This is a genomic window from Geothrix sp. PMB-07 (assembly GCF_030758935.1).
Taxonomy (GTDB): domain Bacteria; phylum Acidobacteriota; class Holophagae; order Holophagales; family Holophagaceae; genus Geothrix.
The window spans coordinates 1197483-1255153 of sequence record NZ_CP132333.1; the positions used below are offsets into that span (position 1 = coordinate 1197483).

Sequence of the window (57671 nt, forward strand, 5' to 3'; positions counted from 1 at the left end):
GCCGCCAATTTCGAAGCTCCCAATTGATGGCAGTGGCGCTAAAGATGAGGAACAAGGTTGCCAGGAGAGTAATCGAAAATGGGGTAAGGAAAGGCTTCACTTTGGGGAACCACCCGCATAAGGCGATTGCGATTCCAGTGATGACGATTAGTTCTAGCCATCCGCCGATTACCAGCTTGGAAGTGACGTTGACCGAATAGATGGCCACCGGAATGAGAGCAATCCAGGCAATGAGAAACCCGAGTACTCCACAAATAATGCGAATGATACGGTGAGGCTTGTGGGGTTGGGCCGTTTCTTGAGCGTTCATTGAGGGCCTAACGAGAGAAGCTAACCGGCCCTATTGCTGCGGGAACCTGGCTGCTGAATTGTTTGAGGACACTAGCGCGCAGCGATAGGGTCCGAGTTGAGCGGAAGGTTAGGCCGATATGCATTAGTGCGCCATTAGGAACGCGGGTCAAAACCGAAAACGCGCAGTTCTTGGCTACAACGGCAGGCCTTGGCGATGCGTGCGGCCCATGCGATAGCCTCCTCGCGGGTGGGGAGATCTAGGATTGTGAACCCACCATTGAGTTTCGGTGCCCACGAGTAGCCGCCTTGGGCGACAGATCCATCCGCAGAAACGAGGGCTGGTGGGATGTTTTCGTCGATACCACCACCGAAGATATAGACGCCAGCGGCCTTCGCTTCTTCAATCACCGCGTGGGCGTCTTGGCCTACAGTCTCTAGTTCACTATCGAGAACGACCATCGCAGCGGCGGGGAAGGAGATCAGGTATTTGGCCATGGTGCTCCAGGACTGAGATGGTAGTGGCTTGGAATGTCGCGAGAGGCCTAACGAATGGGGCTAACCGGCCGCGCCTGCACCGAGACGATGAGCGGAGCCGAGATAGCGGAATGCTGAGAGAGAACGGAAGGCAATGCAGGCGGGGTCCGAGTTGAGCTAAGGGTTAGGCGCCTATTCATTGAATATTTCAGATCGAATACTCACGGACTTTACCCGGTTGGAAGAATCTAGCCAAACTGTAATCAATTCATCGTGTCGCTCATTGACAAGACCCTTTTCCCATCTGTCGAGGTAGTAACTTAACTCGCGACCAATAATTTTATCGTTCTCCTTTTTGGAAAGGAGCTCGTCAATCGTTGGTTTCCCCATGACTTTGAATACAGTTTCGACTGAATCTCCTTTGCGGAGTTTGAGGACCTGAGTTAGCAGGCGGAGTTTGGCCTCGCTCGTAACCTTGGAATAGGGGTGCGAATTAGCCTGAGCGTAAGCCGAAGTCGAGAAGGCGATTAATGCAAACGTCAGGAGCGATGAATGGAATCGGATACTAGTGAACATGCGTGGCGCCTAACGAAGGAAGCTAAGCGGCACCGCCTGCGCCGAGGCGCTGAGCGGAGCCGGGATAGCGAAATGATGAGAGAGAGCGGAAGGCAATGCAGGCGGGGTCCGACTTGAGCGGAGGGTTAGGCGTCATAACGAAGAGCGCGGTCGATGGCCTCTTTACTAACATTTCCACAGCTATGTTGATGCTCCGCCTTCCACCAATTACGGCATAGAATCGGTTTGAAGGGGAATCTATCCCATTTGGGTTCACAGCGATCAAGACCAATCAGGGCCTTTCGCAAGGACAGGTATCCTTGGAAGGAGCCAAGGTGGTGATTTAACCAAGGGTCCATGTCTGAGGAAAAGGCTTGAGAGACCTTGAATCCGAGTGATTTCATAGAATTCGCAAATTGTTGATCATTGATGATAAAGATCTCATGGGCATCAGGTCGTGGATTTAGGTAGTTCCATCCGAATAGCCAGTAAGGGAATCTGGTCTTCTGTAATTCGTGGAATTTCACAATATATTCGGCAACGGAGTCTATTACTGAGCTTGGTTCGACATCATCTAATTTGGCATAGATATCAAAACCATGAGTTTTCGGGTGAGTTAGGTCACCACGGATGTCGTTGAAGACAGTAAGCAAATCATAGGTTTTCAAATCCAGGGGAAGCGGGGCTCCAAGCAGTTCTGTTGGCCACTTTTTCAGTTTTGACATAATTTTTCCACGCCGAAGAGTTTCGAATATTTCGTCTTCGGATTTCGAGGCCGACAAATACCGCCGCATTTCCTGATTTAGAAATGCTTCCAGAGCTGCGATTCCAAAGTACAGCGACGCGGTCATATGGTGCGATCTCTCCATCTCCGTTTTGGCCTCACTTGCAGAGATAGCCTCCCTAAAGAGCGACGAGTAATTTTGCCAAACAGGGTTGATCGCCCAAGGGTTCACGGGTGCTCCAAATTTGACGACGCCTAACGAGAGAAGCTAACCAAAACATAAGGTAGGCCCCCCGCTATGCGGGGGCGACAGTCGGAGTTTGACAGCTACGGGAGTCCATCGCTGAACTGATCAGGTGAGCCGCCAAGCACACTTGAGGAGAACTGAGATGGACTTGTTTGAAAGTTTAAGTCACACAAGGTGGGAATGTAAGTATCACGTAGTGTTCGTGCCAAAACGAAGAAGGAAGGTGATGTATGGGAGGGTGAGAGAGCGATTGGGTGAAGTGTTCAGGCAGCTGGCTGGGCAGAAAGAAAGCAAAGTGCTGGAAGGGCACTTGCTGGCAGATCACGTACATATGTTGTTGGCGATTCCGCCGAAGTATGCCGTATCGCAGGTAGTGGGGTTTATGAAGGGTAAGAGCGCGATTTATCTGGCCCGTGTATATGGAGAAACGAAGAGGAACTTCACGGGTCAGCATTTCTGGGCGAGAGGATTTCTGGTGTCGACGGTAGGGAAGGACGAGCATCAGATACGGCAGTACATCCAGAACCAGGAACGCGAGGAAGAACGATTGGAGAAGCTGGAGCTTTGGCGCTAGGAGGCCACCGAGTAGGTGGCTCCAACCTTCGGGGCCGCGTTAGCGACCCCGTTTAGCCGCTTTGAGCGGCTCACATAATAAGGCCCCCGGCTTTGCCGGGGGATCGTTACCGGCCCTATTGCTGCGGGAACCAGGACGCTGAATTGTTTGAGGACACTAGCGCGCAGCGATAGGGTCCGAGTTGAGCGGAAGGTTAGGCACCCGATGACGCTGGGACCCACCCGGGTTTCGAGATGTTTGGACTGGGTGAAACGAATGGGATGCCGCCCGTGTGTGAAGAACGGCTGGGTTGACCGAGCCCAAAGGCAAAGAACTGGGGCGGATTGCGCCATGGGTGAGGCGAGTGAAGGAACGGCGGAGACAGGATGCCATGAGAAGCCGCTGGACTCACCGGAGGAGCGGCAGAGAACGTCTGCGCAGCGCGAAAGCGCAAGCCCGCCATTCATGGCGAGCCTGAGCTAAAGGGCCGCAGAGATTCGCGAATGGCAGGGCGAGGACGCTGAACCCGCACTCCGATTGAGAAGGATCGAACCCGGAAGGCGATGGGAATGCGCCGGGTGTGCCTAACGAATGAAGCTAAGCGGCACCGCCTGCACCGAGACGATGAACGGAGCCGAGATAGCGAGATGCTGAGAGAGAGCGGAAGGCAATGCAGGCGGGGTCCGACTTGAGCGAAGGGTTAGGCCAGACACCGAAGCCGCCAATACTGATTTCATTGATTTGAAGTCTCTGGTCTTATGACCGAATCGATCTCTGCTTCAGCTTGATATTCATTCCAATCTTCAACCTTTAGTGAGAGATCAGAAGTTCCTGGGAAATGAATTATGACGGAGATTTTGACTTGATCTGGGCGCACGAGCATCGATGGATTTAGATAAGCGAATCTAATAATGCTTTCACCGGGCTCAATGCCAAACGTTCTCTCATGAAGGTGGATGATTGGACTTGGGCCTCCATGGACGCTCCCCCCGGGGACACCACCAGAATATGGCCCAATGAATCCAGTTCGATCTGAGTAGCCGATAGCCAGTGACACGCGGAAGTCATAATCATCGAAATAGACGCGCTGCTTGGTTGTGTTCGTAAGCTTAACCATTAGGAGTGCTTTCCGACCGACACAAAGTGAGTTGTCCAGAAGGCTGATCGAAGCTTTGAGGGAGATTTTTTCAGCGGCCAATGCTGAGAAAGACCCTAAGGATAGAAGCATGGTGGCGAGTAGAAGTCTCATTGATGGCCTAACGAGTGAAGCTAACCGGCCCTATTGCTGCGGGGACACGGACGCTGAATTGTTTGAGGACTCTATCGCGCAGCGATAGGGTCCGAGTTGAGCGGAGGGTTAGGCCAGCTCGGAACATGCAAATTCTGGATAGATTACTAGGCAAGTGTCTTCGATGGTTTTAAAGATTATGATTTTATCGAATCCGTGAGGACAAAGCTCGATCGATAACTTTTTGGGGACCTGTTGATCCATCGCATGATCGAAGAAGTCCATGTACAGCAGTAGCCAGATCTTATCGATTCCTGAGTAAAGTCCCTTGGCGCGTTTCGCTTCCTTTTCTGTGACTCGGGCGTTCAACAGAGATTCATTGAGCGGATCTACGCTGAAGACGTTTTGGATAGACCATGTGTAATCATATACTTCACTGAAGTCATATATCTGCACCAGCGCAAAAACGCCCTCAAATGGGTGGAGCTCTGAGAGGCCAATCATGGTTGGGTCTGCGTAGGTGGGCGGTCTAAAGGCCACAGCACGGGCGATCACATCAGCGAGAAATTTGGATATCTCCTTAATGCGTTTTGGATCTATACCACTTCGTTCTTGGAATCCGAGAATCACACGATAGCGTTGCCCGGTTGATCTTATAAAGATTTCCCTGGTTTCACTTAGAACTCGATCCTGAAACTGAGCTTGAGGGCGCAGCCCATATTGATCGCGGCCATCATCTCTGAACAGTCGTGCCATCTCGATCCCGATTCGCTGGTTAGGGTTTTCAACGATGAAGTCGGGTTCCTTGCCTGGCTCGCCTTTCTTGATTGTTCCATCCGGGAAGAATTGGTAGGCATGACGAAACCGATCAAGAAAGGTTCTTTCCTGAATGTCCTTATTTTGGATCGGTGAGCTCATGGGGTGTGAGTGGCCTAACGAGAGAAGCTAATCGGACCAGCCGCAGCTGAAACGATTGGCAGAGAAGGGATGACTGAGTTGCCAGGGAGCAAGGACACGGCCGCTTGCGGCTGGGTCCGAGTTGAGCGGAGGGTTAGGCGTGTGCCGAGTCATTAACCCTCGGGGGCGGGTTGACGGTCTTCGGCTTCTTTATCTGAAACGATACGGTGGACTGGCAATTCGACCCAACCGTCCTTATAGACAAGACCAATATTCCAAAGAAAGCATGAGCAATCACCTTCTAGATCTGTAGCTCTCCATAGCTCAAGAACAGTTGGGCCTGCTTTGGCCTTTGCCTTTTTACGGATTTCAGTCTGCTGCCTCTTTGTAAGCTTGATCTTCATACCAGGTTTGAACTGGCTTCGTATCAGTGTTGCCTGCGATTTGGTGAGCTGAATTTCTATCACAGGCTCACCAGCAAGGCGTCCATCCGTGAATTTGAAGTCGTCTGCGAATAACGCAGCTGTGGAGGCGAAGAGCCAACCAAGAGTGAGAAGGGCTTTTCGGAGTCTCATTGAACGCCTAACGAGAGAAGCTAACCGGCCCTATTGCTGCGGGGACCGAGCTGCTGAATTGTTTGAGGGCTCTATCGCGCAGCGATAGGGTCCGAGTTGAGCGGAAGGTTAGGCACCCGATGAAGCTGGAGCCTACCCGGGCATTCGAGATGGCCGGATTGGGTACAGCGAATGGGGTGCCGACTGAGCGGGGAGATCGGCAGGGAAAGCCGAGCCCAAAGGCAAAGAACTGAGGCGGATTGCGCCAGAGGTGAGGCAAGTGAAGGAACGGCGGAGCCAGGATGCCACGAGAAGCCGCTGGGTTCACCGAATGAGTGGTAGAGAATGACCGCGCAGCGCGATAGCGCAAGCCCGCCATTCATGGCGAGTGTGAGTTACCGGGCCGCGGAGATTCACGACCGGCGGGGCCGGGGCGATAACCCCGCACTCCGATTGAGAAGGACCGAACCCGGAAGACGATGGGAATGCGCCGGGTGTGCCTAACGAGAGAAGCTAACCGGACCAGCCGCGGCTGGAACGATTGGCAGAGAAGGAAAGACTGAATTGCCAGGGAGCAAGGACACAGCCGCTTGCGGCTGGGTCCGAGTTGAGCGACAGGTTAGGCAGGCGCTCGGACAATGCCGATGGTAGCGCCAGGGCGATGAAGATGCTGACGTACGTTTGATCATTCGCCCGGCGTGGCGCGTGGACGAGCCGGGCGAGCGTAATCGGCGCAAATCCAGCGTGCGGCGCGGTGAAGTTGGCCCACCGAAGGCGTTGATCAAGCGTAGCGAATCAAAGAGCCATTCGTAGTTGAGCTGATGCCTAACGAAGGAAGCTAAGCGGCACCGCCTGCACCGAGACGATGAGCGGAGCCGAGATAGCGAAATGTTGAGAGAGAGCGGAAGGCAATGCAGGCGGGGTCCGACTTGAGCGAGAGGTTAGGCGCTCACTTGGTGGCGTTTATTGCGGCCGTGAGGAGTTCGCCTGTGATACTCCGATTCTTGTAATCGTCTACAAAGTAGTTGATTCGATTAGCAAGGTATTGGAGAAATATCCAACCGAGTCCGTGAAGTTCCTTCAATTCTGTTTGATTGAGCTTGATGAGTCGGTCGAAACTGACAAACGAAGCCTCGCAATGGACAAGTATGTAGCGCACCTCGTCGTCATCCTGTAAGAGGTGCCACCAGCTATCGTCAGTGTGGTAGGGGGCTTTGAGTACTGGTGCTAATCGCATTGGACGCCTAACGAGAGAAGCTAACCGGCCCTATTGCTGCGGGGACCGAGCTGCTGAATTGTTTGAGGACACTAGCGCGCAGCGATAGGGTCCGAGTTGAGCGGAAGGTTAGGCTGATGGCTCATGGCGGATCGCGAGGTAAATCAGGGCTGAGTATGAAAATTCAACTGCAGCTCCAGTAAAGGCCCCCATTGCGGGTGTGGCGTGGGTAATGGCAAGGATAAATGCGGCGATCGAGAGCGAGATTCCGCAAGCCCAGTACAAACGAGAACCGTACAAGGTTGTGAAAGTAAGGTACCTACCGCCGATGATGAGCAACATTGAAGGGAAGAATAAATCAATACGATATCTGGAAATCACAAAAGCCAAAGGTAGGCAAAGCAAGAGTTGAAATGTTCCTTCGAGTGCTAGTCTACCGAGCTTGTTTTCAGGTGCGTGTGAGCCTGGACGCCCGAGAACCTTGGTGATTACCACTCCGATGGGAAAAATGAACATGCCACCGATGAATAGAACTAGGACCGAACTCCCTGGAGAGCCCTTTAATGCAACAAGCCCAGAAGCAAGCCAAACCAGGCCGGATGCTAAGACACCGGGGGCGCCTCCAAGGTACGAGTGGCGCATATTGCGCTGAGAGTCGGCGATAGTCAGTGGCTGTTGATTGGGTTCCAAGTTGATAACCTCGTAGAAGCCTAACGAAGGAAGCTAACCGGCCCTATTGCTGCGGGACACGGGCGCAGAGTTGTTTGAGGACACTAGCGCGCAGCGATAGGGTCCGAGTTGAGCGGAGGGTTAGGTTTCGCACAATTCTGAGCCTTTCCTGCGGGACAGGAGCCGGCGCTGTGTTTTACGCTGTTCATTATTCTGAACATATTGAACGCTACGGACCGGATCGAGTTTCCACTGACTCGGTGTAAGCGGAACCCGATCGATGTTGCGGTGACCAACGGGAAGAAACCCGATTTGTAGAAATGTCACTCGGGCGAGAGTGGCGGCAAGGCTCGAAAAGAGTTCATCGAGTTCAGAGCACGATTCGACAAGAGAAATCCCCCGTTGGATATGGCTTTGAAGCTCTGCCATCCACTCATCGTCGTAGACCTGAATTGTTGCTGCGAGGGAGATGGAAATCGCTTTAAGTAGTCTCTTGGACTCCGTTCGCCAGGCTTTGATTGAGCCATAGTCCTTTACCTTGGCGAAGCTTTCACGGCCGAGAACTTCTTCGAACACGGCCTTCATCGCGTGGTATTGGCTTTGGTCGAAGCGAGTTTCGGGCATCAGAAACCTAACGAGTGAAGCTAACCAAAACATAAGGTAGGCCCCCCGCTATGCGGGGGCGACAGTCGGAGTTTGACAGCTACGGGAGTCCATCGCTGAACTGATCAGGTGAGCCGCCAAGCACACTTGAGGAGAACTGAGATGGACTTGTTTGAAAGTTTAAGTCACACAAGGTGGGAATGTAAGTATCACGTAGTGTTCGTGCCAAAACGAAGAAGGAAGGTGATGTATGGGAGGGTGAGAGAGCGATTGGGTGAAGTGTTCAGGCAGCTGGCTGGGCAGAAAGAAAGCAAAGTGCTGGAAGGGCACTTGCTGGCAGATCACGTACATATGTTGTTGGCGATTCCGCCGAAGTATGCCGTATCGCAGGTAGTGGGGTTTATGAAGGGTAAGAGCGCGATTTATCTGGCCCGTGTATATGGAGAAACGAAGAGGAACTTCACGGGTCAGCATTTCTGGGCGAGAGGATTTCTGGTGTCGACGGTAGGGAAGGACGAGCATCAGATACGGCAGTACATCCAGAACCAGGAACGCGAGGAAGAACGATTGGAGAAGCTGGAGCTTTGGCGCTAGGAGGCCACCGAGTAGGTGGCTCCAACCTTCGGGGCCGCGTTAGCGACCCCGTTTAGCCGCTTTGAGCGGCTCACATAATAAGGCCCCCGGCTTTGCCGGGGGATCGTTACCGGCCCTATTGCTGCGGGGACACGGACGCTGAATTGTTTGAGGACACTAGCGCGCAGCGATAGGGTCCGAGTTGAGCGGAAGGTTAGGCAGGCATGGGCGCACGCTTGAAGAACCCTACGATCAACGATGCCTTAGGAGGTTCAGGTAAAGAGAAACCAATGCAATTGATTGGACGCTCAGGGAATTGAGCGCACCATCCGGAAGGTAATAGCGAGTGGGGCGGAAACCCTGGTTCGCTGACAATCGCGCTGCCGCCTGCCGCAAAAACTTCATCAGAAGTGGCGCCAACCCTTAACTGTTCAGGTGTCTTGAACTCGGGATCCTGAGTGCTGATATAGATCAGGCGCTCATCTTGATCCACAGCGAGTTGAAATTTGATGGCTGCATAGGATCGATTAACGTAGGGGAATGGCGGGTGTCTGCCATAGACGGTTAGATAGCCATCTCTCATGGCGACATCGAATTTTTCGCCGATCTTTGGTAGGGCAACGGCCTGTGACCAGGCCAAAGAGCAGGCTGCGAATAAGAGGAGCGGTGTCTTCATTGGCTGCCTAACGAGAGAAGCTAAACGGCCCTATTGCTGCGGGAACCAGGGAGCTGAATTGTTTGAGGACACTAGCGCGCAGCGATAGGGTCCGAGTTGAGCGGAAGGTTAGGCGTCAGCGCGCCAATAATAAGGTGGGTTTTCCTTACATGCTGCGTGGAAATAGTTAACGCCGGATCCATTGGACGGATTCTCAACTGAACATTCAGAAGGAAAGAGTGGCCTCCAATCAGTGGCACGCTTATACCCCCGCCATTCGGAAATCTCGGGCGGAAGGTCATTAAGTATGTTGATTTGGTTATCAAGAAGGCTGCCTCCATTTGCCCCACCCCGTAGCCCTGGTGTTGCTAGCTGAACTGGATCATCCTCCCAGCCGCATAACGGGCATATGTCGTAAGAACCGATTGGCTCATCGAACACGATGAAACCGCACGAAGGACAAGGGTAGTTGGGGGAGTTCACATGACGCCTAACGAGAGAAGCTAACCGGCCCTATTGCTGCGGGAACCAGGTTGCTGAATTGTTTGAGGACACTAGCGCGCAGCGATAGGGTCCGAGTTGAGCGGAAGGTTAGGCTGAGCCTGAACCAGGATCGGGCTGGTCTTTCTTGGGTTCATTTTGAGCCTCAATTACATGCTTGGCTTTACCGGATTCAAATATTTGCTGAAGGCCAAGAGTGACTGCACCAAGTGCGTTCGTTGAGGACTTGCGCTTTCTCCAGTAAATCCAGCCGCGGCGCTCAGCCCACAACCCCACTCGGTCAATTAAGTAGAGAAGCACTAAAGCCGCAGCGATGATGAGGATGATGCGCAGTGGTTTCACGGGGCGTTTCTGAGAAGCCTAACGGATGAAGCTAAGCGGCCACGCCTGCACCGAGGCGATGAGCGGAGCCGAGATAGCGAAATGATGAGAGGGAACGAAGGCAATACAGGCGGGGTCCGACTTGAGCGCAGGGTTAGGCCGATCAGGGATCATTTCATGGACTCTTCGATTCGACGGAATTCTGCCGAAAGAACCGATTCAACGGAGCTAATCAATTCTTGGAATTGAGGTAGCCGTTGCTGGATCGAGTCGTAATCGCATGTACGCATTGTTAGGCAATGAATGGGCCCGCGTGATGACTGCGCTTTGACCACCTTGGGTTTTCGCACCCTCAGATCAGAATGTGCGAAAAGAGAATTGCGAAGATCGTTCAGTTCCTTATGAAGAGGGAGAAGCGCCTTCGGAACGCAGTTTTTCTTAAGTTGATGCTTTGGTAGTAAGTTTCCGAAATTGGTGGAAAATGGCCGTGCGTAACATACGGCCATATCCCTGATGAGAGATTTTGCAATTTCGGAATCAGAGCAAATTGAAAGGTGATGTGCAATCTGAAGTGCCTCCACCATGTCCCAGTGAAAGAGGCGAAGAAATTCGTGTAGTTCTTGTTCCTCTGGGGTCATGGGTAAGGCCTAACGAGAGAAGCTAACCGGCCCTATTGCTGCGGGAACCGGGACGCTGAATTGTTTGAGGACACTAGCGCGCAGCGATAGGGTCCGAGTTGAGCGAAAGGTTAGGCACCCGATGAAGCTGGAGCCCACGCGAACATTCGAGATGCTCGGATCGGGTGCAACGAACGGGATGCCGCCCGAGCGTGAGGAGCGGCGGGGATACCCGAGCCCAAAGGCAAAGAACTGAGGCGGATTGCGCCAGGGGTGAGGGGAGGGACGGAACGGCGGAGCCAGGATGCCACGAGAAGCCGCTGGATTCACTGGAGGAGTGGCGGAGAACGGCTGCGCAGCGCGACAGCGCAAGCCCGCCATTCATGGCGAGTCTGAGCCACCGCGGCGCAGAGATTCGCGATTGGCAAAGCCAGGGCGCTGAACCCCGCACTCCGATTGAGAAGGATCGAACCCGGAAGCTGATGGGAAAGCGCCGGGTGTGCCTAACGAGAGAAGCTAACCGGCCCTATTGCTGCGGGACACGGACGCTGAATTGCTTGAGGACACTAGCGCGCAGCGATAGGGTCCGAGTTGAGCGAAGGGTTAGACCGCGGGCCGATCATTTTCTTGGTGGGAATGTGATTGAAAGAGAGGATTCACGAATTTTCGTTGCTTCGACTGGATTGACCACAGCGACATGGAAGCCTTTCTCATCGTGGTAAATGATCTTGGCTTCATTAGGGCTGAGTGCAACAACTTGATCTAAGACGACTGAACCTGAGGCCAGTGTTGATTTCTTGATGCCCTTTAGGTCTGAAAGCAATATCGAGGACATATTTGGATTGTTTGGATCAACCAGGTTGTAGACCTTACCAAGGGGACTATCCATGCCTGTACCTGGAAGAGCGATGGTTCGATCACCTTCGATAGATAAGTCCGAGTTTGGAAGTAGCCACCAGGACCTGCCATCAGCAGTGTCAATGAAGAGGATGTTGTGAGCGGTACCACTTCCGCCCTTGATGCTGAACGAGCCTGATTCTGGAGATCGGAGTTCAGCCCGGATTATCCCTGTTGATGCGATTTGCTCAAATTGGGCAAGCCTGAGTGTAGGTTTACCAGCTTCGGCAGGAGCTACATTTGGGGAGGGCGCTTGTTTCGAGGCCGAGGAACTGAACAAGGCCGAAACAAGGGTTGAGGTGATTCCTACAATTGCTAGCAAAACCAGAAGCAAAAGCGCGACAGCATTGATTCGCCAAACAATTCGAAACACTCGCGACCATGTTGCTGATTGCATGGAATACTCCGGGATTCGATTGTTGGGTGGCGGTCTAACGAGAGAAGCTAACCGGCCCTATTGCTGCGGGACACGGGGGCTGAATTGTTTGAGGACACTAGCGCGCAGCGATAGGGTCCGAGTTGAGCGGAAGGTTAGGCAGATGTTGGTTGGAGATGCCATTCGTTTGGCCTCGGTCTATTGGCGCAGAATCTTGTCGATGGATTTGCCTTTCGCGAGTTCATCAATGAGCTTATCGAGGTGCCTGATTTTCTGTGTGATCGGATCCTGAATCTCCTCGACCCGAATGCCACATACGACACCTGTGATTTTAGAGCTGTTCAGATGAATGGTCGGAGCCTGGTCGAAAAAGGCCTGAAAATCAATGTTCACAGTCTTGTGTTGGTTGAGTTGGTCTTGGCTGTAACCCGTCAACCAGCAGATGATCGTGTCCACCTCTTCTCTCGTCCGATTCTTTCGCTCGGCCTTCTGGACGTACAGCGGATAGACAGTCGTGAAGAGCAGTTTTGAGATCTCGCGTGCGGGCATGATGGCGGCTCACTGAAATGGATTTCGGAGATGCCTAACGAGAGAAGCTAACCGGCCCTATTGCTGCGGGACACGGACGCTGAATTGTTTGAGGACACTAGCGCGCAGCGATAGGGTCCGAGTTGAGCGGAAGGTTAGGCAGGGCGGAAACGCATTCGGTTTCGATGAATAGTCACTCGTGCTCATACGATACTTCAAATTCTATCAAGCGGTTTCTCGTGAATCTAAAGGTAAGGAAACTCCAGTCGTAGCTTAGTTCGTATTCGATGGATTCATCCTTAGATATTGCAGGTTGACCCAGTAGCTTGATGATCTTTTCCTTTGTATCGCCGAGGGCGACTCCGAGTGGGAGCCGAATCGTTGGGTCTGTGATGACGACCGCAACCACCTCATCCTTGGTGTAGCGATCACCTCGGATGAATTCGAATCTGAAGCCACGATGCAACTCCGTATGGAATTCACCGTCGAGTTCAGAATTCGGGTTTCGATACTTTTCCATCCAGTGACGAAGAACAGAAGCTCGATGTGCCTTGAAGAAGGCTTTCCCAAATGGGATGAACTTGTTGATTGGGGCATTCGCTTCATATTTCACTGGCGGGGTTTGAGCGCCAAGCGAGGCTATTGCCGAAATGGAAATGGCCACAGTCAGGTTTCGGAGAACCATTGGGACCTGCCTAACGAGAGAAGCTAACCGGCCCTATTGCTGCGGGACACGGGCGCTGAATTGTTTGAGGACACTAGCGCGCAGCGATAGGGTCCGAGTTGAGCTAGGGGTTAGGCCGATGATAGTAGATCAGTGTTTAAGCCGTTCATAAAAACCGAGCCACCTTTCAGGTTCGGGATAGGTGGTCTTAACTTTGAGCCGGATCTCGCCCTTCTGGGGCAACCACCAGTCACGGAATTTGAACCAATAGTCCTCCCCATAGCCCATGCGCCATCCGATGGAGCCTAAGGGAATATGAGGATATTTAACCCAGGGTGGAACCATCAGACCCGCTTGGTCGAAGTCAGGGATCGGTGGGTCTGGGGCCTTTTGAGGAGTGCTCATTCAGCGGCCTAACGAGAGAAGCTAACCGGCCCTATTGCTGCGGGGACACGGACGCTGAATTGTTTGAGGACGCTATCGCGCAGCGATAGGGTCCGAGTTGAGCGGAAGGTTAGGCTGAGCCTGAACCAGGATCGGGTTGGTCTTTCTTGGGTTCATTTTGAACCTCAATGACATGCTTGGCTTTGCCGGATTCGAATATTTGCTGAAGGCCAAGAGTGACTGCACCGAGTGCGTTCGTTGAGGGCTTACGCTTTCTCCAGTAAATCCAGCCGCGGCGCTCAGCCCATAACCCCACTCGGTCAATTAAGTAGAGAAGCACTAAAGCCGCAGCGATGATGAGGATGATGCGCAGTGGTTTCACGGGGCGTTTCTGAGAAGCCTAACGAGTGAAGCTAACCGGCCCTATTGCTGCGGGACACGGGCGCTGAATTGCTTGAGGACACTAGCGCGCAGCGATAGGGTCCGAGTTGAGCGAAAGGTTAGACGTGCCAAAGCTCATGACCCTAGATTGTTCAGAAGCGAACACCAGCGTAGATACCAACCTGCAGCTTAGGACCGTCGTTTTCCTTTGTGAAAGGAGCAGCCACTTCAAGACCAATGAAGGGCTTGATGAGAGGAGTCGGGAAGGCATAGCCTGCGTTTACGCGGGCCCAGGGCCGACTGTATGAATTCGTGGTGGTGAAGATGTTAGCCTTAGTGGTTTTCTCGAAACGATAATCAACACCTGCGCCGACTGCGACCAATGCCTTAAAATTAAACATGGCACCGATGGCCCAGTATTCAGAGCCGAGTTTAGTTGGGACAGTCACGCCGTTCGGTTTCAGATCTGTGTCTGTCTTAGGCTGGTAGGCGGCTGTGACCTGGAACAAGGCTGGACCCATGTCGAACCAGGAATAGCCAACTCGCGCAGCGACCACAGTTTTCGAGTCGAAATCGAAGGCGACCGGGTCTGAATGGCCAGCGAAACCTGGCGCCGTGCTACTGGTATAGTTCTGCTGGGAAATGTTGACCCCGACTTCGAAATTCTGAGCGGCCAATGGGGCGACTAGAATCAGGACGAGCAGTAACTTTTTCATGTATGGCTCCATGTGGGGAGGCCTATTCATTAGGCCAACCCTGTTGAAAACATAATGACGACTCACTGGTTATTTGTTGCCGGGTAGCTGCGAACGGTATCGAAATGGGGGCCGAACGGTATAAGCGACAGCAAGGCTGAGTGGACGTCTAACGAGAGAAGCTAACCGGCCCTATTGCTGCGGGAACCTGGATGCTGAATTGTTTGAGGACACTAGCGCGCAGCGATAGGGTCCGAGTTGAGCGGAAGGTTAGGCCGTTTGTACATTTGTCTTCGTTCGCTTAATGTACAAACTGAACAAGAAAACTATGGCGAGAACGCCGGTAAGAATCAGAACAACGGTGAATTCACAGGCGTATAAGTGTTTCACTATTGAACTGAGAAAATAGACCCCAAAGAAGATGTTTGATAGCAGGGAGAAACGATTCGTTTTGGAAGATAAGACTGCAGCGATGGAAATTCCTACGAGAAACAGGTCGAATTGGCCTGTCCCCTCCAAATAGAGCCAAGCTAAATGTTAAGGTCCACTCCAAAGGAGTCGGATCCAATGAGGACAAGCAAGTTCACCGAGGAGCAGATCGTGGGGCTTCTCAGAGAGGCGGAGAAGGGGGAGCAGACGGTCGATGCCCTCTGCCGGGCCCGTGGGATCACGGCGCAGACCTTCTATCGATGGCGAAAGAAGTATGGCGGAGTCGAGGTTTCCGATGTCCGGCACATGCGGCAGCTTGAGAAGGAGAACGCCCAGCTCAAGCGCCTTCTGGCAGAACGGGAGCTGGATATCGCAGCCCTGAAAACGGTTCTTCGAAAAAAATGAGTGGCGCGTCGCAGCGAAAGGAGGGGGCGGCATACCTGACGGCCACCGGCTTCTCCCAGCGGCGCGCTGCCCGGGCCATGGGCCTGAGCCGTTCCTATGTCCGGTATTCACGCCGGGTGAAACTGGATGGGCTGGACGAGCGGATCGTCCAGCTTGCCCATGCCAACCCCCGCTATGGCCACCGGCGCGTCTGGGCCCTCCTGAGGCGGCTCCAGCTCCGGGTGAACCTGAAACGGGTCCACCGGGTTTTCAAAGCCCATGGCCTCCAGGTCCGGCGGCGTCCCAAAAAGCACCTCCGGACCGGCCAGCATGTGCCGATGAAATCCGGGTATCCCAACCAGGTCTGGTCCTACGACTTCGTCCACGACAGCTGCCTGAACGGCGAGGTCGTGAAGTGCCTGACGCTCACCGACGAGTTTACGAAGGAGGCGTTGGTCATCGAAGTGGCCTCCTCCTTCAAGGCCGAGGAGGTCATGCAGGTCCTCAAACGCTTGTTCCAGACCCGGGGATGGCCCGCATTCCTGCGCAGTGACAACGGCCCCGAGTTCATCGCCCATGACCTCCAGGTCTGGCTGATGGCCACCGGTGCCCAGACCTTCTACATCCCCCCGGGCTCGCCCTGGGCCAACGGCGTGGCCGAGAGCTTCAACAGCAAGTTCCGGGACGAATGCCTGAACATGGAGGCCTTCTCCAGCCTGGCTGAGGCCAAGGTCATCGTCGAAGCCTGGCGCCGTCGCTACAACGAGGAGCGCCCGCACAGCAGCCTGGGCTACCTCACCCCAACCGAGTTCCGCTGCACCATTGAACTGGCTCAGCTCGGTCTCCCTGCGACGGGGGCTCTGCCCCCGGACCCCCGGGATTTATCGCTTTGGGCACCCCCGGTGGAGGCCAACGCCCTGACAGAAAAGGCCAGGGCGTTTCCCCTGGCCAACACCGTCCGGTGCATCTCCGAAGCGCTCAAGTCGCTTCCCAGCGTTGCTCTACCCTCTCCGGAGATGGAAGCCAAGCTACCATCTCCTGGAAGCTCCTGGCCAACCGGCCATTAGCTCTCTCTTTTTCAACCCGACCTTCACATTTAGCCCGGACCTAAATCTGGGAACCGGCCAGAATAAGTTATGGACATAAGTGGCTTGCGATGAATTGTTCAGTCCGCCATGGATTAACCAACTCACAAGGTCAAGTGCAGAGCTGAAGCCAAGAAATGCTACAAAAAAGGCCATGCCGAAGTTCGACTTTGGTTCCGAAGGGAAAACAACCTTTGTGTCCATAGGGATCTCCAGCTTGTTTCTGAATTGAGGGAAGGCCTAACGAATGAAGCTAAGCGGCACCGCCTGCGCCGAGATGACGAGCAGAGCCGAGATAGCGAAATGTTGAGGGAGAGCGAAAGGCAATGCAGGCGGGGTCCGACTTGAGCGGAAGGTTAGACCGACCGCGCTACTCATTTGGAACCAGACTTTTTCAGCCGGTCAGCCAAGAATACTGCGGCTTGAAGAGGGGCGGCTCCAAGGAATAGCAACTGATGGAGCCGAGGTTCGATTTTTAAAAGGCGGCCGCCCCAGTAGGAGGTACCCATATAGGCCAAAACTGACACCACAAGGAGAATCGGGGAATCAGTGATGGCGGCAGGGAGAAGGAAGAGAATGGTGGCTATCCAAAAGACGAATGATAAAAGCAGCCAACTCGCGGATGTGGTGAAAAGTCTGAAGCACAAAGAGATGGTGACTGTTGCCTTTAAGGCATTAAGGGCGGGCATTGCGAAGAAGACACACAGGGCGGCACAGCTAATGACAAGCCATCCAAAGAAGAACCCCATTGCGATGTTATGTATCAACGTTGGTACTCCCTTTTCGATGACAACCTGAGCTAAATCGGCGGGCTAACGAAGGAAGCTAACCGGCCCTATTGCTGCGGGACACGGACGCTGAATTGTTTGAGGACACTAGCGCACAGCGATAGGGTCCGAGTTGAGCGGAAGGTTAGGCTGGGCACTACGCTCGTATCAGTCATTTGGTGATTTCGATAATATGATTGTCAATGTGCCATGAAGAGAATCGTTTTGAGCCGTATACATGAACATTAACTTTTATGCTGTTTACTTCAAATCTATAGATCCATTCTACATCGCCAACCGGCCCAAATTCCCAATACCGACCACTCGCACCGAAGCCGCCATTCGAGGGTTCGATTCTGGGTTGCTGGTTGATGAGTCTTGAAAGCCTTGGGTCCTTCTTGAGCAGTTCAACGGAATCGTGAGCTAGGGGAGAGTTGGCAAATCTCTCGTGAACCAAATCCGTGAGAATGCATCCATCGCCCATCGGATGTTCCCAGGTTTGGTAAGCGGAATAAGCCGAGAACGCACAGACCAGCCCCGAAATTGCTACAGCCAGGCCGAGCAATTTCCCCAGACGGGACCCTCGTGGGGCTTGTACGACTTGGTCTGAAATAGGCCTGGTCATGTCGTTCTCTGGAGGAAGCCTAACGAGGGAAGCTAACCAAAACATAAGGTAGGCCCCCCGCTATGCGGGGGCGACAGTCGGAGTTTGACAGCTACGGGAGTCCATCGCTGAACTGATCAGGTGAGCCGCCAAGCACACTTGAGGAGAACTGAGATGGACTTGTTTGAAAGTTTAAGTCACACAAGGTGGGAATGTAAGTATCACGTAGTGTTCGTGCCAAAACGAAGAAGGAAGGTGATGTATGGGAGGGTGAGAGAGCGATTGGGTGAAGTGTTCAGGCAGCTGGCTGGGCAGAAAGAAAGCAAAGTGCTGGAAGGGCACTTGCTGGCAGATCACGTACATATGTTGTTGGCGATTCCGCCGAAGTATGCCGTATCGCAGGTAGTGGGGTTTATGAAGGGTAAGAGCGCGATTTATCTGGCCCGTGTATATGGAGAAACGAAGAGGAACTTCACGGGTCAGCATTTCTGGGCGAGAGGATTTCTGGTGTCGACGGTAGGGAAGGACGAGCATCAGATACGGCAGTACATCCAGAACCAGGAACGCGAGGAAGAACGATTGGAGAAGCTGGAGCTTTGGCGCTAGGAGGCCACCGAGTATGTGGCTCCAACCTTCGGGGCCGCGTTAGCGACCCCGTTTAGCCGCTTTGAGCGGCTCACATAATAAGGCCCCCGGCTTTGCCGGGGGATCGTTACCGGCCCTATTGCTGCGGGACACGGACGCTTAATTGTTTGAGGACACTAGCGCGCAGCGATAGGGTCCGAGTTGAGCGAAAGGTTAGGTGCATGGGCGGCATTCATTTCTTGTTCTTGCAGTAAGAAAGAACCATTTCACTGGATTCCAAAATGGTGCCATAGCCCCCATTGGCCACGACGAAGCTCTGAACCTTGCCCGTTGGGGTTTCTATATTGAGAAGAAACACGTCTCCGAGACCGGGCATGTTGGAGGTTGGATAGGAGAAGAAAATCGACCCACTGAATGCTGCTGAGCTTCCGCCGAAATAGTAACGAAGGGTTTCTCCAGGGTTCGATGCGTGAGAACCGGCTAGATCAATAGTGACTGTCGATTTAGGCGATGACTTTGATTCAGCCACGATATACCCCTGAGGAACGTGGTGTTCCGCCTGGACATAGAAGGCTCTAGCCTTACGGTTTCCGGAGGTAAAAATGCCGATGCTGCCAATGGCAATGCCGAGAACCAAAACAACCGCGTATTTGGCGAACTGAATGTTCATGGCAATTCCTCTGGGTGGGAAGCGGTTGAGTAGCACCTAACGAAGGAAGCTAACCGGACCCGCCTGCACCGAGGCGCTGGGCGGAACCGAGGAAGCGAGATGCTGAGAGAGTGCGGAAGGCAATGCAGGCGGGGTCCGAGTTGAGCGAAGGGTTAGGCGCTGGGCAGATGGGTGGAATAATTAGGAAACACCCAAGCTGACTTTTAGGGACAGAATGTTTTCAATGAATAGAGCTCCTTGTGCACGAAACGCTTCTAGGGCTTTATTGATATTTCCGAGGACCCCATCATAGGAGGATCCATAGTTACTTTCTCTGAAACTCGACTGGAAGAAGAATTGGTACTCTTCGGCGAGTTGGTTGAGAATGTTGATACGGTAGCTGATTTCTAAAAGCCTCGTCTGCATATCATCGTTCAAGTGTTGGAAGCGTGAAAAATTGGCCTCCAGCAATGGAGCATGGCACTTTTTCAGGGCTAGCCCTTTGCCCTGCTCTTCAGATTGCTTTGCAACAGCGACGGCCAACTGTTCGTCATCTAGCGTCATCGCTTGCTCTAAGAACTTAAGCACAGATCCAGCCTTTGGCTTGTCCTTATATATCTTGAAGAGTGACAACTGCCATTTCACATTGTCTCTATTCAATTGATTGAATCGAAGGTCAATCAGGAACACAGCCCCCAGAATCTGGTAGCAGAGCTCGTCCAGTTCTTTGATGATAGAGACTTTGATTGCATCAACCTCGCGTTTTCGCGCGATTTTATCGACGATAACTGGGCTGAGTAATCCAAAAGACCAGCCCAGGATTAGAAAAAGTATTTTCTCAATCGATTCCGGCATGGGCTCTCCATTGAGTGCGCCTAACGAGTGAAGCTAGGCACCTTCCAGTTCCACCATGGAAATTGTTGTATCCAACATCTGGCTGAACAGCTTCTGAGTGGCGTCGACCATCGGACCATTGGCTGCCTCGATGACGCGGGTGCCAGCCCAGCTCGCCATCGTCCCGAAAATTGGGGAAGCTCCCATCACTAGAAACCAAACGACGAACAATTTTGCGTGAGCTTTGGCGAAAAATTTTAGGCTCTTAGCTCCGTCGGTGCTGTCGCCCACCCAGTTCAGGTACTGGTTCAATAAAAAAATGGCTCCGGCCGCGGCCCACACCACCGTGGAAACAACCCCAATCACCATGTTCGACGAGGCGTCGAGCAAGCCTTTGACAATGATGTAATAGAAATTTGCGATGTTCTGAATCAGGTGGTTGTCCATCACGACCTCCAGCTCGACAGGTTGAAACTTTTTCCAAAGACAGCCCTCGCACCAGCATCCAGGCCCTCGAATACAGGCTGGAGTGCGCCAAGGCTCATGGTTTTGCTGAATTTCACGTATCCCGTTACATCACTCAACCGGTTCGCGAGTTTCGCAGGGAGGTCTGCCGCGATCGCCTCGGCCGGGTTTTTCACCTGTTGAGCAGATGATGCAGGAATAGTTCCTGGCAGCGTAGCAAGCTGGTCGGGTACGCGAACCGGAATCATCGTCGGACTGGGAAGTTTTGCGAGGATCAGTCGCAGGCGAGCCATCGTCGTCTCCTGTTGAATCTGTAAATTCAGCAGTCCCATTTGCTCTGCATACCATTGATCGCCCATGATTCCGCGCATGTCCTGGAAGGCGCGAGCCTTCTGGGAAGCAAAATCCCGTAGTTTGTCGTTCTGGTCCTGGATTTGGGTCAACAGATTGTGCTTGAGCTGCTCCTCAACATTTGTGCCGGTTGCCTCCGCATGGGCGTTGGCTAGCATCGCTGCTGAAAGCTGCTCCTTGTTGGCGGTTTTCCCGTTGTTGTCGCCAAGTGTGTTAAACCAGCTCGTAAATGAAAGAACCCCCTCTGCGGGAGGCTTGTACTGACTTTTTAGCTCCTGGATGTTGTCGTGCTTCGTGCTTTGTCTTTTCGCCACTTCTCCGACCGCCACTCGCAATCGCGCGACAATAGCAACCACCTCCGTCGCCTGGCCATCGATTTTGAGTAGGCGATTTGCTGTGTTTTCAGCGGCCTTAGTGTCCTCACCTTTGGCAAGCGCATCGTTTAGGTCAGAGAGGAGTTTCAGTGCCGCCTGATAGGTCGGGTCGTCCTGGCCGCGGGCCGAGAGAAATTCTGCTGATCGTTGAAGTGTTTCACGACGCTTACGAAAATAGGCCTGCGTCTCCTGCTTGAGGCCGACATAGGTGCTAGCGTCGAATGGGACATCGTAATAAGCCTCCTCGACCTCGTTGATTTTCTGCGCACTGCGCCAATTGCCCCACGCGTCTTCTGTGGCACGCTTTTGCAACTCGGCAGAGGACAGGTTGGCGTCATCAGCGCGCCTTACAATCGTAAAATGGTCGAGATCAAAATTCAGGTTGCCGGTCTTAAGACCGGCATAGATGTCTTCAAAGCCGCCGAAATTCATTCCGGGAAGATGGGGCGAGTTCAGCCTCTGCTGAGGGCGCAAAACTGGACGCAACACCCAGTGATCCTCGGCTCCATCGGTATGGCTAGCGAATGCCTCCAGCATTGGCATGCCCTGAATCAGGTTGATTGATGTGTTCGGGTTGGTAACGCGCTGGTAAAGGCGTACGCCGTTTTGATAGTCCTCGTATGTGGCCATGGCCTGACGAACAGCCCAGTAGTCTGTGGTTGCTTTGGAGTCCAACCACTGGAGGTCTGATTTGACCTCACGATATGCCGTCTTCATGTATTCGGCGGCGCGCTGCCAGAAGGCAGGAACGTCGGTGGTTTGGGCATTGGCGGGCATTGACCCAAGGAGCAAAAGTGAAGCGAGGGCTCCGCTCGTCAGCCTTCTTCCCAGGCGCCACGAGGCGAACGTCTCGGCGCTCAGCAATGGGAACACCGCCGACACTACCAGGTAGGCCACTTCATGAAATATATTCCCCATTTATTTCTCCTCGACCGAGTCGGTCGTCAATACTCCGCAAAGCTTTGCCACCACTGGTTCTCCAATTGGTGGATGAATCCACATTTCGCCTCGGGCAACCGCCTGGCGAATTACCTCAAAACCGGCATCGATGCTTGCCTCGCGAAGCCAAACCATTCGTCCTCGCGAGCCCCGACCAACAGAAGTTCGATGACCGATTTCGGACAGCAAATCCAGGACTGGCATAGGGCGATAGGCAAGTAGAGCGATGTCGCCATTTTTGGTTGCTAACCAAGTTGATGTCGGTGTTTGCATCCTTGATTTCCTTTCCACTCATAGCTTCTCGGCACAATTTTATTTAACTAAATCATTAAATCGAAAATGATCTAAAGACTTTTGCCTTCGAGGCCGATGGGGTCCTATCCGTCGGAGGGTAGGGCAACGCAGGGATGCGACCCGAGCGTCGACGGTCGCCGGAGATCCACGGATCCCCACATACTGAGCCTCGCTTTGCGGGGCTCTTTCCATTGGCATTTCTTGAGTCAGCGATAAACCCTCGCAACCGCCGAATGGCGGGGACTGGCAGGATTTCCGGTGCAATGGTCGAATGCCTTTTCTGTCTGTCCTACCTTCCTGGAGCGGTGGTTATGGAAGAATGACTTTTCACTCCTCGTTGAGTCGACGGCTTGATCGGCCACGAGACCAATTCCGTAAGGGAACGCTCGTGAGAATCCTGAGGCTACAGATCCAAAACTTTCGAGGAATCAGGTCGCTCGATTGGCAACCGGGACCTCACTTCCATTGCTTGATCGGTCCAGGAGACTCCTGTAAATCTACACTTTTAGATGCGATCGAGTTAGTCCATTACCCTCGATGGAATGTCGTATTCGATGACTCCGACTTCTTCAATGCGGACCCCAGTAATCCAATTGTCATTACTTCAACTATCTGCGACTTTCCGGCTGATTGGATCAAGGACGACAGGTTCGGACTGAATCTGCGGGGATGGGGGCCAGATGGCCTTTTGGATGAGCCTCAGGATGACCTTTTGAAGGTTCTATCAATTCAGATGAAGGTAGATGGGAACCTGGAGCCGGAATGGCGGATTGTGAATGACCGAACTCCAGAAGGTCGCCCGATTTCAGCAAGAGACCGCGAAAAACTTGGCGTCTTCAGACTTGGCAATTCACCCGACTATCACCTTGGCTGGAGCCGTACATCCATCCTTAGCCGACTCACCACGGAAACTGATGATCTCCCAAAACTGATGGCGGAGGTGAGCCGCTCGGCAATGGAGGCAGTGAGACCGGACTTATTGCCAAGTTTGAAGGCGGCGTCTGCCGAGGTTCAAAAGTCGGCCAAAGTTGTTGGGTACGCCCCGAGGGTGGCCTTGCAGCCACTTCTCGATGCGAAGGCCATCTCCTTTGGGTCTGGAGCTATCGCGCTGCATGACGGGAAAATCCCTGTGAGACGAGCAGGCCTTGGTTCTCGGAGGTTGTTGACGATGAGCATCCAACGGGGACTGTCCCTTTCTGGTGGATTGTGCTTGGTTGATGAGATCGAACACGGACTTGAGCCACATCGTCTTCGGAGGCTCCTACAAGTTCTCCGTGCTCCGAAGTCTTCCCCCAGCGACTCACCGTCGGATCAGACTTTTGTGACCTCTCACGCTCCGATCGTCTTGGCCGAACTGAAGGCTACCGAGTTGTTCGTCGTTAGGACTTCCGATGGATCCGTCACCATCGGCCAGATTCCTGGGGACCTTCAGCCCCTCGTGCGTACCGAAACTGAGGCGTTCCTGGCCAGGAAGATCATCGTCTGCGAAGGAAAAACGGAGCTTGGGTTCCTACGGGGTATTGATAACGATCTTTGGGAAAGAAAGGGTGAGTCCTTCAGCTTGAAAGCGCTTGCCTTGGCCAACGGCAATGGGCGAAGTTCAGGTCCTCAGAGAGCCAAGGAACTTGCCGGTTTGGGCTACTCGGTGCTCTATTTCGGAGACTCCGATGACCCACTTTCGATTGGAGAGGCGGAACTCACTTCGCTAGGCATTAAGGTTGTCCTTTGGGCCGATAACTTTGCTTTTGAGGACCGACTTGCCCATGACCTTCCTTGGGATGGCATCGTGGCCTTGCTCGATTTGGCAGAGAAGAATAGGGGATTGGAACTGGTCCTGGCCTCGGTCGCGAAAGCTTTTTTACCTGGCAAGATCTCCCTGCCGAGGGAGTATTCGGCATGGCTTGAGGCCGGAGCCTCATCTGGCATTTCGGAATCCGAAATGCGGAGGGCGATCGGGAAGGCAGCCAATATAGGCGAGTGGTTCAAGAGGGTCGATCGTGCGGAACCTGTTGCGTCGCTGGTTAGGACGTATTGGGCGGCACTGAAGGAAAAGGATTCTGGTAAGAAGATCTGCGAAGTTACTGCATGGGCAGGTCTTCGTGATTGATGCTGAATGGCTCGCCAACGCTCACAATGTGGCAATCGAGGCTCCGGCTGGCACTGGGAAGACCACACTGATTTCCTCGGCTGTCGCACTATCCAAAGCAGAAAACCAACTTGTATTGACGCATACACACGCAGGAGTGGGGGCCATACGCCGGGCTCTTCATCGACATGGCGTCTCCTCGAAGATGTGTCATGTCGACACGATCGCAAGTTGGGCCCTCTGGTATGCCCAGTCCTACCCTGGAATGTCGGGCTTGAAGATCACTGAACCAGATAAGGATGATTGGGAAGAAGTCTATCGATGCGCCACAGCCTTGTTGATACACAAGGCTATCCGGCAGGTGGTCAAGGAATCCTATGCAGGGCTGTATGTAGACGAGTACCAGGATTGCACGCCTTCCCAACACAGATTGATCGTTGAACTGGCTGGAATCCTTCCTTGCAGGGTGTTGGGAGATCCCCTCCAGAGCATTTTCGAGTTCACGAAGGAGGGAGTTGTCTCATGGGAGTCGGATGTCGTTTCGGCCTTTTCGATCCATGCAGGGCCAACAGAACCTTGGCGCTGGAAAGGGCGAAATCCACGGCTTGGCAGATGGTTAGTGGAGGTTAGAAGGGCACTCCTCAATAATGAACCGATAGATCTAAGGAATGCTCCCATCAGTTGGAAGCCGATCGGCAATAAGCCCGCCCAGCGAGTCCAGATCGCCGCGGCCAAGTTCCTCCGACACGCGCCTGGTGAATCAGTTGTCGCAATCCACAAATGGGCTCCTGGCGTTCATAAGATTTCTGGTCTTTTGGGAGGATCCTACTCCGGCATCGAACCGATCGAATGCCCCGACCTCTTCAAATTCGCCAAAATGATTCAGGAGTCCTCGGGATTGGTCCGAGCTGTGGCGGTTATCGATTTCGCATCAAATTGCATGACCCACCTTGGATCCCACTTGTCCTCGATCCGAGCCTCACTGGTCGCTGGCAACATCCCGAGAAGCCAGAAAGCCAAAGCTGAGCTTGAAGCTCTGGTACGGGTGGCTGAATCCGATCAGGCGGATGCCGTCATTGCTGCTCTTGCAGTTCTTAGAGAAATACCGGGGTGCGCTCTGTATCGGAGAGAGCTATTTGACGCCATGCGGAGATCTCTTTTAAATTCCAATGCACACGATGAGGATGCTCTATCCGCATCTGCCTGGAAGACACGAAATGCGACTCGCCATATCGGTCGGAGGCTGGCTAATCATTCGGTTGGAACAACCCTGTTAGTGAAAGGTCTTGAATTTGATCATGCGGTGATTCTTGATGCGGAAGCTGTAGGCAACACAAAAGAGCATCTTTATGTAGCACTTACTAGGGGATCACAGTCTCTAACGGTCGTTTCTAGGAGTGCATTGCTGACCCCAAGTGGGTAACGAAATTGAACCCTGGACATTAGGCTGCAGCCATTAGGGCGAGCTTAGATTTTTGTGCCTGATACATGGCTATGCAATCTGATTCAGCCATTCCGGCGGGCAGGGACGAAGCAGTCGCTGTAGACTTTCCTTCGTTGTCGAATGTGCCAACCACAAATCCCAGGATTCCGGTCCGAGGATTGCGGGCATCCGATGGTGAAATGGGGCTATCAGGTCATTTGGTTCGGTCGTGATCATTGTACAACTGCGGATTTCACTGCCTTCGAGTCCCCAATCATCGAAGAGGCCTGCGATCACAATCATTTCGTTTGGGTCGCTGTTGGTGAAGAGCACCTTCTTCTCATAAAACCCTTCTAGAACGAGGAGGCATCGCTTTGCCTTGAAGGGGCCGCGCCAACTCGGTTTGGTGGCCACTTCATCGTCTCGCGCATTCCAGGTGCTATAGGCCTTCCACTTCGGGAAGTCCTCTGGCTTGACCCAGTGCGGAATAAGCTTCCAGCTACGCGCTTCGGTTAGCCACTCACAGCCGTGAAGCCGCACGATCGGCATCTGGTCTGTTGGCCGGATGCGAGGGTTGGGCGGTAATGTCGGGGTCGTGGGTCCGGCGCCCTGTTGGAGCAGCCGTTCCTTTATCTTCCCCCTCATGGCCAGGAACGCTGCCTGGGTACACATCGTTCCTCTCCTCTTCAAGTCCAACGAAGGATTATTACGCCGTCCTGAAGATCTCCCACGCCCTTGGCTGGAACAACCTCCCCCAGGGTGAAAGCCTGCCCACGTCGGCGGAAGGCATCTGGGAATACCACCGCCTCCACGAGGCCTGTCTCGTCCTCCAAGGTCACGAATTGCATGGGATGATTGTCCTTCGCCATTACCACCTTTTCCGCCACAACGAGTGCCCAAAACCGGCTCTCATGGCCGATACGGTGAGGGACTTGGCTGATGCGGTGCGGGAAGTCCTCGGTTGGCCGCTGGCCTCGGATGAGCACTGCCGGATGGAGTTCAAGGGTGACGCCGAGGAGTTCCATCTCCTGGTTGGCCCTCTGTATGGGGCCGGTGGGTCGGGGTTCTACTCCCTTTGGTAATCCACCCACGCTGTCCCAGAGCAGGCGGGTCCTATCTCCATCGGGGGCCCACCGGTCGAAGGCGCCAGCCCGCGCCAGCAACTCCATCCCCTTCGCGGTGGTCCTCGCACGGGCTTGTAGGTCCTGAGGATCCTGGAACGGGCCATCCGCCTGCCTGGTCGTCAGTAGGCGATCCAGGTCGGACTTGTGCAGGCCTTTGATGAAGCTGAGGCCAACTCGGAGCCGGTGATCCCCAACGGGGACGTAACCGGCAGCACTCTCGTTCACGTCGGGGCCGACAACCTTCACTCCGTGACGGCGGGCATCGCCGAGGTAGGCGATGGCCGGGTAGAACCCACCTTGGTTGTTGATCACGGCGGCGAAGAACGGTGCTGGATGGTGGGCCTTGACCCAACCGCTCTCGTAACTCACGCGGGCGTAGGACGCGGAGTGGGGCTTGCAGAAGGAGTAGCCCGTGAAGGTCTCGATCATCGACCAGACCTCCTCCGCACCATTATCTGGGATACCGGTGGCCCGGCAGCCATCCATGAAGGCGGCCTTGTAGTCAGGGACGCGAGCAGCGTGGTCTTTTTTCCCCAGTGCCTTCCGGAGCTTGTCAGCCTGCTTGTAAGTGAATCCAGCCATGCCCTGGGCCACGCGCATCACGTCTTCCTGGTAGACCAGGACACCGTAGCTCTCGCTCAACAAGTCATCGAGGGAAGGGTGGATCGGCTCATAGGGCTCGCCTTTGGTGCGGGACACATAGGCATCCACCCAATGATTAGCGGCGGGCCGGATCAGAGAACTGTGAATGGTCAGGTGTTCGTAGTCTCCTCGCCCTACTCGCTGCTGAAGGATGCGGCTGGCTGGACTCTCGACGTAGAAGACGCCGATGGTATCCCCCTTGGCCATGAGCTCTTGGGTGACCTCGTCCTGCTCGGGGAACCATGTTCGGTGCTCTGGCCCTTCCCCTCGGCTGTTCAGAACGGCCAGAGCGTCGCGCACGACGGCGAGGGACCGGTTGCCAAGCAGATCCAGCTTCACGAGCCCGTAGGATTCAACCCCGTCCTTCTCCCAGGGGAGGATCGAAACTCCCTCCTTGGCTGGGGCGGGCTGGCTTGGAGCGTGCTCCCAGAGCGGCCCTGGCGTGATGACAGTACCGCCGGGGTGGACGGACAGGAGGTGGGGTTGCCCGACGAGACGGCTGGCCATCTGGATAATGTCTGGCCAGGGCTCCGGCATGGGTGCGTCGGTCCGGCTGGTGCGGCCCAACTTCACCGAGAGCCCGGCCTCGTCCTCCCAGCCCCATGTCCGCAGGCGCTTCGACATTCGCGTGATCTCGCTCTCCGGGCGGCAATGGAGCTTGGCGACCTCGCGGATGGCAGCCCGGGGCTGGAAGACGTTGTGGTTCGCGACCATCGCCACGTGGTCTCTCCCGAACGTATCGAAAACCCACTTCAGTACGTCGTCACGCTCGTCCCAGGCGAAGTCCACGTCCAGGTCGGGCGGATCCTCACGGTCCTCGTTCAGGAACCTCTCGAACATTAGGTTCGCGCCGACGGGGTCTACGTTCGTGATTCCCAGCAAGTAGCTGAGGAGAGAGGCGGCCCCACTTCCTCGTCCGCAGGTGCGAGAGGCATTCCGGGTAATGGCCTGCATCACGAGGAAGTAGCCTCCGTAACCCTTCCGAAGGATTAGGTCCATCTCAGCCTCCAGGCGGCGATGGACCTTTACGTCGGACACGGCTCCGTAGCGGCGCCGGATTCCCTCGCGGGCCTCGGCCCACAGGCGCTCGGCAACATCCTCACCAGGAGCGAGATGGGGCGGGTTCGGCAGTACCCACCGCCCCCACGCCAATTGCCAGCCCTGAAGCTGGGCTTTGATCCGACGGGTGCCTTCATTCACCTCCTCGGAGAGCCCCTGCTCCCAGGCAGAGCAAGTTCGAGCCGCCAGGCGTGGCTCCCAGTAGTCCTTGGGTTTCAAGTCCTGGAGCATTGCGTTCATGGCGATGGCCCTCTTTGCCTTGTGGATCGCCAATCCTTCCGACTTCAGGAATCGGAGCACCTGGGGACCCGCGACGGCGATGCCCTCGGCTCGGGCTCGCTGAGCCACTTGCCACCCAGCACTGCCAATGAGGATCACCACCCGCTTGGTGTCTGGTGACTGGTCCCTCAGCATCAGGGCAACCCCCCAGCGGTCGGCCAGGAGCAGGCAATTGTCCGGCCACGTCCACGAGCGGCCGTGCGCCTTATCGGTCAGAGCCTTGTTCATGGCGGTGTAGCCGTCAGCACCAAGAGGGAGGACGTAAACTTCGCCGTCGCCAAGTGGCAGTCGGCAGCCAACGTGGAGCCGCAGGCCAAGCTTTTCAGCGGCCTCCCGCATCCGAGGGAAGCCGTGAAGGCCCCGGTCCACCAGGGCAAGGTCTGTGTAACCGAGGCGGAGCGCCAACTTTCCAAGATCCTCGGGCAGGTATACCCCTTCCATGAGGCTGTAGGCGGAGATGCCGAGGGCCAGGGCCATGGTCTACGCTCCCTGGCGCAGAGCCTGATGGCCGAAACGACGGTGCAGCCGGAGCGCCGTCGCTTCCAGGGCCAACCGTTTCTGGATGTGGTCTTCCACGAGAAGTGCCTGAACTGCGGGCATCGGCCCGAGCCAGGCTTCCAGTTCCATCCGCTGGATGAGCACGCGCCGGGTGGCCTCTGACATGAAGCAGAGTTCAAGGTCCCGACAGCTCGTCCAAAGGTCCTCCCCGCCCAGACCAAATGGCATCTCGTGGTGGAGATCGTCCACATCCCACCAGGACAGCCGAAGCCGGTGGATGAATCGTCCGTCGAGACGCCACCTCCACGCCGCTTCCCAGACCCATGAGGCCAGACCGAGATCGTGCTTATGCGCCGGTGGCATGATGGTTTTCCGAAGCGTCTCGGACGCCCGCACCGTTTCTAGCAGCGGGAGTCGGTCCTGGTCCTCTCCACGGGCCTGTCGGAGGACCTGGAATGCCTCAGGCGGAGGAATGATCCGGCCCAAGGCCTGTACCTCCATCGGCTGCACCTGGGCAATGCGATGGAGCCCGAAATGCTGAAGCCGTTCTCGGGAACGGACCTCCAGGGCGGGAAGGGCGCACAAGGGGAATGGCGCCAGGAAGGGCGCCTCCGCCCCTGTTTCGATTAGGCGAATTTGGTCCTCGGCCTTGGCTGCCAACCGGGATGCGGAAAGGCTCTGGCTGAGGCCACCATGGGCCTGCCACCCCACCGTCTGATGGAGTTCCTGCCTGAGGCGCTCTGCGGCATCGAGTGCTGGGCCATGGAGGCGTTCGGTGCCTCGTAGGTCTAGGAAGCCCTCTCCAAACCGCCCCAGGCGGCCCAGAGGGCTGTAGGCAAGCAGATGCCGTCCCAGGCAGGCACGAGCATCCATCCAGGTTGAGGGGGCCGGGTCCAGGATGATAAGCCCTGGATCCTGGTGCAGTGCGATGTCTACCGGAACTCCGGGTTCCAAACCTGCCTTTCGTGCAATGCGGTCCACCATCCACAGCAGTGGGACGCGACCAACCTCAGGACTTCGGAAGCCAAGGGGACGACCAGCCAGCCCTGGCTCGTGCAGCCGGGCAATCTGGAACGGAAGCTCTGGGACCCACACCGCGAACATCGAATCTCACATGCCACCCCAAATTTTGGGGGGTCCCAAATGTAGCGAAAAAAACACGAACACGCTACTCTGTTGAGCGAGATTGATGGATTGGGGCAGGGGCCCTAGGTCGGCTTGACCTGTAGCGGCCCTGGCTACGCTTCCTTCGCGCCCGGCGGACGGCGAGGCCTCTGCTTATGCTCCGCATCCCGGTGGGTCAGTGGAATCCCTCCCGCTAGTTCCGGCGCGGGTCTCCCGCAGAAAGTGGCCTCTGGCCTTGGGAGCCTCATCGCTTGCCTTTGGGCGAGCCGCACAGGCGGCAGACCAAAAGGAGCACACCATGTCCAATACCACCGTCATCACCGGCAACCTCGGTAACGTCCCTGAAATTCAAACATTCAATTCCGGCAAGATCAAAGCCACCTTCAGCATCGCCTCCGAAGTTCGCGACGCTCAGGGCAACAAGACCACCCAGTGGCACCGAATCAGCCTCTGGGGCAAGCGTGCCGAGCGCGCCGCTCAGATGCTCTACAAGGGCGCGAAGGTCCTCGTCCACGGCCAGGAAGCAGAGCGCCCCTATACCGACAAGAATGGGGAAAGCCGCGTCGCCGTTGAGTTCTCTGCGCAGAACTTCTATTTGCTAGCCAAGCCTGTGAGGACGCAGGCCTAACTCGATTTGGGACCGCCGGCAGGTCCGGCGGTCCCTCCCTTTTCCCCTCGATTCCTCAGAGAAAACCATGAACCAAGAAACCGACCATGCACGCGCCAACGCAGCTTCCTGGATGGATTCCATCAATGCCTTCGTTGAAGCCAGGAGCCAAGAAACCTGGGCTCGCCTGGAAGATCTGCGCGAGGAACGCGGCGAATGCCGTGACACAGCGAATCCGATGAGCTGTGATGACCTAGCCGAACTTGAGCGACGAGAGTCCCTGCTTGATGATTACGACGATGCGGAGGCAGCCCGTGAGCGGGCTCAAGAACCTATCCTCTCAGTTGAGGTTCGCTCCGGTTGGAATAACCCCAGCGAAACCATGAAAGCCGAAGAATTCATGATCCTGTTACCCGAGACACCTCCGGCACCTGTCGAATTCGACCTCATTGTCGAGGCAGAGGCCCTGTGGGAGGCGATGCCGCAGCGCCCCAAGATGACCCACGGCGGCGACCGCGCCTGCTACATCCCAGGCTGGGATGAGATTCGGATGCCGAATCGCGCTGCATTCCCCACGGCCGAGGGTTTCTACGAGACCCTTTTCCACGAAGCTGGACACAGCACCGGCCACAGTTCCCGGCTGAACCGGAAAGAGGTCATGGCTGGCGGGATGTTCGGCTTACGGGCTTACTCCTTGGAGGAGCTTGTGGCTGAGCTATCTGCCGTACTTTCCTGAGGCGTTGGTTATGGAAGAATGACTTTTCACTCCCCGTGGAGTCAATGGCTTGATCGGCCACAAGACAATTTCTATAGGCGGCTTATTTCCCCCTTCGATAGTTTCGAGGAGTTTTGGGCACCACAATCGTTTCAATTTTTGAAGTTCGATGAGGCAAAGCCATTCCGTCGTCTAATCTAGTAACAATAACTCCTAGGAACATTCGGCATTGAGTTTTAATGGAACGCTACGATAGAAATGTAGTTCACTTGGAGAGTGACCTAGATGCCTTGGTCAATCACACCAAGTGGCTCGGCGACCCGGGTAGCCGACAGGAACACACACTGAATATGTCGTGGGCGGAATGTTGAGCGATTTTTGAGGAGCAGAGATGAGCAAATTGGTTGTTTCACCTGAAATTTTCTTTTTCCCAAAAATTGAAACTATAATTGACCCTGATTTCGCCATGGATGGCTTACTTAAACAAAAATTTACTATTCTTGATGAACTTATCAAAAAATTAGAATTCAATAATTATTTATCCGACTATTTCATTCAAGAGGACCTATTTAGTGCAAGGTATAAAATCGTAGCTCGGATGGAACTCGGGAGTGACATAAAAAATTATCTGAAAAACCGAGCAATATTAATTCGATACTGCTTTGAATTGGTTTGTAGTAAAGAGTATGAACAGGAAAAAATAACCTTAACTCAGTTGATAATTTTACATAAAAATTTAAAACGAATATCGGCCTCAAATTTGAAATCTGAATTCCGAAAAAACAAAGGATTTATCGGAACTAGCAATAAAGATATCTATATTGAAACATTAGGGCCAGAGCATATAGAATCCTACCTAGAAAAATTGTTTGATCTCATTAATAATGAAAAAATTCCTAAAATTTCACGAATTGCAATTTTTTATATGGGATTTCTTACCATTCATCCATTTGAGGATGGGAACGGAAGAGTGGCAAGGATTTATGCTTCCTTATTGTTCTATCAATTAGGGATTATATCATTACCAGTATTCAATTTATCTGCGACACTTGAAAAGCACCAATTTAATTTCATGACAGCAAGTCATGCGGCTCTGTTGAAAAATGATTGGAATATTTTTTTCCAATTTTTTTACTCAATTGTGTACGAATGCCTGGAGCAGCATATTCGGGTTGCTAAAGATTTGTTAGATCTTGAAACCTCGATGACTCTTACATTTAAAAATAATAATTTTTCGACTTTTGTAATAAAAAAAATAATTAGGGCGCTATACTTGGCACCAATTTCTAGCCGATCAGAATTAAGACGATACTCTGGACTATCACTTGTCGATTTCCAAAAATGCATCAGCGTTTTATTATCAGAAAATAAGGTTCAGCTTGAAAATAATAATATTGTATTTTCAGCATTGGGAAAAATCGTATGGAATAAAGATTGGGAGGCGGCGGTGGCTGAAGATAATAAGCAGGAGGTTCCATCAGGATTAATACCAATTAATTTTGATGCAAATTAAAAATATCAAACAAATTAGTCGGCCCTGGAAATTTCCCAGGTATAGATTCAGCAAGAATTTGAGGAACTGTAGGGTACCCGGTACACCAGAAAGAGAGGAGGGGCCTCCGATTTACGAGTGTACCGATGAAGCCGAAGGCGAGGCGAGCGATGAGCGAGCAGCCGTGGCCGGTTCCCAGATTTAGGTCCGGGCTAAATGTGAAGGTCGGGTTGAAAAAGAGAGAGCTAATGGCCGGTTGGCCAGGAGCTTCCAGGAGATGGTAGCTTGGCTTCCATCTCCGGAGAGGGTAGAGCAACGCTGGGAAGCGACTTGAGCGCTTCGGAGATGCACCGGACGGTGTTGGCCAGGGGAAACGCCCTGGCCTTTTCTGTCAGGGCGTTGGCCTCCACCGGGGGTGCCCAAAGCGATAAATCCCGGGGGTCCGGGGGCAGAGCCCCCGTCGCAGGGAGACCGAGCTGAGCCAGTTCAATGGTGCAGCGGAACTCGGTTGGGGTGAGGTAGCCCAGGCTGCTGTGCGGGCGCTCCTCGTTGTAGCGACGGCGCCAGGCTTCGACGATGACCTTGGCCTCAGCCAGGCTGGAGAAGGCCTCCATGTTCAGGCATTCGTCCCGGAACTTGCTGTTGAAGCTCTCGGCCACGCCGTTGGCCCAGGGCGAGCCCGGGGGGATGTAGAAGGTCTGGGCACCGGTGGCCATCAGCCAGACCTGGAGGTCATGGGCGATGAACTCGGGGCCGTTGTCACTGCGCAGGAATGCGGGCCATCCCCGGGTCTGGAACAAGCGTTTGAGGACCTGCATGACCTCCTCGGCCTTGAAGGAGGAGGCCACTTCGATGACCAACGCCTCCTTCGTAAACTCGTCGGTGAGCGTCAGGCACTTCACGACCTCGCCGTTCAGGCAGCTGTCGTGGACGAAGTCGTAGGACCAGACCTGGTTGGGATACCCGGATTTCATCGGCACATGCTGGCCGGTCCGGAGGTGCTTTTTGGGACGCCGCCGGACCTGGAGGCCATGGGCTTTGAAAACCCGGTGGACCCGTTTCAGGTTCACCCGGAGCTGGAGCCGCCTCAGGAGGGCCCAGACGCGCCGGTGGCCATAGCGGGGGTTGGCATGGGCAAGCTGGACGATCCGCTCGTCCAGCCCATCCAGTTTCACCCGGCGTGAATACCGGACATAGGAACGGCTCAGGCCCATGGCCCGGGCAGCGCGCCGCTGGGAGAAGCCGGTGGCCGTCAGGTATGCCGCCCCCTCCTTTCGCTGCGACGCGCCACTCATTTTTTTCGGAGAACCGTTTTCAGGGCTGCGATATCCAGCTCCCGTTCTGCCAGAAGGCGCTTGAGCTGGGCGTTCTCCTTCTCAAGCTGCCGCATGTGCCGGACATCGGAAACCTCGACTCCGCCATACTTCTTTCGCCATCGATAGAAGGTCTGCGCCGTGATCCCACGGGCCCGGCAGAGGGCATCGACCGTCTGCTCCCCCTTCTCCGCCTCTCTGAGAAGCCCCACGATCTGCTCCTCGGTGAACTTGCTTGTCCTCATTGGATCCGACTCCTTTGGAGTGGACCTTAACATTTAGCTTGGCTCTATTTGGAGGGGACAGGCCAGCCGGTGATCGGCTGGAAGCTGGATCTGGCGCTGGACCCGAATCATGATCTGGTTCGTCTAACAGCGGTGATTCCTTGGGATGACATGACGAAAGATTGCGGCCAGATGTATGTGCCGGATCGCTGTGAGCCACCGGGAGGGCTTCGTCGTCGGTGCCATGAGTTGTCCAGACAATCCGTATGATGGGCACACCCTGGATCTTGGGCAGAGACTTCACTCCGCAAGCAAAGAGTGCGGGAGCCACGCGCTGAGTGGCGATAGGTGGAGGGATACCAGGGTCACGGCGTGGATCCCGACAGGAGCCAGGTGCTCATCAGCGACAAGTGGAAACTCGGCAATCGGCTCAAACGGGACCTGAGGCACAGAGCCGCCATCGGGGCGGAACTGGGCCACTTGACATCAGATGGCCTCCTCGGACGGAACTCCCACAAGGGCGTGGCCGGAGACATGCGGAACTTCCTCCTCAGCGCGGCCGGGCACAACATCCGGAAGACCCAGGCTCACCTCAGGGGCCCTTTTGCACCTGCTCACTGACGAGGGGAGGCAGAACGTCGGCGCCCTGATCACCTGCCTCGAACCTCAGGCTATGCACTAGCTGCGTCCCATATCCGCCTGACCTGGATCAGTCGGTTTTCAGGGCCAGGTGTTAATCGATTTCCTCAAACTTCAACCTGATAACCGGTCCATTCCTCCACCTGCCTGATCCAGCTGGATGCCAATCCGTTCCGATGTATTGAATACTTGCATTGTGGTATAATAAACATGCCGCAATTGCAGCGCTATTTTAAACTAAAGTTAAGTTTGAATGGGAATTATATCTAAGAGGGAGCGAGTGATTCATAAATCCTCGCTCCCTCTTTCTCTAGCTCTAAGATATTCCAATTCTAAATCAATACATTGCAAGAGGGTGGATGAGCTTTTTGTGTTTAAACAAAGTATATCGTCCATCAGACCGAAGTACTTGCGGGGATTTAATGGTTTCTGGGTCAATGCCCACAAAGCCTTCACTCCCGTTAAATTGTTCAACAAGGATATCTACATTTTTATTTTTCTTAGTATGAAATGTCTTAAATGCAACATTTGGTCCATCGAAATGAATTACAAGACCTGATGGGTGAAATATAGCGAGACGTGGTTCAGTCTCCGCCATATATTGAACAATTACCAAAGCTCCAATATCAGGATTAAATGGGTATCTGGCAGCAATAAATAGTTTACCATTCTCATGCCTTCCTGCGTATAGCCAGTTTTGCAGCAGCAGATCAGCATAAGATTCAAATTTTGTAGAATTATTAAAATATTGAGCTGCGCTTGAATCCACAAAGGTTGTCATTCTGCCGCCGTTAAAGGGGCGGGACACCTTGTCTGGAGTTCCATAGATATCAAACTGGCCAACGACCAGTCCAGTTTTTGGTCGTCGATCGCTTGGCAAAATCGACGAAGGAGTTAGTTGAGGGCGCTGAATTACGTCATATGGGGCAACCGATTTTTCCCAAGCGTCAAATATGATACCTCGCGAATAAATACGTCCAAGCTCCAGAGGATTATTTTCTATAAGCTCCGCATTCTGAAGCTCTTTTGGTAGATAACCATATAGGTTATCATGTTGGGTGATTTTAAAATTTAATGATCGATCAGACGGTTTAAAGTCCTTATCTAGAGTTTTAACATCTTCACCATTGGATGATAGAATTTTCATTGAAGGGAAGTTTAAATAATTTTCCGTTTCAATATAAATTAAATCAGAATCTCCAAATGTACTTATTCGACCTTTGATTTTACCTTCAGGGATAACGGTCGACTTCCCTTTTCGTAATTCCGTAGGAAGGTTGTTTTTTATAGTAATTCCCTCTTGGAAATACGCATTTCTTAGAGCCTTCCATTTACTTGTAGTAAGGATTTCATAGAATGAAAATTCAACAGGCTCTTCTTTAATTACAGGTTTTCGTCTATAGTATAAAGTACTCCTTCTGAATTCATGGTTAGAATATTCACTTTTGATTGAAAACCATTTTGTGCGGTCTCCAATTTCCAACTTCAAATCGAGAAAACGATCTGCAGGCAGATTTGATTTTTGTTTCTCAAAGCCATCAAATATCTCGTAGACATGCATTATGCATTTTTTTGATAGCTCATCAGCGTGATTCCTAAAACTATCAATACTCTGGCTTATACCAGAAACATGAATAATAATTATTAAAATTGCTGAACAAAATCTCATTAGCAGTCCGCCGGGATAGTTGCATTAAAATTGTTCAACTCTACTTTCAGTGCCGGGTTTGTACATCTGTTTGCCATTTTTTCCAGCTCAGTCTTCACTAGGGTCCCGTTCCTCACAGCCGCTCTCCCCGCTGCTTCCAGGAGACCGTATGCATCACTTGAAATGGTGGGTTGTCCAGAAATACCATTAAATGTATGTGTCACGCCAAATTGACAGAGCCTTTGTTCAGTCGTCTGGTTTTCATCATGCCACGTACCAGCCGCGTGACTAAGTTCGTGATTATAAATCCATTCTCTAGCACCTTGGTCATCCCCAAGAACTGATCCCATGCCAGGCATTGCCAACTCGGCAAGCCCTCGATAGGAAAGACCAAACGTCGCAAAAGTAAGCTTCCAAATGGGCAGCAATCTGCCTATTTCAGTACCAATTGATGAATTAATCGTAGCCTGAATTTGAGTATCGTTCTTTCCTTGGGCTCGCCCAAGAGCCGTTAATAGATCTGTAGCGTTATTAAAATTGTAACCCATATAGGCTAGAGTCCATGGAGTGTATGGGTCCAACAGCGCTAGCGCCGGGATTCGAATTCCCCCCAGTTGAACTGCCATCGTTTGGAGGATTTTGGCCTGCTCCAGGATCGTAAGGATTACCAACATCAGCACCATCCCCGCCACGACTTGTACCAAGGGTTCCCCAAATCGTAACTCCTTGTGCATAAATATTTGAGTTTGGAGCAACAAATATGCCAGCACCCATCATCGCCGCGATTGAGAGTTGAATTACTGGCACAACTACCTTTTTACTTTTCATTGATCCGTTCTCCAAATGAGCGTTTGTAGTTCATAAGTTTAAAGAATTAATTTATTGATTTATATTTCTATTTGAGGTCCCAACCTCCTATTTTAAAATATTATTGGGAAAGAAACCATTGTTTAAAGCAACATTTGTATCCCAAATCATCCTCGTCCTTTTTGACACAAAAAGACTGAGGAATGTGCTGGATCTTGCGTTTCTACTTTTGTGAATTAGTTGTCCAAATGGCCTCCAAAAAATTGACAATTGATGACCCGACGATCATAGATGCACTCACTGGCAAGACAAGCAAATTCCGCCGAACGGTAGTATTTCCGACGCCGAACGGTTGGGTTGATAACTTTCCAGGCATTGAGAACTCCTACCACCAAAGGACTCAGCCCCGCACCTTTGGTGTGGGCTGAGTCGCGAGGAATCCCTTCTGCCGACGGTGGAGTGTGCAATTCGTCGCAGACGGAGATTCTCCCGAGTCCGCAGGTAAAAAAAGTGTGTTCTCGATAGAGATGTCGGGCGCAGATCACAATCCGCGAGTTTTGGTGGCCTTTCGCGTGGCAGAGGACGGCAGGTCTGCGCGAGAGAGTGGCAAGGACTGTTGGTACCCTCCGTATCCGCGGTGAGATTGGCGAACACATTGAGCCTTTATGAATATGGCTCGAATACAAGGAGTGGGGAAAGCCTTGGACCGAATACCATGGCGAAAACTTCTCCGCCTTCGAGGTGGTGGTTTTTCGCGGGGTGTTCTATTTTGGGGAGTAACCTGAGAGGTGTCACTAAAGGAACCCCGCTCTCTTATTCGAGCAAAGGTGTCATTAATGGGGCTTCTTTGGTAATGCCTTAAGTCTATTTATGAGGGCATGAATTACCGGATCAGGCAGGCCATCAGCTTCCATAATCGCCTCAGGGAGAAGAGTGCTGGTCACATCAGTGCCAACTTCAAGTTCTTCCCTGGTTAGGTGAATAAGGGCCATGGCCTTTAAGTTTCGATTTACTCCAGCTGCTTCGATTGCTTTCCGATAGAGTTGGCGCCCAACCTCAGGTTGATTAGAACGAAAATGGAGTAACCCTTCAGTCGCAAGGAGAGTCGTGCTAATGAAAGCTTCATCATGGTTCTGAGGGATCGATCTGAATACTGTTGTTGCCTCTCTAATTCGTCCCTGATGCGCCAGAGCCACAGCTTTGTTATTCAAAAGGACTGCATGATTGGGGTTTGCGCGAAGTCCTTGATTGGAAATCTCTTCACACAATCGATGGTCTTCAAGAATTGTACAAGCTAGATATGAGCCAAGGGTTACTGGTCTTGACGAGAAAGGCTCATCGAGAGCCCAGTTTTGGCAGGATCTCAAGGATTCCTTCCAATTCGCGCTTAGGTATGAAAGCCGGGCTTGTGCTTCAAAAGATCGATCAACACTTTTGATATCGGTTTGAACGTTGATTGATTTAATTCGTCTAGCCCACCAGATAGCCTGAGCAACGGAATTCTCGGTGGGGGATTCAAGACTTAGCTTGATGTACTTTTTGCCTGGCTTCTGATTCCCGGCTGAAAACTCCATGGAACCTAAAGCACTAGAAAGCTCCGAAAGCTGTAGTGTCGAGAATGAGGCCGAGGTAAGCATTTCCCTGGCTAGCTTCACATGCATGGGGGCCGATTCCGCAACCTCTGAAGTAGCAAGCTGGGCTGCGAGGAGCCAAGGGTCAAACTTGGTAGCAGCGCTTCGCTGAAGTATTTCGAGGGCGCGAGTAGGATCCTTGCCGTGAATGTACAATCGCGAGGCAGACCTTAGGACATAGCGATTGTTGGGAGCGGAAGCAACCGCATGTTCCATTGCACGAATCGATGGACCGAGCTGTCCGATCAAGATATAGGCTCTGGCCAGATCTGCCCAGAGCAGGGGATTGAATGGGTAATCATTGAGGGCATGCTTGATCCCTGCGATTCGAATTCGCGCAATTCGTTGATTTAAATCGGATTCAGCCTGAAGGTCTGGTTCTTGCGAAAGTCTATCTGGCTTAAGGATGACATTTGCAAGGGACCGGCTTCGAGGCGAAGCCGACTCAGATGCTAACAACAGCTCTGCTGCAGGCCTTGCATCTTTGAACCGATTCAATGCAATGGCTCCTGCCAATACATCAAAGGCAAGACCAATTGACGGGGCTTCGGCCCAATCACGTAATGAATTTTCAAAGTCGGATTGATCCAGGACAGCGGGCTTCACATTTGTGCGAAGAGGTCCTAACTCGCCAACCTTAAGAGTCGTGGATGAGTCTCGCCACCTTGGAATCACCCTTCGCTTGTCATCGCGTACCCCTAAACTCATGGGCATCACACTTTCTTTCTGAAGCTGAACTCTGCCTTTGTGGCAATCAGATCAAACTTCGATACGTACCGTTCAAGTGAGTATTGCATTGCACTATTTCCACGAGCTTTTGGGTATCCACGCCGACCTAGATCGGGATCGCAAAGTTGAATGATAAGATCAGTCAATACCTCTCGGTACTCAGGTTCGATGGCAGACTTTAGTTGTTCAATCACATCTCCGAAGGCCTTGCGAACAACGGGAAGTACTTCTGGATATGTTCCAGTCCAGTTCCATGGATGGTGTGAGGTTGGAATTTCTTTTAGCAATTCCGGAGTCATGGCTGTTCCTGCGAAAAAGAACACAATCATGCTTCCGAGGTGGTATAGGTCACAGCCCTGCCTACGGATAAACCAACTATCGCTTGTGTGGTTGTACATCAGCTCTGGAGGGGCATAGCTTGGATCGCCAGGAACGATGCAATTGTCATGAGGCGGTGTCTTTCCCTGAACGGCAGCCCTTCCAAGATCCGTGATTCGAGATTCATCATTGTTAAAAACGAGTACATTTGATGGTTTCAAATCTTGATGAGCAATAGTCTGCTTATGGAGTTGCCATAGGCCGGTTGAAATATGGTGCAAGGCGCGGAGTCGCAGTGCTATGTCGAATCGTTTTGAAAAATCGATTTGAGAGCGTACATCTCCATCGGCTAGTTCAAAAATAAGATAGGGAACGGCACCGGCATCGCCACTTCCGGGAATACGAACCGTGCCTTCAGCAATTGCAGTTGCAACTCTGTCGAGCCTCTTGTCCCGACAAAGTCGAAGGACATCCCTTTCGAAGTTGTAGCTCTCGGTTAGCGACTGGATAGCGCGAGCAGGGTCTGGAGAAGTCAAGGCTCTCGAAAAATCGAGAGCCTTCAAGAAGGCCTTTCGCCCTGATTCATGCTCTACAAAATATCCAATGGAGAAACAACCGCCGGTAGAACTTGGGCCTCTATTCTGGCGCGTAGTAACCTTCCACCCGCCTTCAAGGGTTAATCCTGTAAGTCGCTCAGCAGGTTTCAGCGCCGTATCCGACATGATGATCCTCTGGTTATTCCTGGCCGATGATAGCAAGTGATTAGAAATTGAGATATTGGTGCTTGTCGAGATCGGGCTTGTATTTTCTATCGAATTACGAACGACCTGCCCTAGGTGACATGGTCCGCGTGCTTAGCCAGCTCATCGAGGTCGGGGAAGAGCTGGGCAGCGGCGTGGTGGATGGCGAAAAGCTCGTAAGCGTCTGATTCGGAACCCCGGACCACCATGAAACCAACGAAAGATTGAGCCCAGGATCGAATGACCGCCGCTCCAGGGAGTGGTCCGTCAGGACGGGTTCGTGGTGCCCCGGCTGCCAGTCCTGCTCGTCGGAAAGTGCGCCCTCCTGCGCTGGCCTGGTTCCTCGCCAGGTCCCCCCAAACCCGCCGCTTCGCGGTCCCTATGCGCAAGGGGAAAACGCCCTTCGGGCGGGCCTCCGGCCCCGGTCTCCCGCGAGCGGGTCCCTCCGATTTTCCCCCTGCGCTTCGGGCTCCTGCGTCCCTGGGGCTTCGCCTGTGGAAGGCCGGGTAAGGCCCCCGGCCTCCCGTTGGGAGTGCGCGGCGGTCACCACAAACCAAAAGGAGCGGACATGAGAAGCGAAACCTCAATTACGGCCTATGGCGAAGCCCGGCAGGAATCTTTCCGTCGGCGGGTGCTACAGGCTCGGCTTGCACGCCTCGAACAGGAGATGGATGCGTTGCTTGGTGACATCGCCTTGCTGAATCGTCTCTGCCTCCTAGAAGCCACTGACCGACTCGAAGAGCGGCTCACTTCGATGACGCGAGAGGCGCTGCGGCATCGTGTTGCCTTGGAGGGTCGGACGCCGTTGGTTGAAGTCCTCGCGCCGCGGTTGGCCGAGATGGTTTGGGCCTCGTAGGTTAAGGCAAAGGCGGGGTTGGAAGGTGGAAGAGATGCCTCTAGTTTGGGATAAATAGTTAAAGCTCAATAGGCGTTGCCGATAAGGCCTTGAGGGGAGAGATGGAATGCAGACCCAATTGATCAGTGGCCTTAGCCGGACTGAAAGGATGCTTATCGAACGGCTGGTCCGGGATGTTGACGAAGCCCTTCTCGGCCACACTGAAGCCTGTGCTCGGAAGGCCGATACGCAGACCGAGTGGACCTGCAAGGCCTATTCTCGGGGGAGTAACTTCGGTCGCCTCCAACAGGCTCAGGGGACACTTCGCGTCCTGCGCAAAGAGCTTCGTCGCCGCGGCGAAGACCTCCCGCCGGAGGCCTTTGCCGCTATGGAGGTGCGGGGATGAGCGAATCCACACCCTACCGGCTTGCGTTGGGCATCTGTGTTGGTGCAACCCTGATGCTCTTCTTTCAATGCTTGTAGACCTAGGCTGCGAAAGCGAATTCCTCATTCTGTCGTGGGCGACGTGGGGGTTGTGGGCCCTCGGCGAGAGCTTTGAAAGCTACGAATCGAACCATCCTTTCGGCCAGCTCAACACTGTCCGCGCCAGGCGCAGCGTAATTGGATTGGCCTACGACGCCTTCGGCCATCGACTGGTTCGTTGGTAGCAAACGAAAACAATTTATCCATTGGGACATTACCCGCCAGGAGGCGAACATGCTGGTCACTCGTTGGAACTCCTTCGTTGAGTGCTTTGCTGAGGCCCTCACCATCAAGCCGAAGCTTTCCAAGGGCTCTGGCCGACGCGATACCCTCATGCTAATTGATCGAGTTCATCAGCACACTTTGATCGTTGGGTAACCTGGCGTCGGGATGGGTTTCATCTTGGACGCGGGCACTGATCAGTGGGAATCTCGTGCAAGAGAAAAAGGTGACTCCGCCGACGCCAAGAAATGGAGGCCGTGACTAGGATCTCTGGCCAAAAGCGTTAAATCCCCGCAGGCGCACAGCGCCGAGGATTTGGGGTAGGGGCCTTACCTTTTAGGCTTTTTGGCTGGTGCCTTAGCGGCTTTTCCGGCCCCGTCAGCGATGGCCTGAAGGATGCCCGGTAGTTCGCTTTGGAGAGCCGAGGCCAATTCCTGCCGAACGAGCGCCTTGATGTCTGCGGTGCCCATGGAGGATGCCAGGGGCATTGGTTTGGGGCTTTCGGTCTGCCAGCGCTTCCGGAGATCCGCCAAAAACGCCAGGTCGGCGGCCTTGCCTTCCGCCGTGTTGGCACGAGCGGCGTGCTGAGTCAGAGCCCTCTCCAGGATGTAGCTATAGGAGCATTCCGCCTGGGATATTTCGCCGCGGTCTACCAGATCCTGGAGGGCCTTGCGCTCGGCCACCAGAGTTTCCCAACCCCGAAGCGTAAGCCTTAGGCTAAGTGGCTTCTGGAACGGACCAGCCACACGCCCCTGGGGGTGGGTTCGCTCCTTCTTTTCACCTGGCTTTGGGGGTCGGCCCATGGTGGCCCTCCTGCTTTAGGAGTTTATACCACCAAACATTTAATGCTTTGGATGTCAGCCCTCTAGGGTTGGAAGGAGTTCAATGTCGATAACGCTAGGAAGACCCTCGATGACGCGGATGGATTCGGCCTGAGCTGCCGCAGCAACAGTGGGTGTGTTTTCGATTTGATGAACGCCCATTGGTGATAACGCCGGGATCAGGCCGACGTTCTTACATTGTGGGCATTGGTTTGGTGCTGCGGCAGCACGTTGCGCGGCTTGAGTGGCACCAGCAGCGGAGGAGGCACCTGAGGCCGCAACGGTGGCCCCAGCGGTGGTTGCGGTTCCACCAGCAATGATTAAGAAGATTCCAATGCCGATTGGGATGACGCCGATGCAAAAAAGGAAAAGAAGAGGCAGTCCGATCAGGATCAAGATGATCCCTAGAGCGGATCCACCGCATCCTGCGGCAGCCAGGCCTGTTCCGCCGACAGCCGCAGCAGTACCAATGGCTTTCGCCCCATCATAAGTAGGTGCATTGCTTCGAAAGAGGCCAATCCAGCCACATGTTGAACAGAGGGTGTGGTCGGCTAACGGAAACTGCCGGTAGTAGTCGATTCGCTCATTGTGGCGAATGACAGATTCCCGACGTCGCCTCTCAGCATCTCGGGCCAGGAATAGGATCCGCTCCATCCGTTTTCGATAAATTCTTCCCGCGAACGCAGATAACGCGAGCCAGAGACTGATCACCACCACCACGCTCAGCGTCAGTACTAGTTGTTTAGCGGAAATGTCGATTAAAGTTTCTCGCTTGGCATGCATGGGAGCTAGAGCCTTCACTTCATCTGCCTCGTTGGCTTTGTCCTGGGCGCGCTTTTTCTTCCCTCTGGTGGGCGGTGGCGTTTCCCGGAGCTTTGCCATTCGTTCTTGAGATTCTTGAGACTGTCTTCGTAACTCTTCGCTCAATTCCTGGGCACGGATCTGCTGTTCGGTAGGTCCGATTGCGCTTTGAATTTGGTCTGAGATTCCCTTGGAAGCGGCTTTCATTGCTTCAGGGAAGCCACCCAGCAACAGGGTGGTGAGGCAAGCGCCAACACTAAGAGCGAAAAGCGGTCTGGACCACCAGGGCGAGAAGAACGAACGAATTTTCTCAATCAGCACGATCTCATCCCAGAGATTGTCTCAATATTTGGAATCACTATCTCAGCTATGAATCGCCAAGCTTCGACAGGGTAATGGCGGTGCATACGTCTTCAGGTCACATTTCGACCGCATGGACTCGCCGCTGAATGTCTGATGGTACAAATGTGACCAAAGTTGTTTTTGGGGGGGCTACTTAAACAGGTCGGCTTCAAGGCTTCCAACGACGCTATCGGCTAGGGCCCTCTGGCCATTCGCACCGCCCATCGCAGTCATGGCCCAATCGGAACCGAGTGCCATGATTCGACCTGCCTCGTCGCGGATCTCGACCTCAATTCGGGCGTCTCCGGTGGCCCAGAAATCGGTCTCCACGAGCACCACGGCCACCTTGAGGCTATAGGCGCCATGTGCGGTGGTGATGTCTTTCAGGCCCTGCTTTAGGGTCTTGAGGAACTCGACCGAACGCTCCTTGGCGGCCCATTCAACCTCGCCACTCCAGGTGATGCCACGAGAGCGGTCGAAGCCTGGGGCCACCCAGAAATAGCAATTCTTGTTGGTGCCACGCTTGGCGGTCTCAAGGTAGTACTCCCGCGGGAGGGTCCGCGGGTAGTCGCTTGCCTGGGCATTGAGTGCTGTCAGCGCGAGCGCGAGGCCAAGGATAAGGGGTTTCATGTGATCTCCTTCTAATAAATCTATCGGCCTTTGATGATTTAAACATTACGATTGAAACATCGAAACTTTCCATGTTTCGTCGTTTTGAACCTCAGAAACCCAGAACACCAGAACTATGAGGCGCTTGAACTCATAAATACTATAACACCATGCGAATCAAGACTGTCCGATGATGGTTTCGGGGTGGAGGCGTTTTGGCGTTTTGCTGTTTGCGACGCCAAAACATCGGGCGTAAAAAATTATCGAAGGTTTTATGTTTAGAACTTTAGAACTTTAGAACAGCGATAGAATGCCGATGACGGAAGCGGGAGGACACATGCTCATCAGTCTCATCAACCTCAAGGGTGGCTCTGGGAAAACCACCTACTCCAAGGAGCTGGCCGCACTCCTGGCGGAGTTTGGCCTCCTCGCCAAGGGTCTGGACTTGAACCCGGAGAACGGCGATTTCGGGGCTTGGGCCGAACTGGCGACCCTTCCCTGCCGCAGCCTCTACCCGGCCGACCTCGGCCTGCTCGAACAGGCGGCCAAGGGCAAACAAACCTACATAGCCGACTGTCCTCCTTGGGAGGGAGAGGAGACCCGCACTGCCTTAGCCTATTCGGCGGGAATTCTGGTGCCCGTTGGCCCCAGCCCACAGGACCTGCGCGGCCTCGGGCGAACTCTGGACCTGGTTCGCGCCGCGAAGGCAAATGCAAACCCTGAGTTGCGCGTGGCGATCCTCGGAACAAACTACCGTGCCAACACTGGCTGGTGGCGGAGCTGGGCAGCGGCTGTGGAAGCCGCAGCCAGCCCAGAGGAGGGCATCTTTTTCGCGGGGCTCGTCCAGGAGCGCCAGGGCCTGGTCGATGCTTTTGGCCGCGGTGTTGCCGCGTGCCAACAACCCAACGCCGCTGGGGTGGAGGTCCGCGAGGCGATGCTCCGTGTTGTGGAAATCCTCGGCCTCGGCATCCCGGCTCCCGTTGTGCAGGAGGTTTTGTGAGCACCGACCCGAAAGCCTGGCTCCAGGGCGGCGCCAAGGCGCGCCCGAAACACCTCAATCAGGCGGAGGCTAAGGCCCCGTCTGCGAAGGTAGTCGGGGGCAGGCCTCGCGCCCATGCCCTTGGCGCGGAGCGCATCAACTGCCGCGTTGCCGCCGACGTTGCGCGAGAACTTCGTGTGCTTCAGCTCGACACGAAAGTGGCGTTGGGCCTCCTCGTTGAGGAGGCGCTCCGCCTGGCGCTTGCCCAGCCAACCTTCCGGGAGCGCTTCACCACTAAAACGGAGGTGCTCTTGTGACTCGGACGTCCCGAACCCCGGTGAGTGATCGCGCTCCTCGGCGCGGACTTACTGTAGAGGCTGAGTTGAAGCGCTTCGAGGCGTGGAAGAACGAACGGCTGGGGTCTACCGCGCCCGTTGTTTCTTGGCCACCCGACGAAATCGACTATTTCGGCAACCGCGACACCAAGAGCCGCGCCACGCGGCGGAAAGGCTAGACGTGCGATCCATTCTCCTCCTCATCCTCTCTGTTGCCACGATGGCCCTTTCCGCCCAGCGCTACTACGTCGCCGGGTCCTACCCTGGCCTCGTGGTTGGGCTTGCCGACGCCCCAAACCAGCCCGCACGCTTTCGGGTGGCCTTGCCCGTGTCGCAGCCGCCGTTCGCCCAGGCGCAGGCGATGGCCCAGGCCTCGTTGGATCGGTTCTGCGCCAGTTCCTGGGAGGTAGCCCTCACGAACGATCCGGATATCGACAGTGGTTACGCCGACCTCTGGGTCGTGCGCCGTGTCAGCGATGGTTGGAGGCCCTCAACGCGATTGACCGTTGCGGGACTTCTCATCAATGACGGACTCGTAACAGCACCCGTGGGCTGCGACCGACCCCTTCAGGACGTCTACGACCAGGCGTTCACGAACGCCGTCGGCTATAAAACAGGGTGGTTCCAGCAACTCGGCCTTGATGGCGGACGGAATGCCTGGATTGTCGGCAAGGCCAGAGTGGTTCAGCACCTCCAGCTTGAGCAGCAGCTCGCGAGCAAAGCTCAGGACGACAAGAAGGTGCAGGACGCCGATGCGCAACGCGAACTTCGACGGGCGCTGAAAACCGCTAGCCCTGCAGAGTCGAAGGCTCTTCAGGAGGAATACCTTCGAAAGAAGGGATACAAGGTGAACTGGACCACTCTTCGTGTGTCTCCGCTTAATGCTCCGGAGGAAGATTGAGGCTGATTTCTGTTACCACCCTTGTTACCTGAGCCTTGGTTTTTGTGGGTCACAGGGGTAAATACGGGGAAAAGAGGGGGAAAAATTAAAACCGAGTGTTTATCGACCGAATGCTCGAAGACCCAGGTCACCATTAGGTTTCCTGGGTCTTCTTGTTGGTAGCGGGGGTAGGATTTGAACCTACGACCTTTGGGTTATGAGCCCAACGAGCTACCGGACTGCTCCACCCCGCGGTAGGGATTTGAGTGTAGCAGGGATTGGGGGAACGGCAAGGGCGCATGTCCGCGGGGACTTGGTATGCTCGACGGACGCTCGGGAGATTCGATGGGACGCCGCTGGATGGCTCTGCTGGTGATGTTGGCCACGGTGGGACTGGTGGCGGGGCCGCGGACCTGGACCACGGAGAAGTGGTTCGAGAAGCCCCGTTCGCCGCGGATCGCCAACTACCGCATCGAGGCGGCGCTGGATTTCGAGCACAAGACGTTGGAGGGGCGCGAGACCCTCAGTTGGCGCAACACGGGCACGGCCCCCACTCAGGAACTGCCGCTGCATCTCTATCTCAATGCCTTCAAGGGGCCTCAGAGTCTGTTCGTGAAGGAAAGCGGTGGGCGCCTGCGCAGGGACCACCAGGATCGTCAGGAAGAGGCCGCTTCGTGGGGGTATTGCCGTCTGCTGAGCGTTCGCCTGGATGGCAAGGATTTGGATGGGCACGATGGCGAAGACGAGACTGTGCGCTGGTTGAAGCTGCCCCGCGCCGTGGTGCCTGGCGAGACCATCCACCTGGACATCGTCTGGGAGAACCGCTATCCGAGGGTGTTCGCCCGCAGTGGCTGGTCGGACACTTTCCTGATGTCGGGGCAGTGGTTCCCGAAGGTAGGGGTATACCAGGGCGATCATTGGAATTGCCACGCCTACCACGCCAACACGGAATTCTTCGCCGATTTCGGCGTTTATGATGTGGCCCTCTCCCTGCCCAATGCCCTGGGGCTGGCCCACACGGGGACCCAGACCAACTTCGTGACCGAAATTGAGCAGGACCCCAAGCGGCCCCTGAACGTGATTTGGCGGTTGCACGCAGAGGATGTGCACGATTTCGCCTGGGCCGTGATGCCCAGCGAAAGCTGGCGCAAGCCGGCCATGTATGAGTACCGCGGGGTGCAGGTGTTCTACTACATCGATGGGGCGAATCGCGGCAATTTCGCCCGGCACCGCCGCGCCGTGGAGAATGCCCTGCGCTGGAGCGAGGAGTGGTATTTCAAGTACCCGTATCCCACGCTCACGGTCATCGACACGCCGAAAGATGCCTCCGGCGCCGATGGCATGGAATATCCCACCTTGATCACAGCCAGCTCCGTGGCCTTTGATCCGCTGCAGCTCCGCATGGAGCCGGAATTGGTGAGCCTCCATGAATTCGGCCACCAGTATTTCTACGGGATGCTGGCCAGCAACGAGTTCGAGGAACCCTGGCTCGATGAGGGCTTCACGAGCTGGTTCACGCACAAGGCCATGGAGCGCAGCTACCACGCGGTGATGAGCGGGCGGCGCTTCCAGGTGGGGACCGATTTCATCGAATGGGCCGGCTACTGGTCCCTGCCCAGCAGCGACCCCCTCACGCGGTTCGGCTTCAAGACCCTGAGTGGGCAGGGCTATTTCATCACCGCCTATGCCAAACCCACCCTGGTGCTCAATCAATTGGAGGCCATGCTGGGTCGGCCGGTGATGGAGCAAGTCCTGCGCGCCTACGCGCAGGAGCTGGCTTTCCATCACCTCAACCGAAATGATTTCCGGCGTGTCGCCGAGCGGGTCTCCGGCCGGGATCTCAGCGCCTTCTGGCGCGATTTCGTGGAAGGGACGGAGGTGCTCGACTACGTCATTCGCGGCGTGAAAAGCCAGGATGTCCTGCAGGGCGGCTGGCTCTATTCAGACAAGCCCCCAGTGTTCGCCGCCCCGCAGCCTGCGGCACCCGGCCGGGTGGGCTCCATCACATTGGAAAGGCGTGGCGGCATCCGGGTGCCCATCACGCTGTGGGTGCGTCTGGAGAACCACGAGGAGCAGCGGCTCGTCTGGGATGGTCAGGATCGCTGGATCACCTACGAATTCGATTCCCCGGTGGCTGCGGCGGTGCTGGATCCCGACGGGAACTACCCCATGCTGAAGGATCGCCTTCACGCCAGCTACAACCCCAAACCCATCCGCCGCGGTTTTCACTACTGGGCGCAGATGGTGTGGGGCGCCGTGGCCGGCTGGATGCAGGGCTGCGGCATCGGCTAGGGACTGGTCTTACCTAGGGTTTCTGCGGCGCTGCATCCCCCATGCGAATGGATTGGATGTCGCCCTTGCCGTTCAGCACGATGAGAATCGGGAACCAGAGCAAGCCGAGCTTCTCAAAGGCTGCGCGGCTGGGGGCAAAGCGGCCGTTGCGTCCGGCTTCCTGAAGCCGCTGCGCCAGAGCTTTGCCTTCGTCCATGAGAGGGGCGCTGAGGCTCGCATCCACCGCATCCTGGTAGCCGGTCTCGCTGGGAATGACCCAGGCCGTATCCGGTGAAAGGGCGGGCAGGGCCTCCTTGGGAGGTGGACACACCCAGATGCGGGAGGCGCCCAGTTGATCCAGGCGGAGGTCCTGGTAGTCCAGGCCGGGCAAGGTCCACAGCCGGAAGACCGGTGAGGGGCCGCCAATGAGCCCAAAGAGGCGCTGGAAATCCTTGAAGGTGCTTTCGGAGTCAGCTCCGGGGGCTGGCCGGAGGGTGGCCAACCGGGCCTCGTCCTGTTCGGCCAGGGCCCAGCAGAGAGCATGGCGCAGGCCGTAGCCCCTGGTGAGGGCTGGGCCTGCGGCGATGAGGCGATCCTCCCAGAGGCGACGCAAGGGCGCTTCGAAGGCGCCTTGGCGCACCTGGAGGCGACCCCAGCGCCACAGCGCCAAGGCCGTGCCGGAACGGCGCAGGGGCAGGGTCTTCAGGGCGGTGGCGAGCTGGTCCTTGGGGGCCTTCATAAGGCGGCGCAGGGCCTCGGCCTCCTGCCGATCCGGGCCACCCGCAAACGGATCGGGAGGAAGGCCGCGCTCCACCTCGAAGGTGGCGGCGATCCGGAGCCAGCGGTAGGAGAGGGCCGCGGCCCCCTTGAGCTTGGGGGGGGCGGGCAGGGCGTTTTCCCAGTCGAAGGCCTCCAGAAGGGCGTTTTCGGCCTCCTGGCCTGCGGGGGCGGGGATGGGCGTAACGATGGCTGGAGGCGCTTGCAGGGTGGGGAGGGGCATCAATACCTCTCTTAATGGCAGAATGGTCCTCCGCATCATACGGGAGTCCCCTTGTCCGCACCCCATTCGACCCTCACGCCCCCGCTCCTCACGGCGAGGGAGCGCCTGGTGGTGGCCCTGGACGTGGCCACGGCCAAGGAGGCCCTGGCCATGGCTGAGCGGCTGTCGGGCCGGGTGGGCATGCTGAAGGTGGGCCTGGAGTTGTTCTGCGCCGAGGGCCCGGCCTTTGTGCGAGAGCTGCAGACGAAGGTGCCCGTGTTCCTCGATCTGAAGCTCCACGACATCCCCACCACCGTTCGCCGGGCCATGGAGGCGGTGCTGAAGCTGGATCCCCGCCTGATCAACGTGCATGCCCAGGGCGGTCCCGCCATGTTGGAAGCGGCGGTGGAGGCCGTGCGGGCCCATCGGGCGGCGGGTGGTCGCACAGAGTTGCTGGCGGTCACGGTGCTGACCAGCCTGGATCGCGAGGCCCTGGCGGCCCTGGGCCATGCGGCTCCACCCGAGGAGCTGGCCCTGGCCTATGCGAAGCTGGCCCAGCAGGCCGGCTGCGGCGGCGTGGTGTGCTCGGCCTGGGAAGCCGCGACCATCCGCGAGGCTTGCGGCGAAGGCTTCCACCGCCTCACACCGGGCATCCGGCCCTCCGGCGCGGCGACGCAGGATCAGGCCCGGGTCATGACGCCCGCCCAGGCCCTCAAGCAGGGCTCTACCTGGCTGGTGGTGGGCCGCCCCATCACCCATGCGGCCGATCCTGCGGCGGCGGCCGAGGCCATCGTGGCCGAGATGCAGGCCTGATGTCCGCTGGCTCGCCGCTCGTTTTCCGGCCCTCCTTCGCCCAGCGCGCCATGGCCATGCTGCTCTTCGCGGGCTCCTGGCTGGTGGGCGTGCGGGCCCTGGCGCAGATCATGGAGCGGCTGCCCGTGCTGCGGGCCTCGCTGAAGGTGGCGGAGGCCGCCGGCGATCCCACCTGGTCCTTCTGGGTGGCGGTGACGGCTGCCTTCGGTGCCGTGGTGCTGGGGAGCTTCCTGTTGCTGGGTACCCTGGTCGGCGTGCTGATGGTGGAGGGCTCGCAGGTGCTGGTGGACGACCTGGGCCTGTCGGTGGAGCACAGCGCGCTGCCCGCGCCCCTGGCCCGCCGGTTCGGCGCCGGCCGTCTGCTCTGGAAGCAGGTCTCGCGCCTGGAGCGGTCCGGGCCCTTCTTCGTCCTGCGCGGGGGCGGTGATGCCACGGTGAATCTGCGCAAGGACCCCACCCTCCGCTTCCTGCTGGTGGATGAGTTGGAGCGGCTGGTGCTCACCATCCTGGAGCGCAGCCCCAACCTGAAGCACGAGGACTGATGCCTTCGTTCATGGAGATCTTCGGCTTCATCACCGGTGCGGCCTGCGTGGCCCTGCTGGTGCGGCAGAGCATCTGGAACTGGCCTCTGGGCATCGCCAACAACCTGGTGTTCATCGTGCTGTTCTACCGGACGGGCCTCTACGCCGACGTAGGCCTGCAGGGCTTCTACATCGCCATTTCCATCTACGGGTGGTGGCACTGGCTGCATGGGGGCCGCGATCACAGGACGCTCACCGTAAGCCGGGTGCGGCCGCAGACGGGGCTGCTGCTGGCCTTGGCCGTGGCGGCCCTCACGGCCACCCTGACTTGGCTGCTGCGCCGCTACACCAACAGCACGGTGCCCGTGCTGGATTCGCTCATCACAGCCCTCAGCCTGGTGGCCCAGTTCATGATGACCCGCAAGTGGATCGAGAACTGGCCCGTGTGGATCGTGGCGAACTGTCTTTCCGTGGGGCTGCTGATCTACAAGGGGCTCTACGTGGCCAGCGCCCTCTACGTGGTGTACCAGGTGCTTTGTGTCATGGGGCTGCTGGAGTGGAGACGCGCCCTGGAGGCCGAACCTACATCTTCGGCCGACTGAGGTAGGCTTCGGCGCCCTTCATCTCGGCGGTGGGGCCGTGGGCGGGTTTTTTCGTTCGTGTTTTGGTCTGCTTCAGCCCCCAGAGGGTCGCCAGCTCCGTGGCTTCGGGATTGCCGGGGGCGAGGGCGAGCACCTCGGTGAGATCAGCCTTGGCCTTGGTGGCCTGGCCCAGCTTCTCCCGCAGCAGGGCCCGCTTCAGGAAGCCCCAGGGGTTGGCGGGCTCCTTCGCGATGATTTCGGCGTACTCGGCCTCGGCCTCTGTCCAGCGGCCCTCTTCTTCGGCGGCTTCGCCGCAGAGCAGGTTGGTGACGGCGCAGAAGCCCAGCCAGGCCTTCTGCTGGGCGAACTCCGTGGCGCTAAAGCGGGATTTGGCTTTGGCGCGCTGGGCGGCCTGATCCAGGTGGCGCAGGGCCTTCTCTGTGTGGCTGTCCACCCGGGCGAAGATCTCCGCATCGCCGCTGGCCCGGTAGAAGTCCTTCTGGATGCGGCCTTCGGCGCGGTACTGATCGAACATGCGGGTGCCGGGATACAACGCCAGGGGGCTGATTTGGCAGTCGCTGGGGCGGGTGTCGCGGATGAAGCCAGCAGTCTCCTCCACATCGGCCCAGGTCTCGCCGGGGATGCCCGTGATGAGGTAGATGCCCAGGTTCATGCCCACCTTGCGCACCAGCTCCAAGGCGCGACGGGCGTGGCGCAGGTTGGTGCCCTTGTCGAGCAGCTGCAGCACCCGCTCGCTGCCGTGCTCCACGCCGAACTGCATGAACTCGCAGCCGGCGCGCTTCATGGCCACCAGGCGGTCCTCGTCCACCAGGTTCACGCGGCTCTGGCAGTTCCACAGGGGGTGTAGGCCGCTGCCCTGGATGCCGTCCATGAGCTTGAGCACCCGGTCGCGGTTGGCGGTGAAGGTGTCGTCGCGAAAGCTGAAGTAGGTGAGACCGTGGGCTTCGCGCAGCAGGCGCATCTCCCGCAGCACGGACTCGGCGCTGCGGAAGCGGATGGAGGTGCCCCAGAACTCGGGCGTGTTGCAGAAGTTGCAGGTGGCGGGGCAGCCGCGGCTGGAGCTCAGGTAGGCCAGCTGGCCCACGTCGTTGAGAAAGTCCGCCTCCAGGTGCTCGGCGGGGATGCCCACCGCATCCAGATCCTCCAGCGGTGCCTGGGGCAGGGTGCGGCCCTCGCGGAGGATGAGGCCTGGCGTGCGCTTCCATAGGTCGGAGCCGGGCGCCGTCTTCAGGCGCTCCACGACACCCAGGAGCACAGTCTCGCCCTCGCCCTGCACGATGGCATCCAGGGCCGGGCAGTCCTCGAAGACTTCTTCCGCCAGGTGCGTGGGATGGGGGCCGCCCGCCAGCAGGATGGCGCCGGGGCAGGCCTCCCGGGCCCAAGCCAGCAGCTCGCAGGACCGCTTCCGGTTGAAGGTGAACATGGAGATGCCCAACACGGCCGGGTTCTGGGCCTTGAAGTAGGCAAGGGCTTCTTTGCGCCCCTTGCCGCTCAGGTTGGCCACCCGGCAGGGCAGGTCCCGCGATTTGAGCGTGGCCTGCAGGTAGCCCAGGCCGATGGGCAGGAAGGTCATCCACTCATCCCCGAAACCGCTCCGGGGGGCGCTGTAGGCGAGTAGGGTCCGGGGAGGGGTCATGGGGTCCGAAAACAGAGCTTCCCAGTCGAAAGCAGAGCTTGCCAGTCAAAAGCAGAGCTTCCCAGTGTAAGGGACGGAATTCATGATGGAAGCAAGAACCCTTGGAGGCAGCTTGGCGGGAACCCTGATCCGGAACGCGGACACCATTGCGGACATCTTCAAGCGTGCTTGCGAGCGGCGCGAGTTGATGATCCTGGTGACGCCCTACCTCCGGTTCGAATCCTCGTTTATCAAGATGGACGGCTCGGAAGTGCAGGTGGTGGCCACCATGGGGCGGGAGGATGCCACCTATGGCCTGCGCAACTCCGCCCTCAAGATGCGCTTCCCCCACGGCGTGAGCTTCCTGGAGGCTCCGACGGAACTGAAGGGTTTCGGCATGCACGATGGCCGGCGCACGTTGCGCTTGGCCCTGCCGATGGCGCTTCACGAGGAGGACCACCGGGGCTCGTACCGTGTGGACCGCGTGGGTCGGGTGCCCGTCACCTTCAGCACGCCGGATTTCGATCTGGTGATGGGAACCCTGGTGGACATCAGCACCACCGGGGGCAGGATCTACAGCACCCGGGATTTCATGGAAGGGGAATTGGAGCCGGGACAGGACATGGCCGTGACCATCCCCCTCACCGAGCAGATCCGCATCAATACGCGGGTGAAACTGCGCCACGTGCACGGTCGCACCTTCGGTGTCGAGTTCCGGCCTCAGCTGGACGAGTCGATTCTCAATCCGCTGTCCCGCTGGGTATTCGAGAAGCGGGAGGAGGATCTGGACCGGATTTCCCGCCGCGGCGTGGACACCGCCTCTCCCGCAGGGCCCATCGGCCGTGTCGCCACGGGCCGCCCTTCGGGTCTGCTGCTTGTTTCCGCCGAAAGCGCCCTGGAAGCGACTCTGCAGGACCTGCTGGGGGGCCTTCAGCCCCTCACCCGGATTCCCCCCACCATGGCGGCCCTGAAGGAAGCCCTGAACCTGAAACCGGCCCTGGTGCTATACCACGTGCCCAGCCTGAGCCTGGATGAAAAGCGCCGCCTGCGGCCCATGGTGGAATGCATCCAGGGGCGGGCCCCCCTGCTGCTGCTAGGGACTGGCTTGGAGGGGGGCGCCCTCCTGGAATTGGGCAATGAGCTCAAGGCCACGGTTTCCATCATTTTCAACCCCGAGCGGGGGGTCTTCTTCCAGCGCCTCGTCCAGGGGGTGCTGCGGCGTACCTACGAGGGTGGCGAATCTCCCATGGCCCCGCAGGAGCCGGAAGGCGATTAGCCCTCAGCACGGGAGGCGATTGGCGGATGTCAAGCCTCGTTCGGCAGCGTCGGAGCCGCTAGAATCAAGGCTTCCGGAGCCTCCATGTCCGCTGCCCACGAACCGGCTGTCACCGAATCCCTGGCCCTGGAGCTGGGCCTGTCCAAGGACGAGTGGCAGGTCATCCTGCGCCTCCTGGACGGTCGCCTGCCCACCTATCCGGAACTGGGTGTGTTCAGCGCCATGTGGAGTGAGCACTGCTCGTACAAATCCAGCCGCATCCACCTGAAGAACTTGCCCACGGAAGGCCCCCGAGTGATTGAAGGCCCCGGCGAGAACGCTGGTGTGGTGGACATCGGCGATGGCTGGGCCGTCTGCTTCAAGATGGAAAGCCACAATCATCCCAGCTACATCGAGCCCTACCAGGGCGCGGCCACGGGCGTGGGCGGCATCCTGCGCGACGTGTTCACCATGGGCGCCCGGCCCCTGGCCAACCTCAACAGCCTGCGTTTCGGAGATCTGGACGCGCCGCGCATGAAGAGCCTGGTGAAGGGCGTCTCCGCAGGCATTTCGGGCTACGGCAACTGCATGGGCATCCCCATGCTGGGTGGGGACGTGGCCTTTGACGGCAGCTACAACGGCAACATCCTGGTGAACGCCTTCACCCTGGGCGTGCTGCGGGCGGACAAGGTCTTCAAGGGCTTCGCCTCCGGCGTGGGCAACAAGGTGATGTACATCGGCTCCAAGACGGGCCGCGACGGCATCCACGGTGCCAGCATGGCCTCGGCGGAATTCGGCGAGGGCAGCGAGGAGAAGCGCCCCACGGTGCAGGTGGGCGATCCCTTCACCGAGAAGCTGCTGCTGGAAGCCTGCTTGGAAATCTTCAAGACCGATTGGGTGATCGGCATCCAGGACATGGGCGCCGCGGGCCTCACCTCCAGCAGCTTCGAGATGGCGAGCCGCGCCGGCACGGGCCTGGAGATCCGCCTGGACCAGGTGCCCATGCGGGAAGAGGGCATGACGCCCTTCGAGCTCATGCTCAGCGAGAGCCAGGAGCGCATGCTGCTGGTGGCCCGGCCCGGCTGCGAGCCCAAGATCATCGAGGTGCTCCACAAGTGGGGCCTGGACGCCTGCGTGGTGGGCGAGGTGACCGACAGCGGCCGCTTCATCGGCAGCTGGCACGGCGAGCCCGTCATCAACCTGCCCATCCAGCCCCTGGTGGACGCGGCCCCCAAGTACGACCGGCCCCGCCAGCGGCCCGCCTACCTGGATGCCATGGCCGCCGAGCCCCTGCCGGGGGACCTGAAGCCCGGCGACGTGGAGAAGACCCTGCGCCAGATCCTCGCCGCGCCCACCGTGGCCAGCAAGCGCTGGATCTTCGAGCAGTACGACGGCACCGTGCGCAGCAACACGCTGCTCGGCATGGGCCGCGGCGATGCTGGCATCATCCGCGTGAAGGACGAGGCGGGCCAGGATACGAACAAGGCCGTGGCCATGAGCAGCGACTGCAACAGCCGCTTCTGCTACCTGGATCCCTTCTGGGGCGCGGCCCACGCCGTGGCCGAGGCCTGCCGCAACCTGGCCTGCGTGGGCGCCGAGCCCATCGGCCTCACGGATTGCCTCAACTATGGGAACCCTGAGAAGCCTGAGAACATGTGGACCTTCGAGCAGGGCTGCCTGGGCATCCGCCAGGCCTGCCTGGCCCTGGACGTGCCCATCGTCAGCGGCAATGTGAGCCTCTACAACGACACCGAAGGCCAGAGCATCTTCCCCACGCCCATGATCGCGGCGGTGGGCCTGGTGGAGGACTGCGCCGGTCCGGTGGATGTGGCGGCGCCCGATGCCA

At 56.1% G+C, this 57671-nt stretch carries 53 protein-coding genes, 1 tRNA gene and 1 pseudogene (1 of these 55 only partly in view); 22 read left to right on the forward strand and 33 right to left on the reverse strand.

Features of this window, described 5'->3' with window-relative positions; translation table 11 throughout:
* Window positions 1–444: 444 nt before the first annotated feature.
* Entirely contained in the window at window positions 445–786 is a 342-nt protein-coding gene (locus Q9293_RS05205) for a YciI family protein (protein ID WP_306250743.1), read from the reverse strand.
* A 680-nt stretch (window positions 787–1466) separates the two neighbouring features.
* A complete protein-coding gene (locus Q9293_RS05210; RefSeq protein ID WP_306250745.1) occupies window positions 1467–2276 on the reverse strand; it encodes a hypothetical protein in 810 nt (269 codons plus the stop codon).
* Between the two features lie 157 nt (window positions 2277–2433).
* Between Q9293_RS05210 and tnpA (Q9293_RS05215) the strand changes: the two genes are divergently transcribed.
* Window positions 2434–2865: an IS200/IS605 family transposase gene (tnpA, locus tag Q9293_RS05215; protein ID WP_306246724.1), complete on the forward strand. Its 432-nt coding sequence runs from the start codon at window positions 2434–2436 to the stop codon at window positions 2863–2865.
* A gap of 1336 nt (window positions 2866–4201) precedes the next feature.
* Here the strand turns inward: tnpA (Q9293_RS05215) and Q9293_RS05220 are convergent.
* From Q9293_RS05220 to Q9293_RS05230, 3 genes are all read right to left on the reverse strand, one after another.
* Window positions 4202–4990: a hypothetical protein gene (locus Q9293_RS05220; protein ID WP_306250747.1), complete on the reverse strand. Its 789-nt coding sequence runs from the start codon at window positions 4988–4990 to the stop codon at window positions 4202–4204.
* Between the two features lie 1878 nt (window positions 4991–6868).
* Window positions 6869–7381 (reverse strand): hypothetical protein, encoded by a 513-nt coding sequence (locus Q9293_RS05225; RefSeq protein WP_372342197.1) that lies wholly within the window; start codon window positions 7379–7381, stop codon window positions 6869–6871.
* A 168-nt stretch (window positions 7382–7549) separates the two neighbouring features.
* Window positions 7550–8032 carry a hypothetical protein gene (locus Q9293_RS05230; RefSeq protein ID WP_306250751.1) on the reverse strand — a complete coding sequence of 161 codons (483 nt, stop codon included), beginning with the start codon at window positions 8030–8032 and terminating at the stop codon, window positions 7550–7552.
* A 141-nt stretch (window positions 8033–8173) separates the two neighbouring features.
* Here Q9293_RS05230 and tnpA (Q9293_RS05235) point away from each other — a divergent pair, with 141 nt between their 5' ends.
* A complete protein-coding gene (gene tnpA, locus Q9293_RS05235; RefSeq protein ID WP_306246724.1) occupies window positions 8174–8605 on the forward strand; it encodes an IS200/IS605 family transposase in 432 nt (143 codons plus the stop codon).
* A gap of 193 nt (window positions 8606–8798) precedes the next feature.
* Here tnpA (Q9293_RS05235) and Q9293_RS05240 read toward each other — a convergent pair whose 3' ends face one another.
* The 8 genes from Q9293_RS05240 to Q9293_RS05270 all read right to left on the reverse strand — a co-directional run bounded on the left by Q9293_RS05240 (window position 8799) and on the right by Q9293_RS05270 (window position 14624).
* Window positions 8799–9260: a hypothetical protein gene (locus Q9293_RS05240; protein WP_306250753.1), complete on the reverse strand. Its 462-nt coding sequence runs from the start codon at window positions 9258–9260 to the stop codon at window positions 8799–8801.
* Between the two features lie 108 nt (window positions 9261–9368).
* Window positions 9369–9722, reverse strand: coding sequence for a CPCC family cysteine-rich protein (locus Q9293_RS18640; protein WP_372342176.1), 354 nt, complete (start codon window positions 9720–9722; stop codon window positions 9369–9371).
* 108 nt (window positions 9723–9830) lie between these two features.
* On the reverse strand, window positions 9831–10082 hold the full coding sequence (locus Q9293_RS05245) for a hypothetical protein (RefSeq protein WP_306250755.1): 252 nt from the start codon (window positions 10080–10082) through the stop codon (window positions 9831–9833).
* Window positions 10083–11297: 1215 nt separating this feature from the next.
* Window positions 11298–11972 carry a hypothetical protein gene (locus tag Q9293_RS05250; protein ID WP_306250757.1) on the reverse strand — a complete coding sequence of 225 codons (675 nt, stop codon included), beginning with the start codon at window positions 11970–11972 and terminating at the stop codon, window positions 11298–11300.
* Window positions 11973–12149: 177 nt separating this feature from the next.
* Window positions 12150–12500 (reverse strand): DUF2200 domain-containing protein, encoded by a 351-nt coding sequence (locus Q9293_RS05255; protein ID WP_306250759.1) that lies wholly within the window; start codon window positions 12498–12500, stop codon window positions 12150–12152.
* A gap of 172 nt (window positions 12501–12672) precedes the next feature.
* Window positions 12673–13143 carry a hypothetical protein gene (locus Q9293_RS05260; RefSeq protein ID WP_306250761.1) on the reverse strand — a complete coding sequence of 157 codons (471 nt, stop codon included), beginning with the start codon at window positions 13141–13143 and terminating at the stop codon, window positions 12673–12675.
* Window positions 13144–13657: 514 nt separating this feature from the next.
* The gene (locus Q9293_RS05265; protein WP_306250763.1) at window positions 13658–13909 is read right to left on the reverse strand and encodes a hypothetical protein; all 252 of its coding nucleotides are present in this window, start codon (window positions 13907–13909) and stop codon (window positions 13658–13660) included.
* Window positions 13910–14060: 151 nt separating this feature from the next.
* Window positions 14061–14624, reverse strand: a complete 564-nt coding sequence (locus Q9293_RS05270; protein WP_306250765.1) for a hypothetical protein — start codon at window positions 14622–14624, stop codon at window positions 14061–14063.
* Window positions 14625–15170: 546 nt separating this feature from the next.
* On the opposite strand from Q9293_RS05270, the gene Q9293_RS05275 reads away from it, so the two are divergent.
* Window positions 15171–15437, forward strand: a complete 267-nt coding sequence (locus Q9293_RS05275) for a transposase (protein ID WP_306246057.1) — start codon at window positions 15171–15173, stop codon at window positions 15435–15437.
* Window positions 15434–16483 carry an IS3 family transposase gene (locus Q9293_RS05280; protein ID WP_306246055.1) on the forward strand — a complete coding sequence of 350 codons (1050 nt, stop codon included), beginning with the start codon at window positions 15434–15436 and terminating at the stop codon, window positions 16481–16483. The genes Q9293_RS05275 and Q9293_RS05280 overlap by 4 nt, the downstream gene beginning before the upstream one ends.
* Window positions 16484–17440: 957 nt before the next feature.
* On the opposite strand, the gene Q9293_RS05285 is transcribed toward Q9293_RS05280, so the two are convergent.
* Window positions 17441–17893, reverse strand: a complete 453-nt coding sequence (locus Q9293_RS05285) for a hypothetical protein (protein ID WP_306250766.1) — start codon at window positions 17891–17893, stop codon at window positions 17441–17443.
* Between the two features lie 153 nt (window positions 17894–18046).
* Here Q9293_RS05285 and tnpA (Q9293_RS05290) point away from each other — a divergent pair, with 153 nt between their 5' ends.
* Window positions 18047–18478 (forward strand): IS200/IS605 family transposase, encoded by a 432-nt coding sequence (gene tnpA / locus Q9293_RS05290; protein ID WP_306246724.1) that lies wholly within the window; start codon window positions 18047–18049, stop codon window positions 18476–18478.
* A gap of 211 nt (window positions 18479–18689) precedes the next feature.
* On the opposite strand, the gene Q9293_RS05295 is transcribed toward tnpA (Q9293_RS05290), so the two are convergent.
* The 4 genes from Q9293_RS05295 to Q9293_RS05310 all read right to left on the reverse strand — a co-directional run bounded on the left by Q9293_RS05295 (window position 18690) and on the right by Q9293_RS05310 (window position 22048).
* A complete protein-coding gene (locus tag Q9293_RS05295) occupies window positions 18690–19127 on the reverse strand; it encodes a hypothetical protein (RefSeq protein WP_306250768.1) in 438 nt (145 codons plus the stop codon).
* Window positions 19128–19307: 180 nt separating this feature from the next.
* The gene (locus tag Q9293_RS05300) at window positions 19308–19961 is read right to left on the reverse strand and encodes a hypothetical protein (protein ID WP_306250769.1); all 654 of its coding nucleotides are present in this window, start codon (window positions 19959–19961) and stop codon (window positions 19308–19310) included.
* Between the two features lie 33 nt (window positions 19962–19994).
* Window positions 19995–20387 (reverse strand): hypothetical protein, encoded by a 393-nt coding sequence (locus tag Q9293_RS05305; RefSeq protein WP_306250771.1) that lies wholly within the window; start codon window positions 20385–20387, stop codon window positions 19995–19997.
* Window positions 20387–22048, reverse strand: a complete 1662-nt coding sequence (locus tag Q9293_RS05310) for a hypothetical protein (RefSeq protein WP_306250773.1) — start codon at window positions 22046–22048, stop codon at window positions 20387–20389. Before Q9293_RS05310 ends, Q9293_RS05305 begins: the two co-directional genes overlap by 1 nt.
* Before the next feature lie 784 nt (window positions 22049–22832).
* Between Q9293_RS05310 and Q9293_RS05315 the strand changes: the two genes are divergently transcribed.
* Window positions 22833–24470, forward strand: coding sequence for an ATP-dependent endonuclease (locus tag Q9293_RS05315; protein ID WP_306250775.1), 1638 nt, complete (start codon window positions 22833–22835; stop codon window positions 24468–24470).
* A gap of 28 nt (window positions 24471–24498) precedes the next feature.
* Window positions 24499–25872 (forward strand): UvrD-helicase domain-containing protein, encoded by a 1374-nt coding sequence (locus tag Q9293_RS05320; protein WP_306252415.1) that lies wholly within the window; start codon window positions 24499–24501, stop codon window positions 25870–25872.
* Between the two features lie 69 nt (window positions 25873–25941).
* On the opposite strand, the gene Q9293_RS05325 is transcribed toward Q9293_RS05320, so the two are convergent.
* Both Q9293_RS05325 and Q9293_RS05330 read right to left on the reverse strand, forming a co-directional pair.
* Window positions 25942–26544: an SOS response-associated peptidase gene (locus Q9293_RS05325; protein WP_306250777.1), complete on the reverse strand. Its 603-nt coding sequence runs from the start codon at window positions 26542–26544 to the stop codon at window positions 25942–25944.
* Between the two features lie 14 nt (window positions 26545–26558).
* Window positions 26559–29453, reverse strand: coding sequence for a hypothetical protein (locus Q9293_RS05330; protein WP_306250778.1), 2895 nt, complete (start codon window positions 29451–29453; stop codon window positions 26559–26561).
* A 27-nt stretch (window positions 29454–29480) separates the two neighbouring features.
* Here Q9293_RS05330 and Q9293_RS05335 point away from each other — a divergent pair, with 27 nt between their 5' ends.
* A complete protein-coding gene (locus Q9293_RS05335) occupies window positions 29481–29636 on the forward strand; it encodes a hypothetical protein (protein WP_306250779.1) in 156 nt (51 codons plus the stop codon).
* Between the two features lie 546 nt (window positions 29637–30182).
* Here Q9293_RS05335 and Q9293_RS18645 read toward each other — a convergent pair.
* Window positions 30183–30578 (reverse strand): annotated as a pseudogene (locus Q9293_RS18645) (hypothetical protein); the annotation flags it as partial.
* Between the two features lie 319 nt (window positions 30579–30897).
* On the opposite strand from Q9293_RS18645, the gene Q9293_RS05340 reads away from it, so the two are divergent.
* The 3 genes from Q9293_RS05340 (at window position 30898) to Q9293_RS05350 (ending at window position 33434) form a co-directional block, all read left to right on the forward strand.
* The gene (locus Q9293_RS05340; protein WP_306250781.1) at window positions 30898–31227 is read left to right on the forward strand and encodes a single-stranded DNA-binding protein; all 330 of its coding nucleotides are present in this window, start codon (window positions 30898–30900) and stop codon (window positions 31225–31227) included.
* Window positions 31228–31294: 67 nt separating this feature from the next.
* Window positions 31295–31942 carry a zincin-like metallopeptidase domain-containing protein gene (locus Q9293_RS05345; RefSeq protein ID WP_306250782.1) on the forward strand — a complete coding sequence of 216 codons (648 nt, stop codon included), beginning with the start codon at window positions 31295–31297 and terminating at the stop codon, window positions 31940–31942.
* Window positions 31943–32312: 370 nt separating this feature from the next.
* Window positions 32313–33434, forward strand: coding sequence for a Fic family protein (locus tag Q9293_RS05350; RefSeq protein WP_306250784.1), 1122 nt, complete (start codon window positions 32313–32315; stop codon window positions 33432–33434).
* 224 nt (window positions 33435–33658) lie between these two features.
* Here Q9293_RS05350 and Q9293_RS05355 read toward each other — a convergent pair whose 3' ends face one another.
* The 6 genes from Q9293_RS05355 to Q9293_RS05380 all read right to left on the reverse strand — a co-directional run bounded on the left by Q9293_RS05355 (window position 33659) and on the right by Q9293_RS05380 (window position 41444).
* The gene (locus Q9293_RS05355) at window positions 33659–34708 is read right to left on the reverse strand and encodes an IS3 family transposase (protein ID WP_306246055.1); all 1050 of its coding nucleotides are present in this window, start codon (window positions 34706–34708) and stop codon (window positions 33659–33661) included.
* Complete coding sequence (locus Q9293_RS05360) at window positions 34705–34971, reverse strand: transposase (protein WP_306246057.1); 267 nt, start codon at window positions 34969–34971, stop codon at window positions 34705–34707. Before Q9293_RS05360 ends, Q9293_RS05355 begins: the two co-directional genes overlap by 4 nt.
* A 955-nt stretch (window positions 34972–35926) precedes the next feature.
* Window positions 35927–37258, reverse strand: coding sequence for a hypothetical protein (locus Q9293_RS05365; protein WP_306250786.1), 1332 nt, complete (start codon window positions 37256–37258; stop codon window positions 35927–35929).
* Entirely contained in the window at window positions 37258–37941 is a 684-nt protein-coding gene (locus tag Q9293_RS05370; protein ID WP_306250788.1) for a hypothetical protein, read from the reverse strand. Before Q9293_RS05370 ends, Q9293_RS05365 begins: the two co-directional genes overlap by 1 nt.
* 936 nt (window positions 37942–38877) lie before the next feature.
* Window positions 38878–40281 (reverse strand): hypothetical protein, encoded by a 1404-nt coding sequence (locus Q9293_RS05375; protein WP_306250790.1) that lies wholly within the window; start codon window positions 40279–40281, stop codon window positions 38878–38880.
* 107 nt (window positions 40282–40388) lie between these two features.
* Window positions 40389–41444: a protein kinase gene (locus Q9293_RS05380; RefSeq protein WP_306250792.1), complete on the reverse strand. Its 1056-nt coding sequence runs from the start codon at window positions 41442–41444 to the stop codon at window positions 40389–40391.
* A gap of 586 nt (window positions 41445–42030) precedes the next feature.
* Here Q9293_RS05380 and Q9293_RS05385 point away from each other — a divergent pair.
* Window positions 42031–42318 (forward strand): hypothetical protein, encoded by a 288-nt coding sequence (locus Q9293_RS05385; RefSeq protein WP_306250795.1) that lies wholly within the window; start codon window positions 42031–42033, stop codon window positions 42316–42318.
* A 1013-nt stretch (window positions 42319–43331) separates the two neighbouring features.
* Here the strand turns inward: Q9293_RS05385 and Q9293_RS05390 are convergent.
* The 3 genes from Q9293_RS05390 to Q9293_RS05400 form a co-directional block, all read right to left on the reverse strand.
* Window positions 43332–43685 (reverse strand): hypothetical protein, encoded by a 354-nt coding sequence (locus tag Q9293_RS05390; protein WP_306247170.1) that lies wholly within the window; start codon window positions 43683–43685, stop codon window positions 43332–43334.
* Between the two features lie 174 nt (window positions 43686–43859).
* Complete coding sequence (locus Q9293_RS05395; RefSeq protein ID WP_306247168.1) at window positions 43860–44945, reverse strand: hypothetical protein; 1086 nt, start codon at window positions 44943–44945, stop codon at window positions 43860–43862.
* A gap of 171 nt (window positions 44946–45116) precedes the next feature.
* The gene (locus Q9293_RS05400; RefSeq protein ID WP_306250797.1) at window positions 45117–45596 is read right to left on the reverse strand and encodes a hypothetical protein; all 480 of its coding nucleotides are present in this window, start codon (window positions 45594–45596) and stop codon (window positions 45117–45119) included.
* Window positions 45597–45912: 316 nt separating this feature from the next.
* On the opposite strand from Q9293_RS05400, the gene Q9293_RS05405 reads away from it, so the two are divergent.
* The 4 genes from Q9293_RS05405 (at window position 45913) to Q9293_RS05420 (ending at window position 47790) form a co-directional block, all read left to right on the forward strand.
* Window positions 45913–46575: a ParA family protein gene (locus tag Q9293_RS05405; RefSeq protein ID WP_306250798.1), complete on the forward strand. Its 663-nt coding sequence runs from the start codon at window positions 45913–45915 to the stop codon at window positions 46573–46575.
* On the forward strand, window positions 46572–46871 hold the full coding sequence (locus tag Q9293_RS05410; protein ID WP_306250800.1) for a hypothetical protein: 300 nt from the start codon (window positions 46572–46574) through the stop codon (window positions 46869–46871). Before Q9293_RS05405 ends, Q9293_RS05410 begins: the two co-directional genes overlap by 4 nt.
* 65 nt (window positions 46872–46936) lie before the next feature.
* Window positions 46937–47068: a hypothetical protein gene (locus tag Q9293_RS05415; protein ID WP_306250803.1), complete on the forward strand. Its 132-nt coding sequence runs from the start codon at window positions 46937–46939 to the stop codon at window positions 47066–47068.
* Window positions 47069–47070: 2 nt separating this feature from the next.
* A complete protein-coding gene (locus Q9293_RS05420; protein WP_306250805.1) occupies window positions 47071–47790 on the forward strand; it encodes a hypothetical protein in 720 nt (239 codons plus the stop codon).
* Window positions 47791–47946: 156 nt separating this feature from the next.
* Here Q9293_RS05420 and Q9293_RS05425 read toward each other — a convergent pair.
* A tRNA-Met gene (locus Q9293_RS05425) sits at window positions 47947–48023 on the reverse strand.
* A 91-nt stretch (window positions 48024–48114) separates the two neighbouring features.
* Between Q9293_RS05425 and Q9293_RS05430 the strand changes: the two genes are divergently transcribed.
* Window positions 48115–50061, forward strand: a complete 1947-nt coding sequence (locus Q9293_RS05430) for a M1 family metallopeptidase (protein ID WP_306250807.1) — start codon at window positions 48115–48117, stop codon at window positions 50059–50061.
* Between the two features lie 13 nt (window positions 50062–50074).
* Here the strand turns inward: Q9293_RS05430 and Q9293_RS05435 are convergent, their stop codons facing one another.
* Complete coding sequence (locus tag Q9293_RS05435; RefSeq protein WP_306250810.1) at window positions 50075–51040, reverse strand: hypothetical protein; 966 nt, start codon at window positions 51038–51040, stop codon at window positions 50075–50077.
* A 51-nt stretch (window positions 51041–51091) separates the two neighbouring features.
* Here Q9293_RS05435 and pyrF point away from each other — a divergent pair, with 51 nt between their 5' ends.
* From pyrF to pnuC, 3 genes are read left to right on the forward strand one after another with little or no spacing between them, the layout of a single operon-like run.
* On the forward strand, window positions 51092–51832 hold the full coding sequence (gene pyrF, locus Q9293_RS05440) for an orotidine-5'-phosphate decarboxylase (RefSeq protein WP_306250812.1): 741 nt from the start codon (window positions 51092–51094) through the stop codon (window positions 51830–51832).
* Entirely contained in the window at window positions 51832–52374 is a 543-nt protein-coding gene (locus Q9293_RS05445; RefSeq protein ID WP_306250814.1) for a hypothetical protein, read from the forward strand. Before pyrF ends, Q9293_RS05445 begins: the two co-directional genes overlap by 1 nt.
* Window positions 52374–52955, forward strand: a complete 582-nt coding sequence (gene pnuC, locus Q9293_RS05450; protein ID WP_306250817.1) for a nicotinamide riboside transporter PnuC — start codon at window positions 52374–52376, stop codon at window positions 52953–52955. The genes Q9293_RS05445 and pnuC overlap by 1 nt, the downstream gene beginning before the upstream one ends.
* Here pnuC and Q9293_RS05455 read toward each other — a convergent pair.
* The gene (locus Q9293_RS05455; RefSeq protein WP_306250820.1) at window positions 52936–54528 is read right to left on the reverse strand and encodes a B12-binding domain-containing radical SAM protein; all 1593 of its coding nucleotides are present in this window, start codon (window positions 54526–54528) and stop codon (window positions 52936–52938) included. The genes pnuC and Q9293_RS05455 overlap by 20 nt on opposite strands.
* 175 nt (window positions 54529–54703) lie before the next feature.
* Here Q9293_RS05455 and Q9293_RS05460 point away from each other — a divergent pair, with 175 nt between their 5' ends.
* Complete coding sequence (locus Q9293_RS05460) at window positions 54704–55846, forward strand: PilZ domain-containing protein (protein ID WP_306250822.1); 1143 nt, start codon at window positions 54704–54706, stop codon at window positions 55844–55846.
* An 84-nt stretch (window positions 55847–55930) separates the two neighbouring features.
* Window positions 55931–57671, forward strand: the 5' portion of a protein-coding gene (gene purL, locus Q9293_RS05465; protein WP_306250824.1) for a phosphoribosylformylglycinamidine synthase subunit PurL. It continues 560 nt past the right edge of the window; the window shows 1741 of its 2301 coding nt (coding positions 1–1741); it begins with the start codon at window positions 55931–55933; its stop codon lies beyond the right edge, outside the window.

Bases quoted from the DNA above. Each gene is read 5' to 3' on its own strand.
- Q9293_RS05435 (WP_306250810.1), bottom strand. From the start codon at position 51,040: ATGCCCCTCCCCACCCTGCAAGCGCCTCCAGCCATCGTTACGCCCATC.
- Q9293_RS05360 (WP_306246057.1), bottom strand. From the start codon at position 34,971: ATGAGGACAAGCAAGTTCACCGAGGAGCAGATCGTGGGGCTTCTCAGA.
- Q9293_RS05335 (WP_306250779.1), top strand. From the start codon at position 29,481: ATGGCCGAAACGACGGTGCAGCCGGAGCGCCGTCGCTTCCAGGGCCAA.
- Q9293_RS05270 (WP_306250765.1), bottom strand. From the start codon at position 14,624: ATGAAAAAGTTACTGCTCGTCCTGATTCTAGTCGCCCCATTGGCCGCT.
- Q9293_RS05430 (WP_306250807.1), top strand. From the start codon at position 48,115: ATGGGACGCCGCTGGATGGCTCTGCTGGTGATGTTGGCCACGGTGGGA.
- Q9293_RS05255 (WP_306250759.1), bottom strand. From the start codon at position 12,500: ATGCCCGCACGCGAGATCTCAAAACTGCTCTTCACGACTGTCTATCCG.
- Q9293_RS05220 (WP_306250747.1), bottom strand. From the start codon at position 4,990: ATGAGCTCACCGATCCAAAATAAGGACATTCAGGAAAGAACCTTTCTT.
- tnpA (WP_306246724.1), top strand. From the start codon at position 8,174: ATGGACTTGTTTGAAAGTTTAAGTCACACAAGGTGGGAATGTAAGTAT.
- Q9293_RS05275 (WP_306246057.1), top strand. From the start codon at position 15,171: ATGAGGACAAGCAAGTTCACCGAGGAGCAGATCGTGGGGCTTCTCAGA.
- Q9293_RS05310 (WP_306250773.1), bottom strand. From the start codon at position 22,048: ATGGGGAATATATTTCATGAAGTGGCCTACCTGGTAGTGTCGGCGGTG.
- Q9293_RS05250 (WP_306250757.1), bottom strand. From the start codon at position 11,972: ATGCAATCAGCAACATGGTCGCGAGTGTTTCGAATTGTTTGGCGAATC.
- Q9293_RS05300 (WP_306250769.1), bottom strand. From the start codon at position 19,961: ATGCCGGAATCGATTGAGAAAATACTTTTTCTAATCCTGGGCTGGTCT.
- Q9293_RS05305 (WP_306250771.1), bottom strand. From the start codon at position 20,387: ATGGACAACCACCTGATTCAGAACATCGCAAATTTCTATTACATCATT.
- pnuC (WP_306250817.1), top strand. From the start codon at position 52,374: ATGCCTTCGTTCATGGAGATCTTCGGCTTCATCACCGGTGCGGCCTGC.
- Q9293_RS05380 (WP_306250792.1), bottom strand. From the start codon at position 41,444: ATGTCGGATACGGCGCTGAAACCTGCTGAGCGACTTACAGGATTAACC.
- Q9293_RS05350 (WP_306250784.1), top strand. From the start codon at position 32,313: ATGAGCAAATTGGTTGTTTCACCTGAAATTTTCTTTTTCCCAAAAATT.
- Q9293_RS05230 (WP_306250751.1), bottom strand. From the start codon at position 8,032: ATGCCCGAAACTCGCTTCGACCAAAGCCAATACCACGCGATGAAGGCC.
- tnpA (WP_306246724.1), top strand. From the start codon at position 18,047: ATGGACTTGTTTGAAAGTTTAAGTCACACAAGGTGGGAATGTAAGTAT.
- Q9293_RS05455 (WP_306250820.1), bottom strand. From the start codon at position 54,528: ATGACCTTCCTGCCCATCGGCCTGGGCTACCTGCAGGCCACGCTCAAA.
- Q9293_RS05285 (WP_306250766.1), bottom strand. From the start codon at position 17,893: ATGACCAGGCCTATTTCAGACCAAGTCGTACAAGCCCCACGAGGGTCC.
- Q9293_RS05330 (WP_306250778.1), bottom strand. From the start codon at position 29,453: ATGGCCCTGGCCCTCGGCATCTCCGCCTACAGCCTCATGGAAGGGGTA.
- Q9293_RS05225 (WP_372342197.1), bottom strand. From the start codon at position 7,381: ATGCGCCACTCGTACCTTGGAGGCGCCCCCGGTGTCTTAGCATCCGGC.
- Q9293_RS05205 (WP_306250743.1), bottom strand. From the start codon at position 786: ATGGCCAAATACCTGATCTCCTTCCCCGCCGCTGCGATGGTCGTTCTC.
- Q9293_RS05345 (WP_306250782.1), top strand. From the start codon at position 31,295: ATGAACCAAGAAACCGACCATGCACGCGCCAACGCAGCTTCCTGGATG.
- Q9293_RS05365 (WP_306250786.1), bottom strand. From the start codon at position 37,258: ATGAGATTTTGTTCAGCAATTTTAATAATTATTATTCATGTTTCTGGT.
- Q9293_RS05385 (WP_306250795.1), top strand. From the start codon at position 42,031: ATGAGAAGCGAAACCTCAATTACGGCCTATGGCGAAGCCCGGCAGGAA.
- Q9293_RS05240 (WP_306250753.1), bottom strand. From the start codon at position 9,260: ATGAAGACACCGCTCCTCTTATTCGCAGCCTGCTCTTTGGCCTGGTCA.
- Q9293_RS05295 (WP_306250768.1), bottom strand. From the start codon at position 19,127: ATGAACATTCAGTTCGCCAAATACGCGGTTGTTTTGGTTCTCGGCATT.
- Q9293_RS05405 (WP_306250798.1), top strand. From the start codon at position 45,913: ATGCTCATCAGTCTCATCAACCTCAAGGGTGGCTCTGGGAAAACCACC.
- Q9293_RS05445 (WP_306250814.1), top strand. From the start codon at position 51,832: ATGTCCGCTGGCTCGCCGCTCGTTTTCCGGCCCTCCTTCGCCCAGCGC.
- Q9293_RS05400 (WP_306250797.1), bottom strand. From the start codon at position 45,596: ATGAAACCCCTTATCCTTGGCCTCGCGCTCGCGCTGACAGCACTCAAT.
- Q9293_RS05325 (WP_306250777.1), bottom strand. From the start codon at position 26,544: ATGTGTACCCAGGCAGCGTTCCTGGCCATGAGGGGGAAGATAAAGGAA.
- Q9293_RS05280 (WP_306246055.1), top strand. From the start codon at position 15,434: ATGAGTGGCGCGTCGCAGCGAAAGGAGGGGGCGGCATACCTGACGGCC.
- Q9293_RS05355 (WP_306246055.1), bottom strand. From the start codon at position 34,708: ATGAGTGGCGCGTCGCAGCGAAAGGAGGGGGCGGCATACCTGACGGCC.
- tnpA (WP_306246724.1), top strand. From the start codon at position 2,434: ATGGACTTGTTTGAAAGTTTAAGTCACACAAGGTGGGAATGTAAGTAT.
- Q9293_RS05340 (WP_306250781.1), top strand. From the start codon at position 30,898: ATGTCCAATACCACCGTCATCACCGGCAACCTCGGTAACGTCCCTGAA.